This is a genomic window from Fibrobacter sp. (assembly GCA_017503015.1).
GTDB lineage: Bacteria > Fibrobacterota > Fibrobacteria > Fibrobacterales > Fibrobacteraceae > Fibrobacter.
In genome coordinates this window covers 1-57671 of the sequence record JAFVTX010000034.1, presented here as the reverse complement: position 1 = coordinate 57671, position 57671 = coordinate 1, and the positions used below count along the sequence as shown (strand labels likewise).

General features: G+C 52.6%; 43 protein-coding genes and 1 pseudogene (1 of these 44 running past the window's edge). 28 read left to right on the top strand and 16 right to left on the bottom strand.

What is annotated here, in order from left to right; translation table 11 throughout:
• On the top strand, window positions 1–572 hold the 3' portion of the coding sequence (argJ, locus tag IKB43_06635) for a bifunctional glutamate N-acetyltransferase/amino-acid acetyltransferase ArgJ (protein ID MBR2469811.1). The gene continues 646 nt to the left of window position 1, outside the view; only the last 572 of its 1218 coding nucleotides appear in the window; its start codon lies off the left edge, out of view; its stop codon occupies window positions 570–572.
• A 76-nt stretch (window positions 573–648) separates the two neighbouring features.
• On the opposite strand, the gene IKB43_06630 is transcribed toward argJ, so the two are convergent.
• Complete coding sequence (locus IKB43_06630) at window positions 649–1578, bottom strand: hypothetical protein (protein MBR2469810.1); 930 nt, start codon at window positions 1576–1578, stop codon at window positions 649–651.
• Window positions 1579–1856: 278 nt separating this feature from the next.
• Window positions 1857–2972, bottom strand: coding sequence for a glycoside hydrolase (locus IKB43_06625; protein ID MBR2469809.1), 1116 nt, complete (start codon window positions 2970–2972; stop codon window positions 1857–1859).
• A 385-nt stretch (window positions 2973–3357) separates the two neighbouring features.
• Between IKB43_06625 and maf the strand changes: the two genes are divergently transcribed.
• From maf to hisB, 3 genes are read left to right on the top strand one after another with little or no spacing between them, the layout of a single operon-like run.
• Window positions 3358–3942 carry a septum formation protein Maf gene (gene maf / locus IKB43_06620; GenBank protein ID MBR2469808.1) on the top strand — a complete coding sequence of 195 codons (585 nt, stop codon included), beginning with the start codon at window positions 3358–3360 and terminating at the stop codon, window positions 3940–3942.
• Window positions 3939–4949: a helix-turn-helix domain-containing protein gene (locus IKB43_06615; GenBank protein ID MBR2469807.1), complete on the top strand. Its 1011-nt coding sequence runs from the start codon at window positions 3939–3941 to the stop codon at window positions 4947–4949. Before maf ends, IKB43_06615 begins: the two co-directional genes overlap by 4 nt.
• Complete coding sequence (gene hisB, locus IKB43_06610; protein ID MBR2469806.1) at window positions 4949–5533, top strand: imidazoleglycerol-phosphate dehydratase HisB; 585 nt, start codon at window positions 4949–4951, stop codon at window positions 5531–5533. Before IKB43_06615 ends, hisB begins: the two co-directional genes overlap by 1 nt.
• Before the next feature lie 157 nt (window positions 5534–5690).
• Here the strand turns inward: hisB and IKB43_06605 are convergent, their stop codons facing one another.
• Window positions 5691–6332: a hypothetical protein gene (locus IKB43_06605; GenBank protein ID MBR2469805.1), complete on the bottom strand. Its 642-nt coding sequence runs from the start codon at window positions 6330–6332 to the stop codon at window positions 5691–5693.
• A 97-nt stretch (window positions 6333–6429) separates the two neighbouring features.
• Between IKB43_06605 and IKB43_06600 the strand changes: the two genes are divergently transcribed.
• The 8 genes from IKB43_06600 (at window position 6430) to IKB43_06565 (ending at window position 18726) form a co-directional block, all read left to right on the top strand.
• Window positions 6430–6732: a type B 50S ribosomal protein L31 gene (locus tag IKB43_06600; GenBank protein ID MBR2469804.1), complete on the top strand. Its 303-nt coding sequence runs from the start codon at window positions 6430–6432 to the stop codon at window positions 6730–6732.
• Window positions 6733–6798: 66 nt separating this feature from the next.
• On the top strand, window positions 6799–7662 hold the full coding sequence (locus IKB43_06595; GenBank protein MBR2469803.1) for a hypothetical protein: 864 nt from the start codon (window positions 6799–6801) through the stop codon (window positions 7660–7662).
• Window positions 7663–7805: 143 nt separating this feature from the next.
• A complete protein-coding gene (locus tag IKB43_06590; protein MBR2469802.1) occupies window positions 7806–9905 on the top strand; it encodes a hypothetical protein in 2100 nt (699 codons plus the stop codon).
• Between the two features lie 99 nt (window positions 9906–10004).
• Window positions 10005–13451 carry an MFS transporter gene (locus tag IKB43_06585; protein ID MBR2469801.1) on the top strand — a complete coding sequence of 1149 codons (3447 nt, stop codon included), beginning with the start codon at window positions 10005–10007 and terminating at the stop codon, window positions 13449–13451.
• Between the two features lie 205 nt (window positions 13452–13656).
• Window positions 13657–16167, top strand: a complete 2511-nt coding sequence (locus IKB43_06580; protein ID MBR2469800.1) for an NPCBM/NEW2 domain-containing protein — start codon at window positions 13657–13659, stop codon at window positions 16165–16167.
• Window positions 16167–17258 carry a glycosyl transferase family 28 gene (locus IKB43_06575; protein MBR2469799.1) on the top strand — a complete coding sequence of 364 codons (1092 nt, stop codon included), beginning with the start codon at window positions 16167–16169 and terminating at the stop codon, window positions 17256–17258. Before IKB43_06580 ends, IKB43_06575 begins: the two co-directional genes overlap by 1 nt.
• On the top strand, window positions 17255–17947 hold the full coding sequence (locus tag IKB43_06570; GenBank protein ID MBR2469798.1) for a hypothetical protein: 693 nt from the start codon (window positions 17255–17257) through the stop codon (window positions 17945–17947). The genes IKB43_06575 and IKB43_06570 overlap by 4 nt, the downstream gene beginning before the upstream one ends.
• 23 nt (window positions 17948–17970) lie before the next feature.
• Window positions 17971–18726 carry an acyl-ACP thioesterase gene (locus tag IKB43_06565; GenBank protein MBR2469797.1) on the top strand — a complete coding sequence of 252 codons (756 nt, stop codon included), beginning with the start codon at window positions 17971–17973 and terminating at the stop codon, window positions 18724–18726.
• Window positions 18727–18731: 5 nt separating this feature from the next.
• Here the strand turns inward: IKB43_06565 and IKB43_06560 are convergent, their stop codons facing one another.
• Window positions 18732–19487 (bottom strand): 16S rRNA (uracil(1498)-N(3))-methyltransferase, encoded by a 756-nt coding sequence (locus tag IKB43_06560; protein MBR2469796.1) that lies wholly within the window; start codon window positions 19485–19487, stop codon window positions 18732–18734.
• A gap of 37 nt (window positions 19488–19524) precedes the next feature.
• Between IKB43_06560 and IKB43_06555 the strand changes: the two genes are divergently transcribed.
• Together IKB43_06555 and IKB43_06550 are read left to right on the top strand one after the other, a co-directional pair.
• Window positions 19525–20325 (top strand): HAD hydrolase-like protein, encoded by an 801-nt coding sequence (locus tag IKB43_06555; GenBank protein MBR2469795.1) that lies wholly within the window; start codon window positions 19525–19527, stop codon window positions 20323–20325.
• Between the two features lie 43 nt (window positions 20326–20368).
• Window positions 20369–21361: a hypothetical protein gene (locus tag IKB43_06550; GenBank protein ID MBR2469794.1), complete on the top strand. Its 993-nt coding sequence runs from the start codon at window positions 20369–20371 to the stop codon at window positions 21359–21361.
• A 638-nt stretch (window positions 21362–21999) separates the two neighbouring features.
• On the opposite strand, the pseudogene IKB43_06545 reads toward IKB43_06550, so the two are convergent.
• Both IKB43_06545 and IKB43_06540 read right to left on the bottom strand, forming a co-directional pair.
• Window positions 22000–24162: pseudogene (locus tag IKB43_06545) on the bottom strand (hypothetical protein).
• A 305-nt stretch (window positions 24163–24467) separates the two neighbouring features.
• Window positions 24468–25373 (bottom strand): metalloregulator ArsR/SmtB family transcription factor, encoded by a 906-nt coding sequence (locus IKB43_06540; GenBank protein MBR2469793.1) that lies wholly within the window; start codon window positions 25371–25373, stop codon window positions 24468–24470.
• Window positions 25374–25445: 72 nt separating this feature from the next.
• Between IKB43_06540 and IKB43_06535 the strand changes: the two genes are divergently transcribed.
• Window positions 25446–26288 (top strand): phosphatase PAP2 family protein, encoded by an 843-nt coding sequence (locus IKB43_06535; GenBank protein MBR2469792.1) that lies wholly within the window; start codon window positions 25446–25448, stop codon window positions 26286–26288.
• Window positions 26289–26353: 65 nt separating this feature from the next.
• A complete protein-coding gene (locus IKB43_06530) occupies window positions 26354–27367 on the top strand; it encodes a hypothetical protein (GenBank protein ID MBR2469791.1) in 1014 nt (337 codons plus the stop codon).
• A 191-nt stretch (window positions 27368–27558) separates the two neighbouring features.
• Here the strand turns inward: IKB43_06530 and IKB43_06525 are convergent, their stop codons facing one another.
• From IKB43_06525 to IKB43_06515, 3 genes are read right to left on the bottom strand one after another with little or no spacing between them, the layout of a single operon-like run.
• Window positions 27559–28407 carry a hypothetical protein gene (locus IKB43_06525; GenBank protein ID MBR2469790.1) on the bottom strand — a complete coding sequence of 283 codons (849 nt, stop codon included), beginning with the start codon at window positions 28405–28407 and terminating at the stop codon, window positions 27559–27561.
• Window positions 28408–28410: 3 nt separating this feature from the next.
• A complete protein-coding gene (floA, locus tag IKB43_06520) occupies window positions 28411–29382 on the bottom strand; it encodes a flotillin-like protein FloA (GenBank protein MBR2469789.1) in 972 nt (323 codons plus the stop codon).
• A 57-nt stretch (window positions 29383–29439) separates the two neighbouring features.
• Window positions 29440–31026 carry an ATP-dependent Clp protease proteolytic subunit gene (locus IKB43_06515; protein MBR2469788.1) on the bottom strand — a complete coding sequence of 529 codons (1587 nt, stop codon included), beginning with the start codon at window positions 31024–31026 and terminating at the stop codon, window positions 29440–29442.
• A 159-nt stretch (window positions 31027–31185) separates the two neighbouring features.
• On the opposite strand from IKB43_06515, the gene IKB43_06510 reads away from it, so the two are divergent.
• Complete coding sequence (locus IKB43_06510; GenBank protein MBR2469787.1) at window positions 31186–33057, top strand: GGDEF domain-containing protein; 1872 nt, start codon at window positions 31186–31188, stop codon at window positions 33055–33057.
• Complete coding sequence (locus IKB43_06505; protein MBR2469786.1) at window positions 33054–34709, top strand: EAL domain-containing protein; 1656 nt, start codon at window positions 33054–33056, stop codon at window positions 34707–34709. Before IKB43_06510 ends, IKB43_06505 begins: the two co-directional genes overlap by 4 nt.
• On the opposite strand, the gene IKB43_06500 is transcribed toward IKB43_06505, so the two are convergent.
• The 7 genes from IKB43_06500 to IKB43_06470 all read right to left on the bottom strand — a co-directional run bounded on the left by IKB43_06500 (window position 34706) and on the right by IKB43_06470 (window position 48782).
• The gene (locus IKB43_06500) at window positions 34706–36304 is read right to left on the bottom strand and encodes a hypothetical protein (GenBank protein ID MBR2469785.1); all 1599 of its coding nucleotides are present in this window, start codon (window positions 36302–36304) and stop codon (window positions 34706–34708) included. The genes IKB43_06505 and IKB43_06500 overlap by 4 nt on opposite strands.
• Window positions 36301–37509 carry a hypothetical protein gene (locus IKB43_06495; GenBank protein ID MBR2469784.1) on the bottom strand — a complete coding sequence of 403 codons (1209 nt, stop codon included), beginning with the start codon at window positions 37507–37509 and terminating at the stop codon, window positions 36301–36303. Before IKB43_06495 ends, IKB43_06500 begins: the two co-directional genes overlap by 4 nt.
• Before the next feature lie 13 nt (window positions 37510–37522).
• Window positions 37523–38473, bottom strand: a complete 951-nt coding sequence (locus tag IKB43_06490) for a hypothetical protein (GenBank protein ID MBR2469783.1) — start codon at window positions 38471–38473, stop codon at window positions 37523–37525.
• A 60-nt stretch (window positions 38474–38533) separates the two neighbouring features.
• The gene (locus IKB43_06485; protein MBR2469782.1) at window positions 38534–40504 is read right to left on the bottom strand and encodes an AAA family ATPase; all 1971 of its coding nucleotides are present in this window, start codon (window positions 40502–40504) and stop codon (window positions 38534–38536) included.
• Entirely contained in the window at window positions 40504–44130 is a 3627-nt protein-coding gene (locus IKB43_06480; protein ID MBR2469781.1) for a UvrD-helicase domain-containing protein, read from the bottom strand. Before IKB43_06480 ends, IKB43_06485 begins: the two co-directional genes overlap by 1 nt.
• Entirely contained in the window at window positions 44117–47662 is a 3546-nt protein-coding gene (locus IKB43_06475; GenBank protein ID MBR2469780.1) for an exodeoxyribonuclease V subunit gamma, read from the bottom strand. Before IKB43_06475 ends, IKB43_06480 begins: the two co-directional genes overlap by 14 nt.
• A 103-nt stretch (window positions 47663–47765) precedes the next feature.
• A complete protein-coding gene (locus tag IKB43_06470) occupies window positions 47766–48782 on the bottom strand; it encodes a hypothetical protein (GenBank protein ID MBR2469779.1) in 1017 nt (338 codons plus the stop codon).
• A gap of 204 nt (window positions 48783–48986) precedes the next feature.
• Between IKB43_06470 and IKB43_06465 the strand changes: the two genes are divergently transcribed.
• The 10 genes from IKB43_06465 to IKB43_06420 all read left to right on the top strand — a co-directional run bounded on the left by IKB43_06465 (window position 48987) and on the right by IKB43_06420 (window position 57475).
• Entirely contained in the window at window positions 48987–49250 is a 264-nt protein-coding gene (locus IKB43_06465; GenBank protein MBR2469778.1) for a chorismate mutase, read from the top strand.
• Window positions 49247–50422, top strand: coding sequence for a prephenate dehydrogenase/arogenate dehydrogenase family protein (locus tag IKB43_06460; GenBank protein MBR2469777.1), 1176 nt, complete (start codon window positions 49247–49249; stop codon window positions 50420–50422). Before IKB43_06465 ends, IKB43_06460 begins: the two co-directional genes overlap by 4 nt.
• Complete coding sequence (locus tag IKB43_06455) at window positions 50422–51822, top strand: 3-phosphoshikimate 1-carboxyvinyltransferase (GenBank protein ID MBR2469776.1); 1401 nt, start codon at window positions 50422–50424, stop codon at window positions 51820–51822. The genes IKB43_06460 and IKB43_06455 overlap by 1 nt, the downstream gene beginning before the upstream one ends.
• Before the next feature lie 9 nt (window positions 51823–51831).
• Complete coding sequence (locus IKB43_06450) at window positions 51832–52716, top strand: NAD(+)/NADH kinase (protein ID MBR2469775.1); 885 nt, start codon at window positions 51832–51834, stop codon at window positions 52714–52716.
• A gap of 339 nt (window positions 52717–53055) precedes the next feature.
• Window positions 53056–54636 (top strand): hypothetical protein, encoded by a 1581-nt coding sequence (locus tag IKB43_06445; protein ID MBR2469774.1) that lies wholly within the window; start codon window positions 53056–53058, stop codon window positions 54634–54636.
• A 1-nt stretch (window position 54637) separates the two neighbouring features.
• Window positions 54638–55225 (top strand): hypothetical protein, encoded by a 588-nt coding sequence (locus IKB43_06440; GenBank protein ID MBR2469773.1) that lies wholly within the window; start codon window positions 54638–54640, stop codon window positions 55223–55225.
• 11 nt (window positions 55226–55236) lie between these two features.
• Window positions 55237–55698, top strand: a complete 462-nt coding sequence (locus IKB43_06435; protein ID MBR2469772.1) for an RDD family protein — start codon at window positions 55237–55239, stop codon at window positions 55696–55698.
• 41 nt (window positions 55699–55739) lie between these two features.
• Entirely contained in the window at window positions 55740–56534 is a 795-nt protein-coding gene (locus tag IKB43_06430; GenBank protein ID MBR2469771.1) for an NERD domain-containing protein, read from the top strand.
• 171 nt (window positions 56535–56705) lie between these two features.
• Complete coding sequence (locus tag IKB43_06425; protein ID MBR2469770.1) at window positions 56706–56924, top strand: hypothetical protein; 219 nt, start codon at window positions 56706–56708, stop codon at window positions 56922–56924.
• Window positions 56906–57475, top strand: a complete 570-nt coding sequence (locus IKB43_06420; GenBank protein ID MBR2469769.1) for a GNAT family N-acetyltransferase — start codon at window positions 56906–56908, stop codon at window positions 57473–57475. Before IKB43_06425 ends, IKB43_06420 begins: the two co-directional genes overlap by 19 nt.
• Window positions 57476–57671 lie beyond the last annotated feature (196 nt).

The following is a 57671-nucleotide window of genomic DNA, read 5'->3' as shown; positions in this document are numbered from 1 at the left end:
CCTTCAACGCCATTACCGTGGACGGCGACACCAGCACCAACGACACCTGCATCTTGCTTGCCAACGGCATGAGCGGTCTGCGCTACGAAGACCTGAGCCTCTCGGAGCAGGGCGAGTTCCGTGCGGCCCTGATGCTTATCATGCAGAGCCTTGCCAAGGATATCGTCCGTGACGGCGAAGGCGCTACCAAGCTTATCGAACTGCGCATCGAAAAGGCCGAAAGCCACGAAGAGGCGCTCCGCATGGCCCGCTTCATCGGAACATCGAACCTTGCGAAGTGCGCCATGTTCGGCGAAGACCCCAACTGGGGCCGTATCCTCAGCAGTGCAGGCAGTAGCGGTTGCAACATGGTGGCCGAACACACTGACCTGTACTTCGGCGACGTGAAAGTCCTGGAAGGTGGCCGCCCGCTACCTCTGGACGAAGCCCAGACGGCGGCCCTCCACGCAGTGGTCCGCCAGCGTGAATACAAAGTAACGCTCGTGCTCAACATCGGTCAGGCATCCGCAAGCGCGTTCACCTGCGACCTGAGCTACGGCTACGTAAAGATCAACGCGGAATACACGACGTAGGATTAATGTGAAATGTGAGGTGTGGAATGTGTAATTTCACATCTCACATCTCACATCACACACTACACACTTGTAATTAGTCCTTCAGGCAGCGGAGGCTTGCCCCGTGTTCGGGGTTGAACTTCTCGAAGGTGACGTTGTCCTTGTTGTGGTGGAATACCACCACTTCGCCTTCGGCGGTCCAGAAGTAGGCCTTTTTCCCGGCGGTATCGAACTTGCGCTCCTTCAGCGGCACGTCGCTCTTGGCGAAGTGGGCTCCTCCTGCTTTTACGCCAAAGCCCAGCTCGTCCTTGCCGTTGCCGTAGTTATTGGAGCCTTCTGTAATGGGGTCCCAGCCGAAACCGGCCTTCAAGGCCAGGGCGGGCTTGTTGCCTGCGGCGGCAATCAGTTTTTGCCATTCTTCCTTGGTGGGCATGTGGAATCCGTCCATGCAGGCGTTCTTGGCGCTTTCGAAATTGTAGAGGCGGCCCCAGTTGTTGCACTGCATGCAGAGGGAGCCTGCCGCCGGGGCGTAGTTCAGGTTTTCTGCGGTCCAGAGCTGGTCGCCGATGCGGACCCACTCGTAGGCGATACCGTCTCGGGGGTCCTTGTAGCTGCCGTTAGTGGCGGGGTCGCCGCTTTCATCGAAAACTTCCCCAAATTCCACCTGCTTGTTCTTCTGGTACAGGGCCTTGGAGGCGAGCTTTCCGTTCTTGTGGTAGCGGAGCACCGTTCCTTCGATGTAACCGTCGGCGTAGGGGATTTCCGATTTCAAGGTGCCGTCTTCAAAATATTCCTTGGTAAGGCCTTCCCGCCGGTCTTCCTTATAAGGAGTTTCCCGCTTCAGCGTGCCGTTCTCGTAGAACTCCTTTTCCAGACCTTCGCGCTTGTCGTTTACGTAGGTGGTTTCGAACTGCACCTGGCCATTGGGGTATTTTTTTACCCGCACGTCTTCGCAACCTGCGACCAAAAAGGCGATAGAAATCGCGAGCCCTGCGGCAAAAACTTTACGAGAGATTTTGTTCATGTCTTACTCCTTCGAAAAAACTTTCCTAACCATCAAAGCGTCTTATTACCTGCAACCTTCACGCCTCACAACTCACAACATTGAGTTATCAGTCGTCAGTTTTCAGTCATCAGTATATAATTTGGCGCCAAAGGCGCGACTATAAGAACTCACAACTCACAACTGACAACTCATTACTAATCTTGTGCCTCAAGCCTCATACCTCAAAACCTCTTGTGTCCAGCGACCCCTAGATCCTAGCCCCTAGATCCTAGTCCCTAAATCCTAACCCCTACAACCTAAAACACAATCTTCCCGGCGGTCCCGAGAATCCCGATAATATAGAGCATTCCGTCGTAGTAGCGCCAGAAACGGAAGGGCACCGACAGGTTCGAAAGGTCCCGCACGAACCCGTGGATCAGCGGATTTTCGGAATCAAGCACCTGGGTGGCGGCGGCGTTCATGGCGATTACGCCCGGAGTGGCCTCGCGCCCCTGCCGCGGGAAAGGACTTCCATCGACGGAATAGTCCGCCAGGTAGGGCCGCCTGCTTTCGAAGAAGTTCAGGATCCTCTCGCAAATCTGCTTCTCCCGCTCGTCGGCGCGGAACAGCGTGTAGTCGAGGCTCAGGTTCAGGGCCACACGCCAGGCGTCTCCGCTGAAGCAGTTGCTTTCGGGGAACCAGGGCATGGATTTGGGCGTGCCGTCGAATTCCGAGTAGTCGGCGCAGAGTCCCGTCTCCGGGTGTGCGGCATGCGTCAAGTATTCCACGCTCCGTTTGGCGATTTCGTTCCATTCGTCGTCGCCGGTGGCTTCGGCGAACATGCGGTAGAACGCCACGGTATGGTAGCTGGGGTCGGTAAAGTCGTTGCCCAGCACTGGGGAGAACCGCACGATTCCCATCTTCGGGTCAATGATGGGGCCCACCAGCTCGTTCGTCTGCTTGTGCCGCATCATGTTGATGAGTTCCACCGCCGCCTGCTTGTAGTCGTCGCGACCGAACCGCTTGGCCGCAATCAAAAGGGCCGCTGCGATGTATTCTTCGCCGTCGGGGGCAGACCCGGGGTCCATCATGGAAAAGTCCGTGGTGGAAACCTGCCAGGAATAGAAACCCTGGTGGGGGCCGCCCGCGTTGTACAGGTAGCGCTTGGTGAAGCGCCACAGTTTTTCGAAAAGTTCCGGATGGTCGGTGAGGGCGGTGACGAACATGCCGTAGCTCATGCCCTCGGAGCGGATGTCGTCGTGGCCGATATCCACGATGTAGGCCATGTCGTCGGAGGCTTCAAAGCAGATGCGCTCGTCGATAGGATCGCCTTCGAAAAGCTTGCTGTAGGCGTTCTGCAAAAGCTGATCTGCAAAGTTCGGGCCGTAACCCGCCTCCACGAACATGTCACGCGGCTTGAATCTTTCCATAATAAACTCCGGTATTTGCCCAGAAAGGTAATAAAAAGGTGCGAGGCGTGGGATTGGGTCTGCGGACAATCAAGGTGGAATGAGTTATGAGTTGTGGGTTGTGAGTTATGGGTCGTCATCCTCGCGTCCTGTGGTGAGCGAAGTCGAACCAATGCGAGGATCCGCTTGCGGGTAAAAGGCTCTATGCATGAGGCTCGGATTTTTTTTTGAGTGCTCTGAAATCATAATTCCGAAATTCGAATCGAAAAGGGGGAGGCCTCCCCCTCGGCCGAGCTGTATCTCGGCCTACCCCTTCGCCTAGGGGGCTATGCCCCCTAAAACCCCCATATCCATCCAAACGGTGCGGATGTAATTCGTTGTCAGACAATTAATTGCTAAATTGTTTTCTATGGAAGAGTGTTTAAAAGCGGTAGATTTAGTGCTTGCCAGCGGCTCGCCTAGGCGGCGCGAAATCCTGGAGCAAATCGGGGTCAAGTTCCGCGTTTCGGTGTCGGGCGAAGAGGAAAAGCCTACCGCCGAAAATCCCCTGGATTTTCCCCGCGAAAACGCTAGCCAAAAGGCCTTGGCGGTCTCCAAGAAGGACCCCTCCGCCGTGGTGCTGGGTTTTGACACCCTAGTGTTTCTGGACGGGCAGCCTCTCGGAAAGCCCAGGGACAAACAAGACGCTCTCCGAATGCTCAAGTCTCTGAACGGTCGCTCCCACAAGGTGATTACCGGTGTGGCGGTGGCCCACGGAGGCATGCTCCTCGACGCTTCTCAAGAGGAAACGGAGGTGTTTTTTAGGGGCTGTTCCTTACAGGAGCTGGAAGAATATGTAAATTCTTTGGACCCAATGGATAAAGCGGGGGCCTACGGCATCCAGACAAGCGGAGCCCGCCTGATCCGCTCTATCCGCGGATGCTATTACAATGTAGTGGGGCTTCCTGTAGCCCGCACGCTAGACATGCTTAAGAATTTGAAGGTGAAGGTATGAGTAATCCTGTTGAAGATAAACGCCCCGACGAACGGCTTGGCGCCTACCTGGCCCGCGCCCGCGAAGCAAAATCCATGACGGTGGCGGACCTTGCCACGGCGACGCGTTTGTCCGAAAAGAACATTTCGTTGATTGAGGCCGGCGACTGGAAGGCGTTTCCGGTGCAGGCCTATTTGCGCGGCTATCTGAACTCCGTGAGTACCAAACTGGGCCTAGACTCCAAGCGAGTGCTGGACTGGTATGCCGCCGAGAACGGTTCCAAGTTTGCAAGCCTCCTTACGGACCTTTCTGACGGTAACCCGGGCAAGCCTTCGGGTTCTGCCGAAGGGGAGGGTGGCTCCAAGGGGAAGGTAATCGTCATTATTCTCGTGGTTATTGGACTTGCCCTGGTGGTCGCCTCCAAGTTCCTCAAGGACGTGACGCCTGCGCAGAGCGCTCCCGAACCCGTGAAGACCGAAGTGGTGGAAGAAGAACCCGCCGTAGAAACGCCTACTGAAATGCCCGAAGGGGCCGAGGCCGTTCCCGCCGATTCCATGAATGCGGATACCTCTGCAGCCCAGGTCGCTCCCGCCGATACGGCGAAGGCCGCTCCTGCCAAGGACCAGCCTATCAGTCAGGCCGTTGTGGATGAAGCTATCAAGAAATCCGACCGCCCCGCTTCGGCGACCATATTCCTTTCGTCCGATTCCAAGACCGAGGAGGCCAAGGCCGCTCCGGCAGGTGCAAGCTCCAAGCTTATCTTGGTGGCCTCTGGCGAGATGCGCACCTGGATCGGTATCAAGCACAACGAAGACGATACCTCGTTCCTCAAGGAATCCAACCTTTCCAAGGCCGGCACCCGCATGGTCTATGAATCTTCGGACACCCTGTATGTGGTGGTGGGCGAACCTAGGGCCATTTCAAAGTTCTACCTGAACGGCAAGGACGTGCCGCTGCCCGGCATGAAATTCGGTCGGGTCACCAAGTTCAGGGTCTTTGGCGGTAAAGTCATCGAAGGAGCGGAATAATGCGAGTTTCCAAGATTGAAAGAAAGACCAGCGAAACCAACATTTCCCTGAGCCTCAATCTGGACGAGGCCAGCAGGGGAGTCATTGATTCCGGCAATGCGTTTCTGGACCACATGCTGGACCTGTTCCAGGTCCACGGCGGCTTCCGTCTGGACTTGACCTGCAAGGGCGACACCGCTATCGACATGCACCATAGCATGGAAGATATCGGCATTGTGCTCGGGCAGGCTCTTGTGGAATGCCTCGGCGACAAGAAAGGTATCGAGCGCTACGGCTTTTACTTTGTCCCTATGGACGAAGCCCTCAGCCGCGTGTGCATCGATTTCAGCAACCGCATCGGTTTCGTGTGGAAGGTGGAACTCCCCGGCGAGACGGCTGGCGGCATCGAGGCCAGCATGTTCGAGCATTTCTTCAAGACGGTCTGCGAGAACGCCCGCATGAACCTGCATGTAGAACTGTTCTACGGCAGCGACAACCACCATTGCCTGGAAAGCATCTTCAAGGCCTTTGCCCGCTCCGTGGCCATGGCCGTTGCCCCCAGTCGCAACGTGAAGGGCGTGCCCAGCAGCAAGGGCGTACTGTAGGCACCTGCGGTGCAGTTATTAGTTAGTGTTACTAGTTAATAGTTACTAGTTACTAGTTACTAGAAATGCTATCAAAGAACATTCTGGCCGAAGGCGTAACTCAGAACGGCCGCGCAGCGGCCCTAGTAACTCAGAACTCAGAACTCAGAACTAGTAACTACAACTTAGGGACTCTCACCTTATCTCCGGCATTCAGGTGCTCCAGCATCACGCCGGGGTTTACTGATTGCAGGGTAGAGAGCACGTAAAAGCGGGGGAGGCTCTGGGCGCCCGCCCCATAGGTCCGCTTCAGCAATTTGAACAGGTCTTCGCCTTCCTTGGCCTCTACCACTTTGTAGAGATTTGCGTTTGATGGGTCGGACTGCAACGCAGAAAGGGCCTGGGTGAACTGATTCGCGAAATTTTCGGCGGAATTGTTTTTGGCGCTCTTGGAGGCCGTTTGGCCCGATTTTCCGCTGTCGGTCCTTGTCCCTTGGTCCGCCTTGGTTCCTTTTTCGGGCTTTTTCCCCGTCACCGAAGAGGGCAGTATAAAGTTCGGCGCCTTGAAGGTGTTCATGGCGATGCTTGGCTTGTTCTTGTCCTGCTTCTTTAGCGGTTCCAGGGCTAGGATGGAATCCAGGTCGGCGATGTAGGTGCTGTCGGGCCATTCCGTAAGGGGCATTTTCTTGTTCACGACCACGATGGTCGCCACAGGCGGCTCCGGCTTGCAGGCGGCAAGAGCCCCGACAAGCAGGGACAGTCCGAGGAACTTCCAGCACCCGGGGTGGGCGATTCTCTTTGGAAAACGGCTCCGAATCATGGCCTAAAGATACAAAAAAGCAGGCCTACGCTTGCCAAAAAGGCCTAATTCTTCTAAATTGTGTGCTCCAATTAACTACTTCACAGGAAGTTTAAAAATGAAAGAAGGTATCCACCCTAACTATCAACCGGTCGTGTTCGTCGATGCGAATACGGGTAAAGAATACATCACCCGCTCCACGAAGTCTTCCGCCGAAAAGAAGACTATCGATGGGGTTGAACATAGCGTGATTTCTCTGGAAATCACCGCTGATACCCATCCGTTCTGGACGGGCAAGCAGCATCGCGTGGATACGGCTGGCCGTATCGACCGCTTCAACAAGCGTTTCGCCGGCAACATCACCGGTGCAAAGCGCAAGACCCGCAAGGCGGCTCCCGCCAAGGCCGAAGAAGAAGCCTAGTCTTTTACACCCTCCCCTAAAACGGGAGGGTTTTTGTATATTTAGAGAAACTCAAAAGGAAAAACGATGAAAAAAACACTTACTCTCTGTGCTACCGCCGCTCTCGTGGCTATGGCTCTCACCGGTTGTGAAAAGACCGGTACCATCGAAGGTGAAGTCTGTGACGCTTTCACTGGCAAGCCTCTCGAAATGCCCACCATCTGGATGGACTCCACTATCTACTCCACCCTCAAGGAAAAGTACAAGTACAAGCAGGAACTCCGCAAGGGCCAGTTCAAGTTCGAAAAGGTCCCCGTGGGTAACTACAAGATTCTTGCCGGCCGCTCCAAGTATATCAAGAGCAAGAACATGATTTCTACCACCGAAGAGAACCCGAACCTGAAGGTGACTCTGTACATCTATAGCGACCAGATTGAACCGGGTCTCTACCTGCCTGGCGACGAAGAAAACGGCCCGAAGAAGATTTCCAACGAATGGGTCGTCTGGTCCACCCAGTGCAACGAATCCATCGCAGGCTATCAGCTGGAACGTCCCCAGGCTGGCGACGGCGCCAAGGTGCCCGACCAGAAGAAGGGCAAGAAGAAAGGCAAGAAGGAAGCTGCCAAGATGTCTCCGCTGCCGGCCCCCCGCGTAATCGAGGGCAAGCTGGAAGTCTTCTACCGCAATGCTAGCTCCGTGACCTCTCCGCTCATTGCCAAGACCTATCCCGCCGTGGAACAGGACGTGGCTGCCCACAAGGACTGCAAGGGCTTCGAAGAAAGCGAGAAGAAGGGCCTCTTTGCCGACAAGGACAAGGGCACGAACCTGACGGTGACCTATATGGCCGAAAACCTGTTCAAGATCACCGGCGATCTTCCCAAGGGCAAGCAGATTATCCAGTTCTCCCAGGATGGCAAGACTCTGACCACCTACTACTTCGAGAACAAGTAATTTATACCTAAAATTACGTCTAAACTCCCGGTGCTGGTCGCATCGGGAGTTTTTTGTATAACGTTGTTTACTTTTTGTGGAGAGGAATACTACATTTCTTTTTGAGGGTTGAGTGTCTCTGCCCTATAACGAGGAGAGTAGTTATGAAATACAGGTTTGGATTGCCGGTGGCCCTGGTTGCGGCCGGTACTCTTTTTGTCGCTTGCGGTGACGAGTCCACAAGTGAACTGGTAAAGGCGGAATCTTATGCGTCTAGCGAGGATTTGCCCAAGTGCGACAATAGTTACAAGGGCTATTTCGCCGTGATTCCATCCAAGAGCGAAGTCTATGTTTGCTCCGAAACGGAAAAAGACGGTGCAAAGACTTGGGACTGGACAACTGTAGGTGGCTCGGCCCCCGTGGTCGCCACCCCGGAACTGGACTGCAAGGCCGAGGAACTGAAGGATAAGAGCGGATTCAAGCTGGTGTGCAACGGAGATTCCCTGGCGGTCATCAAGAACGGAGCCAAGGGCGAAAAGGACAGTGACGCCGAAGTTTCCGAAGCCACAGCCGAAGTTCCCTGTAGCGTAGAAAATCTCGAAGACGGTTCCGGTGTGAAAATCACCTGTGGTGATAAGTCGGTTGAGGTCAAGAACGGCAAGCCCGGGGAATCTGCTGAGTCTGGTGACAAGCCTGTCACGCCCGAGACCCTGAAAGACGACAACGCCTGTACCGTAATCAATGCGGGTCTTGACGTGATTGTCTACGACTGTGGTGCAGGAATCGGTTATGCGGTTCAAGCAAAGGGAACGGATTTCCCTACATGGAAAGGTCTGTCCCAATCTGACAGACTCTATGAAGAAAGTTTTGGCCGGCGCGCATACATTGAACCTCTGGCGATATGGAGTGAAAATTCCGAAATGGGAACAATCCAGTGGGAAGGTGTTGAGGTTGAAGCCGTAGATGGCTCGCAGACGGTTGCCCCTCCCGGCTCTGATATTCTTGTTGAGATGCCTCCCATGATTGAATCTCTTGGAAAGAATTACGGGTTTAAGGGTAAAGCGACCCTTTCCGTTGAAAAGGATATGGATTTTATTGAAGCCATGGAGACGACTTATCCGATAGTAGGCCTGTCGTACGAGTTTACCGATAGCAAAACGGTCTCGGCGGACTGGGGCGGATTCTGCCTAACCTATTCTTCCGATACGGAAATGAAAATCCATATAGGTGGAGATATGTTCCCCATGTCCGCTGCGGTTCCTGCCACTGCTGGTCAGGAAAAAACGGTGAATATCCCCTGGAACAAGTTTGTCTTCGTTGCGGCTGACCTGTATCCTGATGCACCATCCGGAGAAGCCTTTTTGAGAATGATTTTTGGCGATACTGGCGATGAAATTGGCCCCGTTTATGACGATGAACTGAGCGGGATTAGTAAAGTGGACTTTGCCGTTGTTGAATCGTTCAAGAAAGGGACATACGAAAACACCTTCGGTATTTATGAATTTGGCGCCTATGGCAAGTGTTCCGGAAACACGATTAAAAAACTGAAGGCGGATGTTGAGGCTTTGAAAAAAGACAGTATCTTTACCGACCCCAACAACGAGTCCATTGTCTATAAGACCGTTACCATCGGTAACCAGACCTGGTTCGCCGAGAACTTGAAGGTGAAACCGGTGTCAGAGACCGCATCTGCCGCGGGTGCCGGTAAAACGGAAAAACTTTACGCCTGCCTTGATGGTGAAGAAACCTGCAATGTCGTCGGTTACACCTGGGATGTGGCTATGGGCAGTCTGGACGGTTCTGAATTTGAAATTGACGAAGTTGAATTGCCCGTGCAGGGGCTTTGCCCGGAGGGTTGGCATGTGCCTTCGAGTTACGAGTGGCGTAATTTGATGATTGCAGTTTCTAAAAAATATGCTGATGAAATCTATGGCTCTGCTGCAGGGATGTTCGCGCCTCCGTACGATGAAGTCTTTGCTGCCAATGTTCTCTTCTCGCAGGAGGGCTGGCCAGAAGGTAATGCCGGCTGGAACCTGGTTGGGCTTGACCTGAAGCCGACCTATGGGGTGGCCGATGGCTATTGGGGATATTTCTGGACCTCAGATTCCTATGGTGATGATGCGGCTGCTATTTATGCAGGTACAGAAGGTATGTACTTCAATTATATAGACGATGCAGAAGAACTTTCCAAACAGGAGAGTGCTCCTGTCCGCTGTGTTCGAACCGAAGATGGCGTGGACTATACGATGGGCCTCAGAAGATAGTTTTGACGTTCCTTTACCTTAACTGAAAAAGGCGGTCCCGCATTGGCGGGACCGTTTTAATTATGTATCTTTCCCATGAAAGATTTGCGGGATAAACCGATGAAAAAGTCTAAGGGATTTTTTGCTTTTTACGGGTTTGCCTTTACCCAGGTGGCCCTTTCTACTATCCTTGTCGCCTACATGGAACTGGTGCTTAGCCGTGCCGGATTTACGGCCATGGGATCTTGGCAGTTCTATGTGCTGCACCTGTTGTTCCTGCTGCCTTGCACCTTGCTCATGACTCCTGCGGGTTATTTTTCCGACAAGTTTCCTAAGGAACGGGTCCTTAGGTGGACGACCCTGCTTTCGCTACCTGCGGTGGTGCTGTTCGGTTACGGGGTCTGTACGGCGAACCTCCTGTTTGAGTTTCTTTCCATTGGTCTGTTCTTTGTGCTGCAGGCGTTCCAGAGTCCGGCCAAGAACGGCTACATGAAAGAACTGGTGGGAGTCCGTTCCCTGGCCCAGGGGAGCGGTATATTGATGATTATCCTGTTTGTGGCCCTGGTGCTGAGCGGAGGCGTTACCGCCTACGCCTATGAGCGGATGCTCCCTGTGGCAGGGGATCTTTCGGAGGCGCTCCAGACATTTGCCCCTGTGGGGATAACCCTCGTGGCTCTTGAGATTTTGGGAATTCTGTTCACCTTCGGGCTTCCGCCTATAGGCGCCTACGACGCCGAGCTGAAGTTCCCTTGGAAGCGCTACTGGAACTTGCTGTTTACCCGCCGCAAGCTGAGCAAGCTCTGGGTGAACCGGGCACTCCGCCAGTCCATTATCGGGCTTTCCATGTTCTGGGTCATGATATTCCTACTGGTGTTTGTCATCCAGGACCTGTTCGGTTCGGGTTCGCTCTTTAACCGGGATATCTTGGCCAATTACGCCATCTTCGGAACGGCCCTGGGTCTTGTGGTGGGCATCGTCTTTGCCATGCGCATGTCCAGGAACTTTATCGAGACCGGGCTTATCCCCATGGGTACCGCCGGGGCGGCCATCCTCATCTTCCTGATTCCCTTTATCCCCAGGCCCTACAACGCCATCGCCTTTACCCTGCTGGGGTTCTGTGGCGGCATTTACATGATTCCCATGTTCTCCATGCTGCTGTACCATACCAAGCCCAGGTCGGCGGGCCACGTGCTTTCGGTGGCCAACGGGGTGCAGAACCTTTGTATTCTCCTCTTTGAGATTGTGGCCGTTGTCCTTATCCGGTTCCTGAACCTGGACCGGATGAGCCTGTTCTTTATTCTGGGTATCGTGTGCCTGGTCGGCACCATTTGGGCCCTGATGGCCATGCCCCATACGCTGCTCCGCCAGCTGATGCGCTCGGTGCTTTCGTTCCATTACAAGTTCCTGGTGTCTGGCGTGGAGCGTATTCCCTGGGAAGGCCCGGTGCTTTTGGTGGGTAACCACATTTCTTATGTGGACTGGGCCATGATCCAGATGGCAAGCCCCCGCCCCTTGCGCTTTGTGATTACCAAGCGGCCTTTTGAAAAGTGGTACGTGCGTCTGCTCCTTTCCCAGATGCGGACCATCGAGCTGGACATTGCACACCCGGAGTCCGCCATGAAGGAGGCCCGGGAGGCCCTGCTCCGGGGCGAGGCCGTGGTGATGTTCCCCGAGAACACCATGACCGCCACGGGCAACATGAGCCGTTTCCGCCTGGACTATTCCGACGCCATCAAGGACGTACACCACCTGAAGCTCTTGCCGTTCTATGTGCAGGGGCTGTGGGGGAGCAGCTACTCCCAGGCGGGTTCCGGCTTCAAGGATTTAATTCATAGCGAAGGCCGTATCATTTCGGTGGCCTTTGGCGAGGAACTTCCCCTGGAAGCGGATGCGGTAACGGTCCAGCGGGCCGTGCAGGAACTTTCCATTACGGCATGGACATCTTATATCCGGCTGCTCCGTCCGGTGGCCTCTGCCTGGATACGCACGGTCAAGCGTATCGGGAGCGGACCTTCGGTCTATAGTCCCGACGGCCACCATCTGGCGGCAAACGCCCTGGCGGCGGCTTCCTTGACCTTCGCCAAGATGATTGACGGTCTTACCAAGGGAGAAAAGAACGTGGGCGTGCTGATTCCGCCTTCGGGCCCGGGTATCATCGTGAACATGGCCTGCCTCATCAAGGGCAAGACTGTCTATAACCTGAACTACACCAACACGCCGGAGACCATGGACTACTGCTGTAACGTGGCCGACGTGAAGACCATCATTACCGCCCGGGTGTTTATCGACAAGCTGAAGCAGAAGGGACTCCCTATGGAGCAGCTTCTGGACAAGTACAAGGTCTACTATATGGAAGACCTGAAGGAAAAGCTGAAGAAGCCCGCCCTGGTGCTGAACTTCTTGCGGGTGATGCTGCTTCCGGCCTGGTACTTGGAACTTCGGTTCTTCAAGAAGGTCTCCCTGGACGACGTGGCGACCATTATTTTCAGTTCCGGTTCCGAGGGTCGCCCCAAGGGAGTGGAACTGACCCACTTCAACTTGATGGGTAACATCAAGCAGTGCGAAAGCGTGCTGAACCCCGGCTCCGACGACGTGTTCCTGGGGTCGCTCCCACTGTTCCATGCCTTCGGGTTCTCCATCACTACCATGCTCTGCCTGGTGGACGGCGTGCCGGTGGCTACTTGCCCCGACCCCACGGATGCAAGGCTTGTGTCCCGCATGTGCGCCCAGTTCAAGGTGACCATCATGGTGGCCACGGGCACCTTCTTGCGGATGTGGGGCATGAACCGTGCGGTGCACCCGCTGATGTTTGGCCATGTGCGGAGCATCTACGCCGGAGCCGAAAAGATCCGCGAAGACGTGCGCCAGCTTTACCGCACCAAGTTCAAGCTGGAAATTTTCGAAGGTTTCGGCTGTACCGAGACCACCCCCGTGGCGGCGGTAAACACCAAGGACGTTCTGATGGACGACTACAAGACGGTGCTGCAGGGCAACAAGCCGGGGACCGTGGGAGCGCCACTGCCTGGAACCCAGTTCCGCATTGTGGACCCGGACACCATGGAAGAGCTGCCCATCGGTAGCGACGGATTGATTCTCATCGGTGGAGCCCAGATTATGAAGGGCTACTTGAAGGACCCGGAACGCACCGCCCAGGCCATAGCAGTCATCAACGGCAAACGCTGGTACAAGACCGGCGATAAAGGCCATGTAGATGAAGACGGCTACCTGACCATCGTGGACCGCTACAGCCGATTTGCAAAGCTTGGCGGCGAGATGGTAAGCCTCGGCTCTGTAGATTTCAAGATTTCGGAAAACGCCATGTTCGACGAAATCGACCATTTTGCCGTGGCCGTTCCCGACGGGTCCAAGGGCGAAAAGATTGTGCTGGTCTATGCCGGCGAAAAGTCCGAAGACGAGGTGAAGGACATGCTCCGCCAGATAGGGCTTCCGCCCCTGATGGTGCCTGGCGCCGTGGTGAAGGTGGAAAGCCTGCCCAAGCTGGGCAGCGGCAAGTGCGATTTCCAGACCGGCAAGAAGATTGCCATGGAAAGGCTGGGAGTGGGGTAGGTGTTAGGTAGTAGGTTGTAGGTATTAGGGCTGCTGGTTGCAAGAGGTAAAGTGGTCGGTAAACAGTGGTTAGGACAGTGGGTCTCAAGAGGTGTCATCCTCGCTGTCATTCTGGAGCCACGGTGTGGCGATAGAATCACGAGGATCTGCTTGAGGAGTAGGTGATTTAGGTCGGTTGTTTAGAATGTGAATCGAGTGATGTAAAATGAAAAAGAATAAAGAAAAGAAAAATGCGTTGAAGGAGTGGTTCAAGTCGTTGAACCTTGGGAAACCCCAGGGGCTCATGCTTGTGGTCACCCTGATAGTGCTGGTCATAGCATTCCTTATTTTTAACGGAACCTCTGTGGCTACGGCCCGCAAGTGGGATATCGAATGGGGCTATTACGCCATCCTTTCCACGTTTGTGGTGGGCCTCGTAGGCGTCGTGGTGAACCTGCCCTTTATCGCCAAGCATATCCGCGGGTATTTGCCCGGCGGCAAGAGCCTTTGCGGGCTGGCCGTGCTGCTTCTGGTGTTCTCCGTGTTCATGTTCGGAAACATCGGGAACAGCCATCGGGTGCTGAGCGACGAGACCAGCTGGGAATCCATGGGCCTGCAGATGTATTTCCAGCACTCCGGCGGCATCTGCAACGAGGGAATCTGGAAAGACGGCAACCTGGAATGTACCGACGAGGTGAACAACTTTAAGGGCAAGGCTCTCGGCTTTGTGTATTCCCTGGTGTTCAACTTTATGGAACCCAACAGGGATACCGCCTTGTTGGTGAATTACCCTTTCTATATCCTGAGCCTAATTTTCTTCTTCTTTGCGCTTTGCAGGTGGTTCAAGAGCGAGCCTTTGGCGTTAGCGGCTACGGCGTTCTTGGGCGGCATGCCCATATTCCTTTTGCAGGCACGCTCGGCCTCCACAGAAGTCCTCTACATCGCCCTCTTGACGGCTTTGATGGCCTGGTACGCCTTTGTGCCGACTAACAAGGTGACCTGGAAACATTTCTTGCTGACCGTGCCCCTGCTAGGCTTCTTTGCCCAGACTAGACAGGAAACCGTTTTCGCCTTTATTCCTTTCGCTCTTTACTATTATCGCTATTTCTTGGAAAAACCGTACCGCCTGCCCCTCTTTGTGGCCTCGGTCATTGCGGTGAGCTGGCCTTCTATCAATACCATGGCGGCCTACCGCGGTTATGATTTCCAGGGCGGGGAACATGCTGCCCATTCTCTTGAAAACCTGTGGTTCAACCTGAAGACCAATGTAGAAGTCATGATGAACCTGAAGGCGGATACGTCTTTTGGTGGCATCCTCGAAAATCCGTTCTACACGTCCTTTACGGTGCTTCTGCTGGCGTCTACGGTATGGCTTCTGTTCAGGATGGTTTATTCCAGGCGTTATGTTCGTGGCTTTGTTCTCGGGATTTCGTTCTGCATCCAGATTTTCGTCATCTTGCTGAACGTGTCGGGCACCTTCACCATCGACATTAACCAGCGTTATGTGCTGGTGGCCTTGCCCCTGTTCGCCCTCTTGATGGCCCTTGGCCCTTACGACGCCTTGTGCTTTTTCTCCAAGATGAAACCCGATGGCATCGGTCGTTTGGTTCTGGGTATTGCTGTTGCCATGTCCCTTGGGCTTATGATGTTCCACGCCCCCAGTTACAAGGCCAACATGCTTTATTACAAGAACAAGCTTTTGGCCGAAGAGGATTTCTTGAATACGGAACTGAAAAAGTATCCCGAGAATTCCATCTACATTTACGCGAGACCTTGGCAGATGCTTGCCTCCGGTCATAGTGCCTTTAGCGAACGGACGTTCAAGCGCTGGGATACGGATACCTTTGCCAAGTGGTACCAGGTGTCTGGTGGAAATATCTATCTGGTGCGCGGTCAGGATGGCTACGGTTCGGTAAACCGCCAGAGCCGCGTGGTGGGCTTCAAGACCACCGACCAGATTGACGAGATTCTGGATTCCTACAAGAACGAACGGGTACTCTTGGAGCCCAAGCTGTTCGGCTATCCGTTGGTCATTTACCGCATCGACGCCAAGAAGGGTGTGTCCCAGTATGCACAGCGGTTCTCTGTTTCGAACATGGACAGCAGCCTCGTTACGCTGAACAAGAATTTTGAAGAGTCCATCGCCTGTTCCTATTCCGTAAACGGCAAACCCGAAAAAGAAAAGGTGGTGACTGAAATCCAAGACAGTCTGCTGCTGGATTCTACAGATTTGTCTGCCGGGATGAACCGTCTGAAAATGTGGTGCCTGATGCCTGATGCCGACACTCTGACTCTGTACAGGGACTTGTTTATGGAAGGCGAAGGAGTCGCCCTGGTTTCGGAAATGCCTATAAAGAACTTCCATCAGGATTGGGGTAGCCCGCAAAAGGACCAGACGGTGGACCATAACGGTATAACCCTGGACAAAGAACCTTTCCGCTATGGAATCGGAAGTCATGCCGATGCTGTCCTGGAATACGATATTGCAGGACAGTTCAACATGCTTCACGGCGTTATCGGCCTGGACGACGAAAGTGCCTGCGGTGACGGGGCATTCTTCGTGGTAAAGGGTGACGGTCGTGAACTGTTCCGTTCAAACAAGATGTATTCTACACAGAAACAAATCTTGGAAGTAGATGTGTCCGGAGTCCAGAACCTGCAACTGGTATTGGAACAGGGCGGCAACAAGGACTGCGATCACGGCGACTGGGCCAACGCATGGCTGGAGGCCAGGTAGTGAAAGTCCTGGTGGCACCTTTGGACTGGGGACTGGGTCATGCGACCCGTTGTGTCCCCGTCATCAAGGAATTTCTGCGGCAAGGCGCCCAGGTGGAGCTTGCCGTTACGGAATCTTATGCGCCGTTGTACAACGAGATTTTTCCGGAACTGGAAAAACATGTGGCTCCGTCTTATGGCATTGTTTATCCGAAACACGGATTCAACATGGGGCTATGGCTCCTGAAAAACAGCGTCCACTTGAACAGGGTCGTTGAATACGAGCACCACTATGCCGAAGAAATGGTTCGCCGTCACGGGTTCGACATCCTGTTTTCGGACAACCGCTTCGGTTTTTATTCGGCGAAGGCGCTTTCCATTTACATGACGCACCAGTGCCGTATTGCCTTTCCGGCACTTTTCTCTAAGTTCGAAGGGATCGGGGTCCATTGGCATCGAAAGAAAATGGAAAACTTTGACCAGGTGTGGATACCCGATTTGAAAGAAGCCCCCGGTTATGCAGGCGCCATGTCCCATGTGAAATCTTGCCCGGAAAATGTTCGTTATGCAGGCCCGTTGAGCCGTTTTACGGAATTGGATGACTTGCCTGAAATTATGGACGCTACTTCGAAAGATTTGAACGTGGTGGCGGTCATCTCTGGAGTGGAGCCTGCCCGAAGCGCCTTTGAACGCAGACTGCGGGAATTGCTCTCTGAACTGCCCGGAAACCACGTGATGATTCTCGGGAAACCCGGTGCCGAAAGAAAGTCTTGGACCGAGGGAAACGTTCAGTTTTTTAGTCACCTGGAAACGCCGGAATTTGCCCGCACTGTCCGTCGTGCCCGCTGGATTATTTCTCGGGGCGGCTACAGCACCATTATGGACATGGCCGTTCTCGGCGCCAGCTGTATCTTTGTGCCCACGCCTGGGCAGTATGAACAGGTGGTGCTCGCCAAAAGTCTTTCCCGGGCAGGTTACGCGGTAGAGATTCCAGCGGCAAAACTGAACCTGGGAACATTGCAGACCGCTATGGAAACACAGGTGCGCCTGCCGAAACCGCCTTCGCAGAACTTGCTCACCCCCTTGGTACAGGAGGCCTTGAAACAGGTATGAATTCTTTTGTTCTCGCATTCCCGTTGACCGTGGCTCAGGACGAGCCTTTTGCCGTAACGCCTAATGTCGTAGTAGAAAAAGATACGGCTAGTCTGATGGTGCCCGGCTGTACCTTGAATTTCAAGGTGGTCCGCAAGGAGGCTACTCCGGGACTTTCCGAGATTTTCAAGGAACATCAGGATATTTCTGCCGATGAGGCCCGCGCCATCGATTCCCACAAGTCACTGCTGTTCTTGCTGGGGAGCTTGAAAAGCCCTGCGGACCTGACCATGGTGAATACCGCCATACTGAAGGTGCTTTCGGCGGGAGCCTTGGGCGTGTACATGCAGCAGAGTGGCGCCGCCTGGACCGCAGAAGCGTTCCGTGAAGAATTGGGCGACGCCCAGTTCCCGATGGACCCCTGGATGAATTACCTGGAAGGTCCGGACGTGCTTTACACCTTGGGCCTTGAAACTTTTGCCCTGCCGGATCTGTGCATCTCGAAGGCTTCGGACGGCACCGACCCTCGCGAGGTCTTGAGCGTGGTGGCCGACAGCCTGTTTATGGAAGGCGTCAGCTCCAAGTCGGGGACCGAAGTGGACTGCGGCGAGTGCGGAGTTTACGCCTTGCGGCAAGAGACGAAAAGCCCCTTCGCCAAGGACGACCCGGAATACAACCGCCAGGGAATCATGCGCCTTCTGAAACGCTAACCATTTAAATTATATTGCTCACCATGATAGATATTTACGCCTTGTCGAAGAACCCTCTTGTATTCCAGAAACAGCGGACCATCACGTCGGCCTATATCGACGTGTCCGGAAAGATGGGCCTTGCCCAGACGGTGCTTATGGTTCAGGATAATATCACCGAAAATTTCGGCGCCATGAAGATGGACAATTTTGTGGTGAAGGAGAAGGGCGGTTTCTGGGTGGTTTACAAGGCCAAGTTCAAGTTTTTCAGGCGCCCGTACTGGCGGGACAAGGTGGTCACCACGTCGTTTCCGGCGGATAACCAGCTGATTAGGCTCAACGAGAACACCGCCATCACTACGACCGAGGGTGAGCCCATCATTTTGGCCAAGCAGGAAATGTGCTGCCTCAGTTTTGAAAACCACCGCCCTCTGCGGCTCTCGTCGGTGGGTTTTCCGACGGAAGGTTTTCCGGAAACCCTCGATGCTTCGGACTTTGACCGTTTCCATGTAAAGCCTGAAGAATACCAGGAAGTTTACCAGCAGAAGGTGCTGCCCCAGCATATCGACATGTCCCACCACATGAACAACATCGAGTACGTAAAGCTGGCCTTGAACGTGTTCGGGACTCCCGACTGGGAACTTTGCAACCCGGCAACGCTGGAGATTCATTACCTGGGAGAATCCAAAGAAGGCCAGACCCTGCGCATTTTCCGCGCAGACCACAGCGGGGCCACCTACATGCGCATCTTGGACGAGACGGACCGTGCCGTCTTCGAGATGCGTCTTCGCTTGATGTAGCTGTTTTACAGCAATTTTCCGAGAGCCACGATGGCAGCGGTACGGGCCCGGAGTCTTGTGTTTCCCAGGTTCAGGGCGTAACTTTTGCCGCCTGTAAATTCTTTCGTCATGCGGATTTCTTCTGGAGAAAACCCGCCTTCGGGCCCCACCAGAAGGGTCACGGGGGTTAAGGCTTCGTCGCACTTCTTGTCGCTAGCAAGATTGAACGTTATCTTGTCTATAATTTCTTTAGGGGCTGTCCTTTCGCCGTCCACATCGCAGAGGATCAGGTCTCCTCGGTAACTTTTCAGCCATTCCTTGAATTCGACAGGTCCGCAGATTTCGGTAAGCCAAGGTTTTTTGGACTGTTTCAGGCTTACCAGGCTCTTGAGCTCGGAACGGCGGACCAGCTTGTGCAAGTCGGAATTCTTGGGCTCTTGGGAATAGTCCGTCCGTAAGAAGGTAATGCTTGCAATTTCGGTCTGGGCGGCATGGAATACCACTTCTTCTAGGGCGTCGTCCTTGAGACAGGCGATGGCCAGGTTCAGCAACGGTCTCTCCGGTTTGGGCGTTTCTACCTTGGAGATTTCCACCTGGCAGGCCCTCGGGTCGGCAACCACGATGGTTCCGTGCGCAAAGTGGCCCTGTCCGTCGCAAAGCTCCAGAACGTCCCCTTGGGCAGCACGGCATACCTTTACGGCATGGGCGCTTTCGTTTTCGTCCAGGGTTGCCCTTCCGCATTGGATTTGTGGGCAGTAAAAACGGCTATCGGGGGTCTTCATGGCATCTAAGGTAGCAATTTTTTCTACCTTAGCAGGCATGACAGCGCACAAGCCCGTAAAAGTGGTGGTCTTTGACCTGGACGGAACCCTCTACCTGAGCGGCCGTCCGTACCCTGGTGCGGTAGATACCGTGAAGCGGGTGGCCTCGAAGGTGCCGGTTTACTACCTGAGCAACAACACCAGCAAGTCGCCCGTGTTTTACGAGAACCGCCTGAACGTGATGGGGCTTCCCCTTCGCGACGGCGGCATTATTTCTGCGCTGACTTTGTCTTTGGCGGCCATTCACGAAAAGGGACTCAAGAACGTCTATTTCTTTGCCAATCCCGAAGTCTATGAATGGTTTGCCGCCCAAGATCCTTCTCTCAATTTGCGTCCTGCCGTAGAAGATACGGAACTGGTTCTGGTGGCCTACCACAACAGTTTTGACTACCGGGAACTTTGCGAACTTTCGTTCCGGGTGCAACGGGGGATTCCCTTCTGGGTGACCCATACGGATTTCGTGTGCCCCGACGCCCGCGGCCCCGTGCCCGACATCGGGAGTTTCATGGCGCTCCTCAAGACGGCCTACGATGTAGAACCGGAGCGCAGTTTCGGTAAGCCGAACCCGGCTATGCTATCGGGGCTGTTGAAGACGTATGCTCCCGAAGAAATCCTGTTTGTAGGGGATAGGCTCTATACGGATTTCGAGCTGGCAAAGCGCTCCGGTTGCAGGTTCGTGCTGCCCCTGTGCGGCGAGACCAAGCGCTCGGACGTGGAAAAGCTGGATGTGAAGCCGGAATACGTGGTCGAAAGCGTCAAGGATATCGATTTCGAGGGCTTTTTCGAAGGTCGGTTGTAGCGTTTTTTACGTAAAAAATGTATAATAGGGTTAGAGGTTTTTGATGAACTTGAACTTGAAAAAGTCTGCGGCTCCTTTTGCGGCTGCCGTCGCTTGTGGTTTTGTGCTTTCGGCCTGTGGTAGCGATAGCGGTTCTTCCAGTATTGATTTGGAAGATTCTTTTGACATGGTTCTCTCCAAGGCCCACTATGATTACGATTCCGACGACTCTACTTTGACAGTCACTTACCCGGTCTGCAAGGTGGGTGAACTTGGCAATCTGGTATGGAAAGAAGAAGATCCGGATTCTGTTTTCAAGTACAAGTCCTATTTGGATAAGACTACCGCCTTGCGTTTTGAAAAGGATATTACGGAACCCGCCCGCTTTGAGTTTGACGGTGGCAAGTTCCCCGTAGGATTTTGGCAGGTAGGCCCGGGCAAGAAGGGCGACAAGTTCCAGATGGGCATTCGCTACGAGAAGGGCGATGACATGGCGTCGGTAATACACTATTCCGGTGAATGCTATGCCCAGGATTTCAAGGCGAACCTGTTCGAGGAGAATCTCGCCATTGCCCAGACAGAAAAAGCCCTGATCGATTTCTACCTAAAGTTCCAGCCTGCGGACAAGCAGGTGGTAGAGGGTAAAGCCGATGAGGAAAATGTCCTCAAGAATATCCGTGCCGCCGACTGCGACCGCCTGACCATGTACGATGACCTGGTGTCCATCGAGGTGGATGAACTGAAAGAATCTTCTGGCGAGTTGACAGTCTCTTACGAAGGTGATGAATGCTCCTTGAACTTCGCCATCCGATACGCCATTGACGAAGACGACTGCAATGCCGCTTATGATGAATTCAAGGCTGATAAGGATGCCGAAAAGTTCAACTTCGCCGATTACAACATGAAGGTGGAATACGACGAATACTGTGTCGCCCAGCTTGTGCTGAACCTGAAGAAGGACCAGGGAATATCCCTGAAAAAGTCCGCCTCCCTGAAGTCCGACAGCAGGGAATTCGCCAAGGGCGTTGTTCGCCTGATTCTTGCCGGGCTGAAGTAAGCTCTTTTTTTCGGAAACAAAATGCCGCACTTGCGTTGCGGCTTTTTTTTGATTTATTGTTTTTTAGTCCTTGCAAGCACCACCACCCCGAAGATAGCGAGCAGTACGAAGGCGAGAGCGCTGACCTTTAGGCAGGCGTGGAAGGGCTTACTCCGGTATTCCATGCGAACGGTGGATTTTCCCTTGGGCACTTCTACGGCACGCAGGTTGCCGAAGGCCTTGTATACCTTGGATTCCTTTCCGTTCACATAAGCCTTCCAGTAGGGGTGGAAGTTCCCTGCCACCACCATAATGGCGGGGCGGTCGCTATCCACTTCGAACACCTGGGTATCCATCTTGGGCTGTTCCACGAGGCGGGCGTACCCTTGGACGATACCGCCTTCTAGGGCTTGTTCCGGTTTTTCGGACAGAATGGCCTTTTCCCTGTAGTAGAAAGCGTTGGGGTCGTCTTGAGGTTCGTCCGGAACACTTGCAACTAAAGCCGCTGAGGAATCGGTAACGGTGCTGTCTGCGGCGGTGCTGTCGGCGGTTGCCACGGTAGAGTCTGCGGCCGTAGAATCTGCAACAGGTTCAGTCACGGGTTTACGAATGGCGGCTTTCTCCTGCAAGGTCTTGATGGCGTCTTCGTCGCTCATGACGGTGGCATCGCCATAGAGGTAGGCCTCTCCCATGGCGGTGGGGATAGGCATGTAGGTCGTGCCCCGCTGGCTATCGAAAATGATAAAGCCGATATTCATCAGGTCTAGGAAGGGGTGGGCCGCTTCGGGATTGTTGATGTTCAGGAGGAAGTTTGCGTTTTGCTGGCCACCACGGAAAGCCCTGTAGCTTGCCAGTTCGTTGTCGTGGAACCCGTCGGCGTTGCGCAAGTGATATTGCGGGAAGGCGTTTGCTCCCAGCGCCTTGTTCCTGGAAAGGGAAAGTACGCGGGGGGTGTTCAGGCTGTCCGCCTTGTAGGGGGCCTTGACGGCGGCTACTACGGGGTTTTCCGGCTGGAGGTATTCCTTGGTTTCTACGTTCTGGATGAACGCCCCGTCAATGAAGAATAGCTCAACGGCGGCCACGGCGGCAAGGAGCCCCGCTTTTTGGACAACGCCCGCTTTCCACTTGAAGGTGAACAAGGTGGCGGCCACGATTACGAGCACCAGGATGAACCCGGGAATGATTTTCCCTGCGCTCATCTGCATGGCAATTTCGTTCAGGGGCTTGAAATAGGGCGCCGTTATGGAATCTTCCAGCAGTTTCTGCCCGCTCATGAGGAACATTCCAATCAGGGCAAACCCGATTACCACACAGGCCTGAATAGCGCGATGGGTGCCGGGGAGGCCGGCCTTGAAACTGTCGGTGAAATTGGCTACAGAAAATTCCTTTCCCTGGTCGTCCAGGCTCATGATGCCGAGACATGCTGCGGCATACACCAGGCAGGTCACCAGTCCGAATGGCCCGATAAAGAGTGTCCAGTTGTAACGGGCGATGACAACGATGACCAGAAGCAGCACAAACATGACGGCACCATGGAACAGGGCGCGGCGATTCCTAGCGGCTTCGCTGGATTCGTCGGAAATGGCCTTGAGGACCGGGGCGGCCATCATCACAAGCAGCAGGGGCAACCAGAACAGCGCCATGCCGGGGGCACGGAAATTCTTGACGCCAGGCAAGATGTTGTACCAGAGCTTGAATAGCGGAGAATGTGCACCCATGCCGTAGCTCAGGGCAAGGACTGCTCCAAGCCCCCAGAACATGGCCCAGCGGCGCTTGCCGGGCAAGAACAGGCATAGGAATCCCAGCAGGGTGAGAAGTGCTCCTGCGTTGTTGTGGTCCAACTTGAATGGGTTGTGTCCCCAATAGAAAGGAGAACCGCCCGAGGACTGGTATTCCTGTACGGTAAATCCCACGAAAGAACTGCCTTCCAGTTTCCCGGCCTTGTCGTCGTATTCATAGACGTCCACCCCGATGAACCCGGGCAGGAGCATCTGGGCCAGTTCCTCTTGATGCAGGGACCAGCTTACGGCATGGCCCAGGTTGGTGTGGTCCCCTTCGCCACGGACGGACTGGGTGGTGGTGTACATGTAGGGAGGAACCACCTGGAAACAGCTGATGGCAAGCCCGAAGGCAAGTCCCGCTGCCGCTAGGCCTATACGCTTGCCTTTGGTCTTGAAGGAATTGCAATGGAAAAAAGCTTCGTAGAGGGTATAGAATCCGGCGCCCCACAGGAACAGGTAGGTGAGCTGCAGGTGGCTACCGAGAATCATCCAGGTAATAGAAAGGGCGAGAACAATCAGGTAGGGGAGGCTTCCGTCCCGCACGATCTTGCGGATGGCGAGCAGTGCAAGCGGCGCGATGGCGAAAACCATCATCTTTCCGTCGTGTCCGCCGTAGATGTAGGTGAAATACTCCGGCGAGAAGGCGTAGAGCATGCCGAGAAGTGCTGCCCACCAGCGGTTCCCCGTAAGGTTCCAAGCCAAAAGCATGGCGCTCATGAAGGCCACCCAGACGGTCAAGATAAACTTAAAGCCTACGGCTCGGGCGGGGTCCGTAATGAACTGCACCCAAACAAGGGGGTGGTAGACGTCGGCGAAAAGGGCATCGATGGTGGGGACGCCGCCCAGGCGGGAATCGTCCCATTCCGTGACGACAGCGTTTTCGGCGCGGAGAATACGGCTGCCGATACCGTTCAGCTGGTCGCTGTTCAGCATCAGGGTGTCAGGATTGAAGGCGAATTCCCGAAAGACAATGAGAAGAATGCCCAAAAAAACTGCGGCAGTAACCGCAAAAAACAGAGGTTTCTTGTTTAGAAAGTTCATGTTGGACAATATAGCAAAGCGCTTGCGGGCGGAATGCACAAAAGGCCGGGCGTATGTCCCGGCTACACTTCAAAAAAATTGCAGATGGCTAGTCCGCCGTGTTCTCATCGAGGCGGGCGGTCCGCACGATGCCGTAGATCCCGAGGGCCGAAATCAGGCAGACGGCGACAATCACCAGAATTTTGAAAACCTTTCCCATGGGTCTCTCCTTTCGTTATTCTAAATCTACCTGTTTTTTTTCAAAAAAGCAATAGGCTGGATAAATTTTTTTCCACGTATGCCTGAGCCTTGAGCCTCGAACCCCGCTACTCTTTGGTCAAAATCATGCAGATGACGGGGAGTTTCTTGTCTACCTGGTTCTCGCTGGGGATGATTTCGCTTTCGACAATCTTGCAGTTGAATTCCTTCACGAAAAATTCCAGCTGGGCGCGGTCGAAACCAAGCCAGATGTGACCGTGGGTTTCACGGAAGGATTCTTCTTTGTGCTGAGCCAGGTCCAGGAGGGCGAGTGTTCCGCCCGGTTTCAGAATACGGATGGCCTCCTTGAGGGCGAGGCGCGGGTCCTGGGCGTGGTGGAGCACCTGGCTCATGAGTACCAGGTCGGCAAAATTGTCCGGAAGCCCGGTAGAGAGCATGTCCGCCACCTTCGGGGTGACATTTGCGATGCCCTTTTTCTTGAGGATTCTCTGGAGCCCGCTGATGACCTTGGGGTCATAATCCAGGGAGAAGACGTTCTGGCAGCGGTTCGCAAGCATCAGCGAAAGGTCGCCCCCTTCGCCGCAGCCGATATCTACCGCCTTTTCGAAGGGCATCATGAGCTTGCTGAACAGGCTGATTTGGGCCTTGAGGCTTCCGCCGGCCTGGTCCAGCTTGTGGATCTGGCCCTTGGTCTTGTCGGTGCGGTCTTGCAGCACCTGCTCGGCGCGGCATTGGATGATGTCCTTGTCTTGCAGGTCTTCGTAGGCCTCCCGGATGACCGAAAGGACACGGCTTGAAAGCAAAAGCTCTTCGCTGAGTCCGTAGTAGGCCTTGATGCCGTCGCGGCGGTCTTTCAGGAGTTTGCAGGCCGAAAGCTTGGAGAGGTGTCGGCTGGCGTTGCTCTGGTGGATATCCAGGATATCCTTGATTTCGTTGACGGTAAATTCGGCCTGGTCCAGGAGCATCAGGATTTTCAGGCGCATCTCGTCGGAAATGGCGTTGAATAGCTCGATGGAGGGCGTAATGGGCTCGCGGGTAATGTTCTTGCTCGGCATACCTCCAATATAATTTTTTAGTTTGGGGGTGTGAACGCTTTGCGGTGGAAAAAGTTTTTTTTGTGTCTGGCGGCCTTGCCCTTGATGGTGTGGGCGGCGGGAACGCCTGCGCCGGAAGTGGCCCACTACGATGTTTCTTGGTCCAAGGACATGCCGGTCACATTCTTGTCGGCGTTCACGGCCTTTTTCGGCAACTACCGCTACACCCAGATGGAAAAGCCCGAACCTGGGGATTACCGTTCGGTTTCGGAGCTGCTACCCTGGGACAGACCCCTGGCGGGGCGGTACAGCGAATCTGCAGACAAGGCAAGCAAGTGGGCGGCTGCTTTGGGGGTGGCGCCGCTGGCTCTCGCGGGTTATTCTTATGGAGTGGGGGATGCCTCCGGGCTCGATGCAGCCGGTTTTACCCTGATGTTTGCCCAGGCCCTTGCCCTCCAGTCGGGTATAAACCTGATGGTCCGTTCCATGGAATTCTGGCCCAGGCCCTATGTCTATGCCAAGGACGGTTACGGCTCCGGCAGCCGCAAGTCGGTGGAGCGGGCCGAAAAGGCAGATGCCGAGGCCTACGGGAGTTTTTATAGCGGCCACGCTTCGGCTGCCTTTACGGTGGCGGTGTTTACCGGGGAGTGGTTCAGCGAAATGTACCCCCAGTCGCCTTTTAGGGGTGTGGTGTGGGCGGGGGCGCTATCGGCAGCGGCCCTGGAAGGAGTTTTGCGGATAGCGGCAGGCAAGCACTACCCCACGGACGTGGTGGTGGGGGCCCTGGTGGGTACGGGCGTGAGTCTTGCGGTAATCGAAATCCATAAAAAACGGGACGAAAGGTTCTCCCTTTGGGTGTACCCTGGGGCGGCAGGCCTTACAATCCGCATATAACATTTTATTGTAAGTTTCGTTTTTTAATTTGGGATATATATTTGTAGGTGGAATTGAGGTTGTTTATGATGAGAATTTGGGTTCGCCTTTCCGTTTTAGTGGCTTTTTCTGTTGCTTTTGCCTGTGCCACTTCGGTCAAGGACAGCCGCGATGGACGCACCTACAAGATGATGCCCTCCGGAAAGCTCAACTGGTTTACGAGCAATGTTTCTTTAGACGGTAAGCCCGATTTTAAGGACCGGGCGAAGGTCAGTTTCTACAAGAAGGAATCCTGGTCCGGGCTTTGCCCCGCAGGAACTCATCTCCCAGATTTGAAGGAATGGAATGACCTTGCCGAAGACAAGTTCATGGGGCCCCGTAAAAAACAGAATGCCAAGGCTTTTGCAGGAAATACCCGTGGCTATTACGACATGTCCAAGAAGAACCCGAAGGTCCAGGGGAAAGATGCGGCCTACTTCGCCATAGCGGGGGATGCCGGAAAGTCGGGCATACAGGCGCTGATGCTGGACCTGAAACGCGGAAGTTTCCAGAAGGTGAACCTGCCCAAGGAATCCGTGGTGGCCGTGCGTTGTGTAACAGAACGGGACCTGCTTGCCGAAAAGAACATCTCCAAAGATGACATGCTCATGACGGATACCCGCGACGAAAGACAGTACAAGGTGAAAATCGTGGGCGACAAGATCTGGATGGTGCAGAACATCCGCTACGGGCTGACGGACGCCAAGACCCAGTGCCTGCTAGAAGATATGGAACTGTGCAAGAAATACGGACGGTTCTATACCCACAGCGAAGCCAAGAAGGCCTGCCCCAAGGGCTGGCACCTGCCCGACGACGGCGAGTGGCGGGATTTCCAGAAGGAACGCTCCCAGTGGGACTGGAACAGCATGGGTGTAGGCGGATGCAAGGATTGGGACCAGTATTGCGACGGGACCAATACCGGCCACTACTGGTCTGCAACCTCTATTAAGCGCAATACGGGCCGTTCCTGGGAATTTAGGCGCGAGGCCCGGAGCATCAACCGCACCGACGAGAGTGTCCGCAAGGGACTGTACGTGCGCTGCGTTGCGGACATGCGGTAGTTAAGGATTCCCGCCTGCGCGGGAAAGACGAAGGATGTGCAAAAAAAAAAGCCGTGCCAACAGGGGTGCGGCTTTTGATGTTTTTGGCGCGAACGGTTACCTGTGAGCAACAAAGCCCTCGATATTAATCGAGGGCGGTTGCGAGAGCGAGGGCCTGCCGGAGAAGCAGCTCCTGAATTTAGCGCGAGCGGTCACCTGTACTGTGCGCTCCAGCGGCGCTTGAAGCGGGGTTCGTCCAGGACTTTTGCCCAGATGAATCCCTTGCGCACATCGGCGATGTTCCTTGTGGATACGGCGGGCTTGCGGAGCATTTGGGCGGTTTCGCTGTCGCCTGTGGAGTCCGCATAACCTTCGCTTGTAAACGCAGCGGCAGATTCCCGGGCGGACTTGGCCCGTTCTTCAAGGGCGTTCAGTTTCTGCTGGCGTTCAAGTTCCTGACGACGGGCATCTTCTTGTGCGGCATCGATTTCGTTCTTTCGGGCGTCTTCCTGTTCCTGGGCGGTGCGTTGTTCTCGGTTGAGCAAGTTGTCCAGTTCTTCGATGTCATGGACCAGTACATCGTATTGACCGTCCATTTCGCGACCGATGATGCGGTGCTCCTGAAGCCATTGCAGAATCTTTTCTTCGTCTTTAAATACAATGTCTGTGTCATATTGGAAGATTTCCTTGATGAATTCGGCGTCTATGCAATCCTCTTCTATGATGATTTCGGCAATATCTTTGATGTTAAACTCTTTTGCCTGTCTGATTTTTTCTCGAAGTGCAAGCCGTTTATCAGAACTTGATTTCTCCACAGGCGGTGTAGGCGGCTCGATATTGCCTTGGGTCGCCTGCCTCTGGGCGTCTTCGAACTGCCGGATCAAATCCTGCAGGGAACGCGGGGGGCGCTGCTCCTGCGTTTCGTCTTGGGACTCGTAGCTGTCGTCATCTTCCGGCTGGTACTGGGTCGGCTGCTGTTGCCGCTTGTTTCTGCTGGCTGCAACCTTCTTGATGACGACATCCAGAAGCCAGATGCCTATGAGGATGAGTAGTCCTTCCATTTGCTACTTAGTCTCCGGAGCAGCCCCTATTTCCTTCCTCATCTGGGTGTCGGCTTCGATATTCTTGAGGTTGTAGTAGTCCATCACGCCCAGCTTGCCATCGCGGAGTGCGGTTGCCATGGCCATGGGGATTTGGGCTTCGGCTTCCACCAGTTTCGCCTTCATTTCCATAACCTTCGCCTTCATTTCCTGTTCGGCGGCGTATGCCATGGCGCGGCGTTCTTCGGCCTTGGCCTGGGCAATCTTCTTGTCTGCCTCGGCACGGTCGGTTTCCAGGATGGCTCCGATGTTCTGGCCCACGTCCACGTCGGCGATGTCGATGGAAAGAATTTCGAAAGCGGTTCCGGCGTCGAGACCGGAGGCAAGCACCTTCTTAGAAATCATGTTCGGATTTTCCAGCACTTCCTTGTGGCTTATTGCAGAACCGATGGAAGACACGATGCCTTCGCCGACGCGGGCGATAACCGTCTCTTCGCCTGCGCCACCCACCAGCTTCTGGATGCTGGCGCGCACGGTAATACGGGTAATGGCATGCAGCTGGATACCGTCGAGAGCCACTGCGGAAACCTTCGGGGTCGTGATGACCTTCGGGTTCACGGACATCTGCACGGCTTCCAGCACGTTACGGCCAGCAAGGTCGATGGCTGCGGCTTCCTTGAAGTCCAGCTTGATGTTCGCCTTGTTGGCGGCAATGAGGGCCTGAATCACGCGGAGCACGTTACCGCGGCTAAGGTAGTGGGCTTCCAGCAGGTTCGTATCGACGGGAAGGCCCGCCTTGCAGCTGAGGATTCGGGCTTCCACAATCACCTGGGGTGGCACCTTACGGAGCCGCATACCGATGAGCTGGAAAATGCTTACGTTCGCCTTGGAAAACAAGGCCTGGAGCCAGAGGCTGAAGAACTTGCCGATAAAGGCGAGAAGAATGATAACGGCAATGGCCGCGATGATGATTCCGATGATTAAGAGAGTTTCCATTGTTTTTCTCCGGTATTTTATTTCAAAATTTAATTCAGTATATCGAATGCCGAAATCTTAATTGTCCAGCACCACCCAAATATGCCCTTCTTGCACGGATTCCACCTTTACTTTTGTGCCGGCCTCGATGATTTCGCCGTGGGTCTGAACGTCAAAGAGCTTGGTGCTGCCGTCGGGCATGGTAAAGCTGGCCTGACCTACGGGGCGTAAGAACGTCTTGGCTTCGCCAATGGCACCTACGGCAATTTCCTGCACGGCTTCAGTGGGGGAGGCGGCGGTTTCCAGGTCCGTCTTGAGCATGGGGGTCCAGCCTTCGGGCAAGAGCGGTATCAGGTACTTGCTTGCGGCGATGGGGAACACCAGCGCAATAGCCGCACAGGCTAGCATATAGAACAGCCCGAATAGCCAGGGGGTGGCGTCGAAGGTGGTCTCTACGGTCTCGGGGACGAACTCCGGAATTTCCTCCGGCGAAAAGCTCAACGCAAGAGCCAGAATCATGCAGATGATACCGCCTATGCCGAACAGGAACGTCCCCGGCATCACGAAAATTTCTACCAGGAACAGCACCACGCCGGCCACAAGAAGTATGGCCGGAATGTAGCCGTCCAGTTGCGGCGCGAACTGCCCCAGGAACACGATGCCGATAAGGATAAGCCCGATGATTCCGAAAAGCCCGAAACCGGGGGTCTTGAATTCGATGTAAAGGGCGCCGAACCCGAGAATCAGGAGAATTCCCGCAATGGCCGCGATGGCCGAGGCGATGTCTTCGCCGAGAGTGGTTTCTACTTCGCTACGGCTTTCGATGGCAAGGCTCGTCTCAAATTCGTTACGGTCCTTGAAAGTCCCCTTGGAAAATCCCAGTTCCAGGGCTTCCTGGTCGGTCATGGTCAAGAGCTCGCCCTCTTTTACGAGAATCTTGGGAGCGCCCCAGAAGGCCTTGCTTGCACTATCCAGCACGGCGTACTTCTGCCCTTCGATAATGAGGGTGGTATCCCGTTCCGTCTTTTTGCCCTTGTCCAGCTTGGCGGTGAGCTCGAGCACTTCTAGTTCCGGCGTCACGAAGGCGGAACTCAAGAGTTCCGGGTAGCCGTTGCGCTGGGCCAGGTTCCTGAATTTTGCCCGCAGGGGCGACTGGATCTTTTCGCCAACGATTTGCGGTGTGCCGTCGCCGCCTTGCACAATGGGGGCGCAGTCCCCGATGGTGGTGGCTTCAAGCATGTAGAGTTTTTTGCAGGCGAGGGCGATGAGGCTACCTGCGCTGATGGCCTTCTTTTTCACCAGGGCGATGGTTTCGGGACCCTTGACTGCCATGATGGTGTCCACCAGGTCGAAGGCGGCATCCAGGCGGCCTCCGAAGGTGTTGATTTCAAAGACGATGTAGTCCGGCTTTTCCTTGAGGGCGTCGTCGATGGCCCTGGCGCAGAAATCGTACATGGAAGGCTCCACGTCGCCTTCCAGCTTGATCCATACGGCGTGTTTCTTCTTGAGTTCCTGGATGCTGGGGACATTGGCCTTGTCGGTATCAAGAACCACAGTGTCTGTGGAGCTGGTCTTGGCGGAATCGGTAGCCACTGCGGTGGTATCTGCCGCTGCTAGGGAGACGAACAGCAGGATTGCTGAAATAAGACTGAAAAACTTGCTCATACTCTCAATATACGAAGATTTTCGCTTGAAATATTCAAAAAGAAGAGAAAATGCCGAAAAATGCCCGTGCGATTTATGGGTGATTATTCCAAGTTGGAGCAAAGAACCCGTTTTTTTATGAGTAAACTAATGATTTTAAAGGTATCTTCTATATGATGCTTGCCCGGCGGTAGCGAGATGAAACAGTTCCAGTTTGATTACCACAGTATCACGTCCCTGACTCGGGATCTCGAAAAGGTTCGCCTTTGGTACAAGTCAAAGAGCTGTTCTAATGTTGTTTTCCAGATATATTCCGATTCCCTGGACCGGGGGCAGATGGAACTGGTCAGCAATGTCATCACAAGGACCATCCCCCACGCCATCTGCATGGGTTGCTCCACCAATGGAAACATCGTAGAAGGGAGGCTTTCCTCTGCTACCATATCCATTGTCTGTACCATCTTGGAAAAGCCCACTACGAAGGTGAAGCTTCTGCAGTACACCCTGAATGGCGAAACGGCGCTGGAGGTGGTGGAAAATATCAAGCGGGAAGTCCGGGAAAACTCCTGGGTCAAGGGGGTGGAGCTGCAACTGACTATTCGGGGCATGTCCCTGTCGCCTCTTTGCGATGCACTGCACGATGTAGATGAGTCAATTGCCATTTTTGGCGGAGGTGCCTTTAACCCGGACCTGTCCAAGAACGATGCCTGCGTCTTTTCGAATGTAGGGGGGTATTCGGAACGGGGAATCCTTGTCCTTTTGATAGGAGGCGAAGACTTACATATCTACACCACGCATATCGCTGGCTGGAAACCCCTCGGCAGGGAGTTCCTGGTAACAAAGGCGCAAAATGCCCTGCTGTTTGAACTGGACGGCAAGCCCGCTTACGAAATCTATTACCGCTATTTGAAAATCTTGAATGACGAACATTTTTTCGCCAATACGCTGGAATTCCCCTTCTTTTACAAGCACAACGGCATAGATATTCTCCGGGCCCCTGTTCATTGCAACGAAGACGGCACTCTGGTTATGACGTCGGACATTGACGAGAATGTCAAGGCCCGCCTTGCCTATGGCGACCCCTGGACAATCTTGGACTGTATTCGCAAGGATGGTAAAAAAATAGGGGAGTTCAAGCCCGATATCATCAAGGTCTTTTCCTGTGCGGCCCGTCGTTCTTTTTGGGGAAAAGAAGAAATCAGCAACGAAACTCTTCCGTTTCAGAGTATCGCCCCTACATCGGGCTTTTACACCGCCGGCGAATTTTTGAGGACTAACGGTTTTGTAAACCAGCACAACGTGACGCTGGTGATTGCCGCCATGCGTGAAGGCGATGGCGACGATAGTCACAAGTTTGATATGGCGGAGGACTCGTTCTCGGGCCAGGTTTCCATGATTAACCGCCTTGCCACCTTTATCGATGCTGCCACTCAGGAACTGGCGCAGGCAAATGCGAAGCTGTCCCTGATGGCCATTACGGACCCCCTTTCGCACTTGTTCAACCGTGGTGAAATCCAGCGCTGCATCAAGGAATGTATAGCGGAGAAAACGCCTGCGTGCCTTGTGATGATGGATATTGACGATTTCAAGAAGATTAACGATACCTACGGCCACAAGGAGGGGGACAACGTCATTATCGGCATCTCCAACGTCTTGAAAAAGACGGTGGATGAAACGGGGCTTTCGGAAATAGACTCGTCGGATTACAGGGTGATGGAGGACGACGATGATTTTGATGAAACCAGCCGTGGACTGCGGGAATCGATTTTAACGGTGAAATCGCCTATTGGTCGTTGGGGCGGCGAAGAATTTATGGTGCTTTTGCGTGAGACGCCTATTGAAAAGGCTCTTGATTTTGCAGAAAAAGTTCGCAAGGCCTTCAATGAAATGGAGTTCGAAAAGGCGGGTCACCGTAGCGTAAGCGTTGGCGTGGTGAAAATCCAGGAGGGCGAATCTGCCGACTCGGCCTATGTCCGTGTGGACCAGGCCCTTTACAAGGCCAAGGAAAATGGACGAAACCAGGTGTTTTACGCACAAGGAGGCGAAAGATGAACGATGGTATAAAAACGCGGATAGATTCCCTGTTCGACGCCTTCTCCGTGCTGGCCAATGGAGCCTACACCTATGTGACCCATATCGAATCGGGGATAACCAGGTGGTCCAAGGATGCCGTTGATTATTTCGGCTTGCCTTCTGAATACATGAAGGACGCGCTCCTTGTTTGGATGAGGAATATACATCCGGAAGACTTGCCTGCATTCAAGGAAAGCGTGAAAAATGTTTATGACCGGAATGCGGGTAATCACCATGAGCAGTATCGTATCAAAACCAAGAACGGTCGCTACATCGTGTGTACCTGCCGGGGAGTGCTCGTTAGGGACGAGAACGGGACTCCCGAATTCTTTAGCGGAACAATCAGGAATAACGATGCCCTGAGCTATTTCGACGATGTGTCCAATTCCCGGAGCCTTTACGGCTTTATGGACGATTTGCGTTCTTCGACCTGGAAGGGCGAGAAAATCCAGATTATGATGCTGGGGCTTTTGGATTTTTCGCACCTGAATGAAATTTACGGCTACACCTTCGGGAACCGGGTGCTGCAGGAATTCGCCAAGATGATCAAGGTGGAAGCTTTTGATATGGGAGAGTGGTACCGCATGGACGGCACCAAGTTTGCCATCGTGTGCAAGAACGCCACCTCCGAAGACCTCAAGAATCTTTACAAGCGAATACAGTATAATTGCATTCACGACCTGATAGTGGACGGCCAGCATGTGGTGCTTTCTTTTGTGGCGGGCGCCATCAACCTGGAACGGTTTGACGTGTCTGTAGAAACGGTTTATTCGTGTCTCCGTTTCGCCTATTATGAGTCCAAGATTAACCATCTGGGCGAACTCTATGTGCTTAAGAACAGCGTCAGCGAAGACAAACGTTTTGCCATTGAGCGCCTGAACGTTATCCGCAATAGTATCGTGAACAACTGCGAGGGATTTTTCCTCTGTTACCAGCCTATCGTAGATGCAGAAACCGAGATGATTACCGGAGCGGAATCCCTGATCCGCTGGAAAAATGACGAATATGGAATCGTGTCTCCGCTAGAATTCGTGGAGGTGCTGGAGCGTGACAATCTTTTCCCGGAACTTGGCCGGTGGATTTTGCGCACGGCGCTGAAAGATGCGAAGAGGTTCCTTAGGCGTTATCCGGGATTCGTGGTGAACGTGAACCTGTCCTATACCCAGCTGGAAAATCGTGATTTTGTAGAAGACGTGCTGGCCATTCTCAAGGAGACGGGGTATCCGCCCCAGAATCTCTGCCTTGAAATTACGGAGCGCTGCCGTATGCTAGACATTTCGCTCTTGAAGGAGATATTTACGGCCCTTCGGGAGCATGGCGTCAAGGTGGCTCTGGACGATTTCGGCACGGGGTTCAGTTCCCTCGGAATCTTGCGGGAACTGCCCGTATCTACGGTGAAAATTGATCGGAGCTTTGTCATAAACATAGAGAAGGATTCTTCGGACCAGAACACGGTGCGGTTCATTTCGGAGCTGGCCAATTCCTTCTCCTCGTCGGTGACGGCAGAAGGTATCGAGACTGCCGAAATGCGGGATTACTTGCTCCTTTTCAAGATCAAGAACTTGCAGGGGTATTACTATTCCAAGCCGCTTCCGGTGAAGGATTTTATGGAAAAGTATATCGAGGCTTAATGCTTTTTCTCTTCGCCTGTTGAATAAAGGGAGTAGGTCGGCATTGAAACGGTCAAGCCGACATAGGCTCCGTTCGAATTTTGATAGGCGTTGGTCCATTTTCGGTGGGCGATGCTGACCCAGCCGATATCCAGGTTCATGACGTCCCCTAGCGAGATATAGCCGCCCAGCATGAGGGTGGGTCTATCCGGGTGGAAAAAGAAATGCCCCCTGGCGCCAAATTCGACGTCTCTTCCGAATGCCATTTCTGCCATGGCCACCGGGGCAAAGTAAAAATCGAGCAGCTTGTATTCCGGCTCAGACTCGTTGCTGTAGGCTTCCTTTTCTCGGGTTCTTTCTGATACTAGCCATGAAAGTGCTACGCCGGTACCAATTCCGATAACTCCAGCTCTGCCGTAGTAACGCAACTTGACCGTCATGGGCCAGGTGAACATTTCGGTGGAGTCTGGATTGATGGTTCCTTCAAATTCCTGTTTTAGTTCCTGAGAGACGCTCAAGAAACTCATGACAAAACCGGTATTGAACTGAAAATAAAAGCCGTAATCCCGCACTTTGGGCCCTTCGTTAATATTGGTATTCTGGTCGGATGTGTAGTCTGAGGCCGGCTCGTTTTCTTCATAGCTGTAATTGTAGGTCTGAACCTTGGTTGGCTTTTTGTATTTGCCCCAGACGATATGTCCTTCGAGCCCCTTCCTGATTTTTCGGTCGGAATAAATCTGTTTGCCGATGTATCGCTCCGAAGGCAACTCTAGGTACATGGTAGAATTGCTGTGGGGCGTCTGGAGCAGAAGGGTTCCCAATTTTACGTCTTCGTCTACGCTGTATATGAACAGCTCCTTGCCGTTCAGCGTGTATGTGGCAGAAAATCCCTTCTTTAGATATATGTCGAAGTCTTTTTTATTTGACGTGAGCTTGAATTCCAGGTATTCTCCCTCTGAGTTGCTTTTCATTTTATCTATGAACAGGGGGGCAAGCTGGTTCCTGTCATTGTTGCGGAACAAGACCTCTTGGCAGGCTTCGTACCACAAGGACACCTGCTGGTTCCAGGCTCCGGACTTCTGAGGGTCCTTATCGACTTCAAAGTAATAAGCGACTTCTACGCCATCGGAGAGAGGCTCCGGCGATGCCTGGCCTTCCATTTTTAGCCATTGCTCCGGGCTCCAGCCGTGCAATGGCATGGCCTTGTAGCAAGTTTCTATGGCTTCTCGCTTGTCCTTGATGCTGGCGACAAGCCTTGTCCCGCTGAGGCGGATTTCTCCGGTAAGTTCCTGGTAATGGTTTTCGAATTCGGGGAGAGTTACCCTGTAAAAAGAATCGCAGTCGCTGTCCAGTTCTTCGGATAGGGAAATCTCGCTACAGCGGTCGTTCATTTCTTGGATTTCTTGGGCCTCGCTCCACAGGTCGGTGAGCTTTTGGCGTGTTCCATAATCTAAATCATCTCGATCCCTGTAAGTTTGCAACTGCTTTAATTTTGACTGGATTTCTTCTTTTGAAATGGTCGAAAGAAGAATGGAAGGTTCTGCCATCGAAAAGATTGGGAGGCAGAGAACTACGGTCCCCATAAACTGGAAAATCTTTTGGCTTATCCATTTCATGGGCAAACCTCAAGAGTTTCGATACAGTTACCCAGGTCCATCTTTTTCAGGGCGTTGGTCTGGGCTTCGTCTTTTGTCCTGCCTGCTCCAGTTCCGCTCCACTTGCATTCCCTGGTTCCCGCCGAAAGGGAAAGGCTGACCTTGTAGCTGGTGATGTTCTTCAGAGTGCGTTCGGAAGTAGACTTGATACGGACGGTGACTGTTTGGGCGCTCCTGTCTTGCACCACCTGGCCGAAGTGTTTTGAAATCTGGTCGGCTACGGCGGCGCAAGCCGACGGCCCTTGGTTACAGGCAAGATTTAGCGGGCATACAGGAGAAGAAACCTGGTAGGGAACCTTGGTTGCTATGAGGCCCGCGAGGTTGCGCTGGTTTGCAGAAATGGCCGGATGGATGAGGATTTCGCCGGAACCGCGGGTCAGGTTGCTTGCCGGAATTTGGAAGGTGGCTGCACCTTGGGCGTCGGTAGCGGCATTTGCAAGGGCTTTTCCGCCGTTTTCGATAAGGAGTGGAAAATTGGGGATTGGCCCCTTGGGGCCCGCTACGGTTACGGTTAGGAGAAAGCTCGATTTCGGGCCGAGTTCTTGCGGGTTGCCTTCTTTTGATACGGAAATCTGGAGCTGCCGTAGGGCCTGAGTCAGAGCCTGCTGTATGGCGGCGGATTCCGTCTTGAGCCGCATGGAGTTGTCCAGAGGAGTGTATAAGGACATTTCCTCCAGGATGGGCTCTTGGGATTTTACGATTCCTGGGATTGTGGCGAGCTGTCGGTCCGTTTCGACAAAACGCTGTTCTGCAAGGGCCTGCCTTGCTTTGGTTTCCGTTTCGTTGATTGTGCGCTGGAGGGTTTCCAGCTTGAACCTGTACTTGGAAAGAAGTTCGTCCAGGTCCAGGGTGGCGGTGGCTCCGAAACGCTTGCCGTCCTTGGGTAGAACCTGAATGCGGATGCCGTTTAGAAGCAAGTCTGATCTGGAAAAATTCTGGCTTTTGATTTTCTTTTCGATTTCGGAGTTGCCGTTGTCGGGGGTTGTTTCGCTGTGGGTTACGCTTGTGGAGGCGTCAATATGTACAGAAATCTGTTTGGCAACCCCCGCACGTGCCGCCTCCGTAGCCGCCTCCTGGGATTCTTCGGAATAGCCGGTCCAGGAAATAACCTTGGCCGAAACGGCTATGGCAAAAACGAAGAAAATGAGGAGGACTTTCGGAAACATGGGGAATGCCGGGTTAGTTCAGTTCCAGAATGATAAGCTTGTTGACGATGTTGTTCTTCTTTGCTTGGGCAGAAGAGGAAACGGCGCTTTTGACGGCCGAATAGACGGCGTAGGCGTCCGGATAAACCTCGGGGTCTGCATAGACGATGATGTCTATGGTCCTTTCGGTTACGTTATTGACTCGAACAGACTTGAAAGTGCTTCTCAGGGAAGATATGCTCAGGTCCTGCAGGTCTTCTAGTTCCGACCCCTGGAACCTTTCGCCAATCCGGAGGACCACCTTGTACTGGACGCCCTTCTTGGCGTCTTCGTTCCAGTAAGAGAGGATTGTCTTTTCTAGGGCGGGGAGCGCTTTTTTGGCGGCAGAAATTACCAGGTAACGCTGCTTGTCCTTGCTGTTCCCGTGGTTCTGGACCATGCCAGTTTTGGAACCGAGCTGCCTGGCTGTGGAGGTTTCATAGGCGGAAAGTTCGACATTCACCATGTCGTTCTTGATAGAACCGGAGAACTTGATATAGACATCGGCGCCGAGGGCAAGCCCTGCAATGTAGGACATGTCGTCGCCGTTGCCAGAAATATCGCCCTGCATCTGGATTAGGTTGGACAGGTCTTCGGAACCTTCCAGGGAGCGCACCTCGTAGCCCTTTTCGGTAAGGTACTCGTTAATACCTTCCATGACGGCCTTGGCAAAGGGATTGTTGGAAACGACCTCCATGGGGGAGGAGCCTTTACCCGAGGCGGCGGGTAGTGCCATCAGTATGGGGCGAGAAACTCCGGAGTAAGCGGCGGTAGGGGCCGAGGTTACGGACGGGGTGCTTGCCGCAGGGCTGGTTTCGGAGTCTAGCGCGCTGTATCCTGCCCGTGCCCTGGCGCGTTCCGCGTCGTGGGATGGGGGCGCAGAGGCGCAACCGGCTATGCCTAAAAGGGCCGCGGCAAAAATTATGTAGCGACAAAGTGGTTTCATTGTTCTTCCTTGCCTCTAATATAAGTTTTCTACGGACGAATTAAGCAAAAAAAGAGATTTCTACTGGATTTCTATACCTGTATCGCGTTCGATGACCGTCTCGCAGGCGGCCTTAAAGGTTTCGGGGGTGGCGATGATGGTCAGGCTCTGTTTTTTTGTACGAGTCACACCCGTATAAAGAATCTGGCGATTCAATAACGGATGTCCCTTTCGCGTAGGCAGGAACATCATGATGTTCGGGTAGCCGGATCCCTGGGATTTGTGGATGGTAATCGCGAAGGAGGGGTCTAGGCAATCTTCTGGGAAATAGGAGAGCGGGTAGAATACAAACTGGGATTTTTTCTTGAGCATCAAGAAAAGCTGGTCATGTCTCGCGGACTGCACCACGATTCCCGTGTCGCCGTTGTACAGTTCAAATTCGCTCTGGTTGCGATTAAATATCAGGATTTGTCCCACGAACTTGGGGGCCACAGCCTGGGTAAGCGTTTCCGAGACGATTTGGTTCAATGTTTCAACGCCCCGGTTTCCTCGCCGTTCTGCCGATAGGATGCGTGACCGATTGGCCAATTCCCATAACTGGTTCCGGATTTCAAGTTGCTCGGGAGGAATGCAATCTGCAGCGATGTCCGGGTTTACGGACTGGGCAAGTTCCATAAGCGGTGAGTAGAATTTTTTTGTCCACTTGCAGACAAGGCTTTCGACTGCCCGGAGTTCCTCTCTGCGGGAGAGGGTTTTTCCCTGATTCAGGTCAAGCATGTAGATGCTGTCGGCTTGTTCCCAATAGCGCATGTGTGGTTCAAATGAAGATGCTTCGAACGGGACTATTTCGCCCCGCTTGATTTTTCCGGCGAGTATGCCTATTTTAGAATCGTCGCCGAAACGATTGGAACGGGTGAGCTTGACCACGAAATTGCGGTTGAATTCCAGGATGTTTCCAAGTACCGCGCCTGCATCGACGGAGGGTAGCTGGTTCGGGTCTCCAAGGATGAACAGCTTGAAGTTCCCGCTGGGGGGGAGAGCCTGGAGGAAGGCGGCAAAGAGCGAGATGTCAATCATGCTGGCTTCGTCAATGATGTAGATGGCCTGCTCAGGAAGCGGATTGCCAGAATTGAATGTGAATCCGCCCTTTGCAATACTGTATTTCAAGAGCCTATGGAGTGTACTGCTCGAAGCCTTTGTCAATTTTTCTAAAATGCGGGGGTGTTCCTTCTTTTTCGAATCCGAAATTTCGCGCAGGGTATCTTCCATGCTTTCGGCGAGACGGTCCGCTGCCTTGCCGCTGGGGGCCGCCATGTACAAATCCCAGTTTAGGTAATTGGCGTCACATTCAAAGAGTTTCCACAGCAAAAAACCGATAACGGTTGTCTTTCCAGTGCCGGGACCGCCCGTAATAATCAGATTCTGCTTTGCGCCTCGGGTGATAACTTCGATTTGACGGTCGTCAAAAACAATAGGGGAACCTTCGCGCAAAAGCCCCTGAACGAATTGCTTTGTCTGTTCCCCGTCGTTGCTACCAAGTGTAACTTCCTTAAAGAATCCCGACTTGAAGATGTTTTCGATATGGCCTTTGTCTTCAAGGTGCTTGGCCGAAATGAGATAACAGCCATTGGTCGTTTGCTGAATGCATAGGGGAGTTGATTCCTTTCCAACAATTTGCGCATAGTTCCCCGAAAGCAAGTCCTTCACGCCATTCCTGATGACTGACGAAAAGATTTCCGCCGCCGCGTAAGGTTCCTGCCGCTTGATGCCTTTCAACGTATCCCGGCTTTCTGCTTGCACAACGAGACCATCCCATTTTTGTTTCCATTTGGCGAAAAGGCGTTCGGAATCGAGGGGGATACGGGTGTTGCCGTCTTCCAGCAGGGAGAGGTAGATGTATAGTACTTTCTGCGCGTCGCCCGAAAGGTGCGGTCTTTGCTGCAGGTCGCAGAGCAGATTGTGCATTTTTTCGGCGATAGGGGAAATTCCGCGCATTTCGCGGAGCAAGGAGTAAAACTCAGCTGTAGTTTCGCAGATGTTCGTATTTTCCATTATGCAGTCTCCTTTGCACTGCGCCCCATGAGTGTGGCTATGTTGCGGTAGCTCCTTTCGAGATCGGCATAGCATTTCCACGTTTGACAATAAATACCGTTGCTGGTATTTGCATGGGTGCCTCGGGCCAGGGCGTAGTAGATTCCGCCAAAATGCCGCTCGTAAATATCTTCTTCACTCATGTTGCCGTAGAACTGCCTGAGCCATTTTATGAGCAGGTAGCTATAGAGGACCCGTTGCACAGAATACTCGTCCGTTATTTTTTGAGAGAGGGCGTCCTTGTCGCTGTAGTCGGCGTCGTCCATTACGTCCGATTTCCAGTCTAGAATGGAGTAATAGTCTTCACCATCATCGCCCTTCCGAACGAACATCAGGTCGATAAATCCCTTGCAGAGAATATTAACCCAGTTGGACTTGTCCGAATGGTGGGCGTCTAAATGAAATCCCATTTCGGCCCGACGATTGCTTGCGGGCAAAGTCTTGAGTCGGAAAGTCTTTCCGGTCGCCTCGCTTCCGTGAATTTCGGGAAGTTCCGCATTCATTGTGTTCCAGATAAAGCCGGCTGTGAGGCTGCTCCATTCGGGATGTTCCTGGATATGGATGGAATTTCCCAGATAGATTCGGATTATCAGGTTGCTAAGTTCTTCATCGTTGCGGGCGGCATCTTCGTCGGGCAAGTTGCCAATACGTTCAAAATCCAGGTTTTCAAAAACCTTATGTAATGCGTCGCCCAAGTTGGCTCCGCGGGGATAGTTTGGAAGGCTCGAAATGGGCGCCGTCCTGTCGTAGTTGTTGCAGGGAATCACCAGCGAAGAGGCTTCGTCAATTACGATGCTCGCATTTTCACGAGAAAGAGGAGCAACTCCGGCATCTTGGTCATCACGGCCCGAGACAACGGCGTCTTCGCGGTTTGTCCGGTTTCCGTCAATCGAAATATCGTCAAACTCGTTACGAGCAGTATCGGACTTGCTTTCGAGCAGTCGTTTTTTAGATGCAAGACTGGAATAGGAATACTGGTAGATGCAGGCTTCGTTTACGCTGCGCTGCAGGACTTCGAAATTGGGCAGTTCGCTTGTATCGATTTTTGCATCTTTTGAATTGTGCAATATCTGGGCGACGATATTCTTTAAATCAGGGACACTTGTTTGGGCATAGGGGTCGTCTTGTTGCTCGCGGGCGTATTTTGTTTCAGAAAGATTTGCAAGAGCACGGGCCAAAAATGCAAAAGGCTTGTTTGGGTTGATTTTCCAGTCCCCATCGCCTGCATCTTCGTGCCAGATTTTGTACCGCGGTACAATCATCAGGGACTCTGCGCGCGTATAGGCGACATAGATAAGGCGTCTCCATTCGTCGTGGTTTTCGTCTAGACTGATTCTACGGGAAACGTCGGCATCAAAACCGAAGAATTTCTTTCCTTCGAAGCTGAACGAATATGGGGCGCGTTCAGGTTTGAAATTGTCGCCCCGGAGTCCGCCCGTAATAATCGCGATAGGGAATGCGAGCCCTTTTGACGCATAAATTGTCATAAGGCTTACCGCATCAAAATCGCTGCCTTTCGCTACAAGGTTGCCATCGGTATCATCCACGTCTTCGGAAGCATTCGCAAGTCCCTGCAGGTGCTTTATGGTTTCTTCAAGGGAAACGTGGTTGTTGTATAGAAAATCGAAAATGTAGGTCCCGATTTGCTTGATTTTTGCCAGCTGCTGCAAGGTCGCAGGCGTACTCAGATACTTGTCTATTTCGGTTTCCTGGTAAATGCTTTCTTGAAGTTCTGCCCAGCGGGACTTTGAAACCAGATGCCGCCAAGACATAAACAGTTTCATGATTCGGCTGGTCGGGTAAGTGAACGATTCGTCTTCGACGCGTTCCAGAGGCACCCTGAAAAAGTCCGTGATGAGAGCCTCGTTCAAGAATTTCCGATTCCAGCTGGAAAAATCGGGCGCATCAAGGGCTTTCAGGAACGAAATCCAGTTGGCGCATTCCCTGCCGCTGAACAGGTTCGTGTCCTTGTAACGGGCATACGGTATTCCCACCTGCGCAAGCGCGCTTTCCATGGCTGTCATTTCGCTCCGGGTACGGGAAAGAATGGCGAAATCCGAAAAGCGAACATTCCGCATTTCCTTCTTGTCCTTGTCGAAGACCTGCAATGCCGTTTTTGCGCTGTCTATAGCGCTAGGAGCGCAACACTCCACAATCTTTCTCACGGCAAAGTCGGCAAATTCGAATTCGTCGTTAATCCTTGAAATCCAGAAGGGCTTGGTCGGTTTGCCGTTCAGAGTGGGAGACTTTTTCTTGCGCTCTGCTGGGGGAACTTCCGATTTAGAAAAGTCACCCTTGTCTAAAAAGTCTTCTTTGAACAGTTCATTGCAGGCTTCAATAATTTCATCGCTGGAACGGTTGTTTGTCGAAAGTCGTCGCCCGTTTTCTCTGCCGATTTCGGAGATGGCCTTACGATACACGCCGACATCGGCTCCCTGGAACGAAAAAATAGACTGCTTGGGGTCTCCCACTACCACAATGTTGTTGTCGGGGGCGTCCAGGAAAATGGTCTTGAAGATATCCCATTGCAACTGGTTTGTGTCCTGAAACTCGTCAATGATGGCGTAGCGGTAGGTTTCCCGTAGTTTTTGCAACAGCTCGCCGTTTCCTCTCACTATGGAATCGTGGACTCCATTAATCATATCACTGAAAGACTGCGACTTGCTTTCTCGTTTGCCCTTCTGCCACAGTTCAACAAGTTCGTTCACATGGTCGCAAATGAACTGGTGATAATTGCTGAGTTTCTTTTTTTGCAGGTCTTTTTTCTGAATGTCAAAGAAAAAATCTATGGCATTGTTCAATTCATTGGTATTCCAAATGCCGCGCCAATTCTTGTCAAATTTTTTTCCGCTAAATAGCTTATCCGTTCCGTCGTATGATTTAAGCGCTTCGATGAAGTCAGAAAGCTTTACGGTGTTCTTCTTGTTCTTGAATTCTCTCTCGGCGGTAGCATCCTTATTTTCAAGCAACGTATCCCATGCGTCTTTCGCTTCTGGATACCATGTGAGAATTCCGTCAAGGGTGCTGTAATCGGGTTCAAATTGGCTTGTCCCGTGATTTTGCAGCATGAATCCGGCTGCATTCACGAAATTCTTGACGAAAGTATCCATCTTGAACTTGGGGGTGTTCAGGATTTCCTTAAAAGAAGATTCGAATGACCATCTGTCGCGTATAAGCCGCTGGATTAAGGTCTCGATACTGTCGTCCGAAACGACGTCAAGGTTGAACGAGGATCCGGCCTCATACGCAAAATCATGGAGTACTTTCTGGCAAAAAGAATGAATGGTGAATATGGGTGCCGTGTGAATGTTTTGAAGTGCCTCGCGGTAACAATCATGGTTTTCTTCGGCGAGACATTCTTCCATTTTCTGTCGGATACGGTCTCGGAGTTCTCCTGTTGCCTTGTCGGTATAGGTAACAATTAGAATCTTGGAAAGCGGAATTCCGGGTGTGCCCTTTTCACCACGAACCAGTTTCGCTACCAACTGCTGTATGGTGTAGGTCTTTCCGGTACCTGCCGAAGCATCGATATACAGGTTGTTTCCAAAATGAAAATCGTCAATATTAAAAAGTTTAATCTGGGTCATCGACTACTCCTGCGATATCTTTACCGGGTTCCCACAAGCCGGGTGTCAAATCCATAAGATCCTGGCATTCCTTTTTCCAGAGGTCCATAAAATACCTGTCGGAAAATCCGCTGACTTTCTTGATGTCGAAGTATTTCTTGCCCGCAAAGTATTTCCAGGGGGAATGGTTTTCGTCGCCAAAGGCATTGACGTAATCGTCATAGGATTCGATTTTGTTTTCTAACACCATGTCGATGGGAAGGACCTTGCTGTAACGCTCCCATACACCATTTGTATTCATCTGGACGCTAAACATTTTATGGTAAATCTGTTCAAGTAGCTGCTCGGCCGTAGCGGGCGAAAGATCTATGCGCTTTGCCTGCCATGTTGTTTTTGAATAGACGTCTGCAAACACCTCGGGAACAGGTTGTTCTTTGCGTCCCGCTTCACGGATAAGGGCGAGGGCCTGGATGTAGCCCGCTAAAAAATGATACTGATGGATATTGGCACCTGCGGTATCAATCAAATGTATTTGGTGTGCATTTTGTGCCATAAGCGGGATGCTTCCGAGAAGCGTCCAGCCCTTCATTTTGAGTTCTACGGACCGCCTGCCGTACTGGAATGCCGGTTTCGGGTAGTTACATTCTATAAGGTATGCGAGATTGTTGATTTCGTCGCGAATTTCGCTCCAAGAACGTTCACCGAAAGTTCCTTTGGGCAGGAGTCCCTTGGAGATGGCGTAGTTGCGTATGTTTTCTTCGGTTTTCAAGTAATCGTTTTCGAAAACTCCCAACTTTTGCGCCAGGAGCATACGTCGAATGATGGTTTCCTGCAGATGGTCGATATGGATTGGCTCGAACTCCGTTTTTTCGGGATCCTCCTTTTCGTCTTCGATATGCATCATCTGGGCGACGCGGAATTCAAAGGGGTCCTTGAGGAATTCCTTGAACTGGTAGATGCTCGCCTGTTCGGGGAGCCGCGGGTCTTCGCCGTCGGCTTCGCTAGGCGTGAAATTCGCGACGGTGGTGCTGTCGCCAAATTCCAGTTGAGCCTTCTTGTTACGGATTTCACGACGGGTGTACAGGTCTTTCCATGGCCGTGTTTCGTCAAGAGGCACGTTTTCGTCGGGCCAAAGTTCCTTGAGAACAGATTTCTCTTTTATGCCGGACGCCTTGACCGCATTTCTCAAGAAGTTGCGGATGTCGTTCACGATAGACGAAGGGTAGAAGTCTTCGTCTTTTTGCAGGTCCTTGTTGACGTAACTGATAAAGAACCCTTCCGCGGCACTCATGAGTTGGCAGAGGAATGCGTAACGGTTTCGGCTTACGACCGTGTCGTCTCCGGGCCAGGGGCGGCAGGATTTGCGCAGGTCAAGCGTGTTTGTGTTGCGTACACCGGGGAAGTTTGCCGCATCGGCCCCCATGAAGAAGAGGTATTTTGTGGGGATAATCCGGTTGGGGGCGAATTTCATGAAGGTCAGCCCGTTGATAAACAGGTTTCCGCAACTGTATTCCGAACCTCGCGCAGCCATTAGCAAAGTCTGTGAAATACACTTGAACGAAACGGTCTTGCTGCCGGCATGATATTGACACTCAAGATTTTCACGGGCGGCAGATACCGAACGGTAGATGACGCTTTCTCCCATCAGTTCGTTGGATGGGTTTCCCATGCAAAGCCACGAATCCAGGAATTGATACAGGTTGGGAAGTTCGTCGTACGGGACTCCCGCCGTTCCCTGGTTGCACCAGTTTTCCAGCGAATCGATAGCATCGACGAACCGATAAAGGGAATTGCTGTCGGCACTGCTGATGTCGCTGTAGGGAGAAATTTCTCCATCGTCGGTGGCGACACTTCCGTAACTGAATCGGGAAAGCAAAAGCCGCCGTGTCGCCGTAATCCAGGATTCCTCGTGCCGACATTCACCGTTGTCTTCCACGATGCGGTCGCGGTAGATGTTCATGTTGGTGGCCCAGGATTCCCAGGCTGCAATCTCGTCGCCATGAATTTTTCGAACATTCTGCACCACGGGATTGCGCACCAGAGCGAAAAAGTCGGGCCTTGAAAGCCCGCCCTTTTCACGGATGGAAAAAAGGATGCCGAGTGCATTTGCCGTAAGGGAGTCGCGGGCGGCAGAGTCCACGATATTGAAGGGGACGTGAAATCCGTCGCGGGTCTGGTCGAAAACCTGGAAAATGGCTGTACGGTAATCGTCGATATTAGGCGACACGACAAGGATGTCCGCAATCGTCGCCTTTGGATTTCCTTCGGAATCCTTTTCAGAAAGCAGTTTGCAGATGCGTGAATGGAGCATTTCCACCTCGCGGATTTTCGAGGGGGCTGTGGTCACGCTGAAGGATTCGTCTTTCGCAAAGGGAATTCTGGCAAGGATACCCGCATTTTCGTTGAAAACGTTTTTGCGGTTCGCTATCATCCATTGCACGTTGTGGAGCAGTGTGTCGCAGGACGTTTCCCTATTCCGATCAACGATGGAATTGCTGTCGAACATGAAATTGTAATCGGTAGCGAGGCTCCACAGCTTGATGTTGTCGCGACCCGCCTTGCCCCAATCGCGCAGAAGCTCGTTTTCGTCTGCATCTACCGTTTCGCTTTCATCGTCGGGACTGGTGGCAAGTTTCGGGAGCGCGAGTTTCATACTCTCAAGCGGTTTGCGGGTCCCGCTGCAGTCTTCCCAGAATGCCATACACGGGTTTTGGATATACGCATAGACCTGGTTGCCTTTCGCGAATTCCTGCAAGATGACGCGGTAAAACTGTCCCATGCCCGAAAGCCCGAAAATAAAGACAGGAAGTCCGCTTTCGTAGTGGAATTTTACACTGCCGTCTTCCTCTTTGCAGGCCTTGTACAGGTAGGGGAGGGTGAGATAAGTGATTTCTCTTCCATTTTTTTCAGCGTATTTGTCGAATACCCGGGTTAGAAGGGACTTGTCGCCATCGCCGGCATGGAAAAGGGACGAATACAACTTACGCTGCCAGGATTCGTTTGCCGCGGCCGTCTTGTCGCGGGTAATGAAGAAATCCTTCAAGGAGCCTTGTTCCCAACAGTCGAGAATCCCCTTTGCGCTTTCGTTGGTTTCGGAATCGGCAATGAACCCGCTAGGACGGCTCGTCTCGTATTCCAGGAACAGCCCCGCCATCACGTTTGCAAAATCAAAAAGTCTGTTTTCGTCTAATTCGCCGCCGTTTTCGAGATAAGACTTGACGCTTTCGCCCAATAGTTCATAATTGCGTTTTCCGTCCGATTCCTGCTGCAGGTAAGAGATGATGACGTTCGCGAGCATGTCGGAACTTAATTTCTTTTTAGAGTCGTCTTTCCCCACCAAAATGTCGAACAAAAAGCGGTCAATGGTGCTCTTGTTCAGGTTCGCAAGCACGCCCTTCTTTTTCACCCAACGCAGGCGGAACCATTGCTCCAGTTTCGGGTCCGGGAAAATGACTACGGGGGCTTCGAATGGATTTTTCCAGACAGATGAAATCTCTTCGATCATCTCGTCGGCGAGATGTTCCAGATTCAGGGCAAATTTCAAGTGTAGCATATTCAGAATCTAAAAAAGATTTATGGTGTTCCTTCCTACATATCGTAAAAAAACGCCAAAATGTCAAAGTAGGCATAATGGCGTTTCTCCAAACGGTAGGATGTTAGAACTTTATTCGTATCACGATGGCGTTCTCAAAGTAATCGGGATTGCCGCCGATACGCCAGAGGGAAGATTCGTACCCGTAAAGATTGGGACGTGCCTTGCGGAGGATGGCTGCTCCGTTTGCCCGCAGGTAACCCGCTTTGGCTTTGCTGCGGAAACCCTTGATGACCGCTGTCAAATCCTCGATGCTTACGCTGATGGCGTTGTGGTCGTGGGGGTTGTAGGGCTCGGCCTGCACTTTGGTCTTGAGCGAGGCAAAGACATCCTGGTATTTTTGTCCGACGGCATCGGGGGCGCTGGCGAAATGGAATCCGGTTGCGCTGTTGGAAAGGTCCTTGAATTTGTCGATTCCCGCAAGCCAGGGGTGGTTGGACGCTCCCACGATTCCCATGGTAAAGTCGAAATGGCGGTCCGCGTTTTCGCTGAAATAGCGGATGAACATGGCTTCGGCTGATTCTTTTTCGGAATCGGGTTTCAGGGTGTCGCGGGCGGCGGCAAAGAGGATGGCCGCGGCGTCAGTCTCGCCTGTCGATATGGGGGCATTGTTGGCGTAAATGCGTTGGAAGTTGCTTTCGCCACGAAAACCGCCATAGACAAATGCAAACAGGGCCTCTGCCGCCACGGGCTTCAAGATGTGTAGCAAAATCGGGGTGAAATTTGCGAATACCATGGAACGGCGGTGCAGGAGTTCTGCCGCCAGAAGGCCGTCCTTTTCCTGTACGGCAAGAAGCAGCGCCCCCACGTGCAACAAAAAGGAATACTGGTTGGCGTCTAGGTTCTCTATGCTTGCGGGCAGGAAAACCGAAATTTCCGCCTGCAGGTTTGTGGGCAGGAAGGTGTACCACGAAGGTGTGAAGTAGGCGCTGCCTTCCACATTTTGCATCTGGGAAAGTTCTGCGGTCTGCGGTGTGGCCGTGCCTGCGTAGTCCAGGATGCCGGTTTCGCTACGGGAGAAGGCATGGACGGTTGCAGTTTTGGCCGTTTCGACCTTGACGTAGAAGATTTCTTTAGCCATGTTGGCCTCCTTGTTGAAGGTTGTACTGCAAATATACTTTCATTTTTGTGTCATAAAATGACATATTTTGAAATTCTGAAATTTATTTTCCGTTTAGATGTTTTTCTATGAAGTTTTTTACCAGGGAACTTTTTTCCGGGTGAAATGGCTGTTTTGGGTTGTCCAGCAGAATCACGCTCCCATCTTTTTTCTATCTTTTCCGCCATGACTATTGAAGACTGGCGCGCCCGCATAGACGCCCTGAACGGGGAACTGATCACCCTCTTGAACAAGAGGGCGTCTTTTGCCCATGAAATCGGGAAGGTCAAGAAGCAGGCGGGATTGCCGGTCCTGGACGAGGGCCGCGAAGCCCGTGTCCTGAATGCGGTGGGGGAACTTGCCCAGAAAAGTGGCGGCCCCCTGACCGAAGAGTCGGTGAAGCGCATTTTCCAGGTAATCATGGAAGAGACCCGCAAGGTGGAGGATTGATGAAACGGTTCACTCTGGTGGGTTTCGGCCTTTTGGCCAGTTCCATTGCGGCTGCGGTCAAGCAGGCCAAGTTTCCGGCCGTTATCCGTGCGGTAAGTTCTGCTGCCACTCTCAAGCGGGCCCAAGAATTGGACTTGGCCAACGAGTTTTTTGAGTACGATGCCGTAGAGGAATGGTCCAAGGACAGCGACCTGATTTTGCTGTGCGGACCCATCCTCCACATCCTAAAGACCATGGAGGCCTTGAAGAACGTCTCCTGGGCCAAAGGTGCCGATGCCTCGCGGCAGGTGCTGGTGTCCGACATCGGCAGCACCAAGGTGGAAATCTGCAAGGCTGGGGCGACCCTGCCGGCCCCCTTCCGTTTTGTGGGGAGCCACCCCATGGCGGGTTCCGAAAAGCGGACCTGCGAACACAACGACCCCGCCATTTTCGAGAACGCCTACTGGTTCGTTTGCCCGCCCGAGGGCATGCCCGAAAGCACTTACGAGCCCCTGCTTAGCCTGGTGAAGTTTTTGGGAGCTACCGCCGTGGTGTTCCCGCCGGAGCATCACGACGCCACTATGGCCTGGGTCTCCCACATGCCCCAGATGCTCAGCTCGACGCTGGCGGGGAACCTGCCGGAGCGCCTGCTTTCTCACAACTACCAGCATTACGCCGGCAGGGCCTTCCGGGACATGACCCGCATAGCCGCCTCCGGCTGGGGAATGTGGCACGACATCGCCGTCACCAACAGGAACGAGACCGTCCGGGCCCTGGAAGAGGTCCGTGCAGGACTTGACCGCACTATCCAGGCCATGAACGCCCTGAAGGTGGTGGACGGCTCGGCGCCTTCCTTACCTGCTGCCGGTGATAAACCTGCCGACGACAACTCTGTCGCCCTGGAAAAGATTTTCAAGGCCGGGAACGACGGCCGTGCAAGCTTGTTCGCCCCGGGCCGCAATGCCGCCTCCGCATTCTTCGAGATTACGGTCCAGCTGAAGGACAAGCCCGGTGCACTCCTCAGCGTGCTGGAACCGCTGGCGCAAGAAGGTATCAACGTCCGTGACGTGGAACTCATGAAGGTCCGGGAAAACGTGGCGGGCACGCTCCTGCTCGCCTTCAAGACCGAAGACGAGGCCGCCCGCGCCCTCAAGCTTTTGAAGTACCTGGATTACGAGGTGAAGGAACGGTAATGGACTTCTTTTTGAACCCCGACCGCGAACGGACGAACTTGACCCTGGTCATGGCGCTGCTGGTCAACGGCCGCACCGTGCTGGAAGATTTCTCCTGGTCGGCGGAAGGCCGCGGCTTTGCCAAGGTCCTGGAAGAATTCGGGCTTTCCTATTCCCAGCAGGGGCATGCCCTGGTGCTTACCGGCAAGGGATTCCAGTATCCCGTCCCGTCGCTACTTCCCATCGATTTCGGGGAGCGGGATTGTGTGCTTTTGTGGACTCTCGCGAGCCGCGACACGGAGCAGGTCTTTACCTTCGCCGCCGAAGAGGGCGAGGCGGGGACTGCCGCCGTGGCCCTTGCCAAAGAACGGCTCCAGTCCTATTTCAAGATTCATGTAGAATCCGACGAACCCTGCTGTTTCAAGTTCCGCTTCGATACAGCCGAGCCCGCCCTCAAGAAAGATTCCCTGGGGAGCGTTCCCTATATCATGCGGGCAAGGCTTCTGATCCGGGCCCTTGTCCGTGGTGAATTTTTGAGTTTCGAAGAAAAGACCGTTGTCCGCGACCAGTGGACCCGCATGCTCCAGTATTTCGGTGTGCCCCTCCGTTACGAGGGTCGCGGCGTGGAACAGCTTAGCGAATTTGAACGCCGCCTGCTCATGGCCCAGGGTAAGAAAGTGGAACGCACCCAGTTCACCGAAATGTCCGAGACCAAGGTGATTACGGGCCGGGACTACTACGTGCCCGGCGACTTTACCGAGGCCTGCGCGCTGGTCTTGCTCTCTACCATCGGGGCGGTGCCCAAGGGCAACCGCATCCTCATCAAGAACGTGGAACTGAACACCAGCAGGGTGGGGGCCATCAACTGCCTCAAGCGCATGGGCGCAAACATCGAGATTGTGACCCGCCGTGAAAAATACGGCGACGTGTTTGGCGACCTGGAAGTTTTCCCTGTGGATGCGGGCAAGCGCCTGCAGGGCCGCCGCTTTGGCGAAGATACCGTGGCCACCTCCATCGAGGAATTTCCTCTGTTGGCCGTGGCCGCCTGCTTTGCCGAAGGCGAAACCATTTTGCGGCTTCCCAAGGAACAGCGCAAGCAGTGGCGCCCAGTGAACGAGGCCCTGGCCGAAAACCTGCGCAAGACCGGCGTAGAGGTGGGCGTCTATGACGACGGCCTGGTGGTCCGCGGCCTCGAGAACATTACGGCCGTGCCGCAATTCGACGGCGGCAAGAATCCCCAGGTGGGCCTTGCGCTGAACGTGCTGGCCCTCGCTCTCGGCTGCGACGAGCCCGTAGGCCACACCGAAGTGGTGGAGGAACATTTCCCGGGAATCCTCAAGAAACTTTCCGACGCCATGGTGGACGAAAACGTGGAAGAACCCGGAACGGTCCCCGATGGGGTAGAGGCGCAAAAAGGGTAGGGGGAGAGCATGAAAAAGTTTTTCGAGAAAATCGGTATCGTCGGCTTCAAGGACAAGAGCGCCGACCTGGTGTCCGCCCTGGAACAGATTTCGGCGTGGGCCGAAAGCCACCCGAAGGTCTGCTTCTACGCCCTGGATTCCCTAAAGGGCCTGGTGAAAAAGCCAATCCGCGTGGTCAAGGAATCGGGACTTTCGAACATGGACCTGCTCTTGGCCATCGGCGGCGACGGCACGGTGCTTTCGGCGGCCCACATCGCCCTCGGGCACGGCATTCCCATCTTGGGAGTGAACGCGGGTCGCGTGGGCTTTTTGGCGGAGTCCCGCGTAGAGGGCCTCTCCAAGACTCTTGACGATTTGCTTGCGGGGGAGTTCTCTACCCGCGAACGCATGATGATCGATGCCGCCGTTTATAACGGACGCAAGTGCCTGTGCAAGCAGACGGTGCTGAACGAGGTCCATATCCGGGCTCACGCTCCCGACCGCATGGTGAACGTGAACGTGGTCTATAACGGCACGAACCTGACGGAATACTGGGCGGACTCCCTCTTGATTTCGACCCCTACGGGTTCTACGGCCTATAATCTGGCGGCGGGCGGGCCCATCATCCACCCGGCGACCCCTGCGGTGGTGCTTACCCCGGTGGCGCCCAGCAGCCTTTCTGTGCGGCCCCTGGTGCTTTCCCTCACCTCCAAGAAACTCCAGATTGCCTCGGCGGTGGACCGCCCCCTGGACCTGGTGTTCGATGGGCGTTTCACCTACCAGATGAACCCCGGACAGCATGTGGTTCTTGCCGAAAGCAAGGCGGTGACCACCTTTATCCGCATGCGCCATACCGGATTTGTGGGCGCCCTCCGCGAAAAGCTGGGCTGGACTGGAAAGCCGAGGCTTTCGTAAGACTGCCAAATCTACAAACGAAAAACGCAAAAAGCGAATTTTTGCTAAAAACGGCAAACAGTTGTTTGCATTTTTTTGATTTGGTGGGGGAGGCCTCCCCCTCGCTCCTGCTACGACGTCATGGCGGGCCGCGACCCGCCATCTAGCCGTATCATCCGCTTCCCCCTCTCCTAGGGGCTTGCGCCCCTAAAACCCCTTTTTTCGTGTTATTGCGAGCGTAGCCCGACCATCTTGTCATGCCCCGCTTGACGGGGCATCTCCCTTTTTCATTTTGAATAATATATATTAACGAACAACGTAGCCCAGAATTGCAAGTCGAAAGGGCTAGAAGGTGTTTTTATGCGAAAGGCGTTATTTGCAATCTTCGGAATGGCGGCAATGTTTGCCGCCTGCTCCCAGACGGTGTCGGCGTCTTCTAACGATGACGGAGAAAAAGCTTCTGCCACGGAGAGTTCGGATAGCAAGGGGACTGGCGACGGCTCGTCGGGTTCGGGTAGTTCAGAAGACGTGCTGGACAAGGACTGCGTTGGGGAACCGGGCAAGCCCTGGGACGGCACCACGGCAAAGGAATTCGCCTGCGGCTCTGGAACCAAACTGAGCCCCTATATCATCGTGACCGCCGAGCAGCTGGCAAAACTTGCCTTTATCGTCGGGGCAAACGAGAAGGAATACGAGGGCAAGTATTACAAGCTGGCCGCCGACATCAAGTTGAACGATGGCAAGGTCATCGATGACAAGGGCGCCCTGGTCGCAGATTCTAGCAAGCTCCACAAGTGGACGCCCATAGGTAATTCCAGCGTCGCCTTTACGGGCAATTTTGACGGCAACGGACACACAGTCAGCGGCATGTTCATCAATACCACGAGTTCCCATAACGGGTTGTTCGGGAATAGCAGCGGAACGGTGCAGAACGTGACGGTGGCGGATTCCTGGGTGACGGGTGGGAAGCAGACTGGTGGCATTGTTGGTTATAATGTCGGCATAGTTCAAAAAGTGACTAACTACGGCAGTGTGTCTGGCGTTGAAGATTGTGTTGGCGGAGTTGTAGGAAATTCTAATCGAAAAGACTATAGAGATAACTCTATCTTGAAGAATCTATTGAATAAGGGAATAGTTTCAGGTAAAAATAATGTTGGTGGAATAGCTGGTTGTGCCGTATATGTCACCGCAGACTCGCTGAAAAATACTGCCTCAATTGATGGATTCGGTTATGTTGGCGGTATATTTGGAGGAATTGGAAGTTCATCAAAAAATGATGTTAAATATTTAAGCAATTCAGGAAAAATAAATGGCTCTCATTTTGTAGGAGGCGTTTCAGGGAGTTGTGGCGGTAATCCCTACATTAATAACCATAGCAATACTTCATCTTATAGTTGTTTGGAAAATGGTTTTCAATGTGGATCTTTAAGCAAATCTCAAAATGAGGGTCTTGTAAAGGGTCTCTATTATGTAGGTGGAGTTTTAGGGATGGCTTGTTCTGGAACAATTTCGTTATTAGGTAATGTTGCGAATGTTGAAGGAGAATATGGGGTTGCTGGAATTGTCGGATCTGTCGCTTACATTAAATCAAGTGCTTTATACAATAGAAGCGATATTTATGGAAAAACCTATGTTGGAGGCATTTTTAGTTACAACAAAGAAGGTGTAACCAATTCCGCCTATTCCACTGGCAAAGTCGATGGCGATTCCCTTGTAGGCTTGATGATAGGCTATAACTACAATACCACCATGGCGGATTACTATTACCTGAAACAAGGCAACCAGGAACCCTTCGGCCAGAACAACGGCGGGGGCGTGGCAACTCCCAAGACCGAGACCGAAATGAAATCTGCCGATTTTGCCAAACTCCTCGGCGACGACTTTGTCTATGACAGCGGCCTGAACGACGGCTATCCCGTCCTTGCCTGGGAGAAGGAATGATATGAAATACTGTTTAAGATGTGCAAGAGAAATCGGTGAAGGACATGAAACTTGTCCTTTTTGTGGTACTCCGCAAAAAGAATTAAGAAAACAGCACATGCATTTACCAGAAGAAAAATCATCAGCAAAGGTTTATATATGTGCTGGAATCGTTGGTTTTTTGATACTCTTGCTTGTTTTGGCTGTAATTATAGAAAAGAACTCTTTTACATTCAATTCGAAGTCCAAACCCATTCAAGCAGAAGTGCTAATGCAATCAAAGACTCCTGTAACTAGCATAAGTGCTAAGCAAATCTTATCAGAATACAAAAACAACGAAATTAGAGCAGGTGAGATGTTCAATGGAAAAAGAATTGAAATTTCTGGTTGCGTTGCGAATATAGACAATACATTAGGAATTCTTTCTGTTTATATTAATTCGTGCGGTGGCCCTTTGGATATCATTGACTTTGTTCATGCTATCTTTCCCGAAAAGGAAAAGAAAAACTTGTCCATGTTAAATAAAGGCCAAAGAATTTCTGTCATTTGTACAATAAATGATGGGGGTAATATAATGGGTGTCCAAGGCGACAATTGTCTGATAAAGTAGAGGAGGTTACAATGCAAGAAGAATATGAATTGGAATATGTTGGTTTTTGGGCTCGTTTTGGAGCGACCCTGGTAGATGGTATTCTTGAATGTTTGATTACTTTCCCCATACTAACGCTTTTTTACGGATTCGATTATTGGATTAGTGAAGATTTTGTTGCTGGGCCTGTGGACTTTGTAATGAGTTATGTTTTTCCTGCTGTAGCCGTTATATTGTTTTGGTGTCTTAAACAAGCGACTCCTGGGAAAATGTTGTTGTCTGCAAAAATTGTTGACGCAAAAAGCGGGAAAGCACCGACGACAGGACAATTGGTTTTAAGGTATTTTGCATACTTTATATCCATAATTCCTTTATGTTTAGGATTTGTTTGGGTTGCGTTTGATTCAAAAAAACAGGGCTGGCACGATAAAATTGCGGGCACGGTCGTGGTGCGTCCCCGAAAGCATACGGAAGACGTGAAGTTTGAAAAATGAATTATAATTAAAAATACTTTACCCTAAGCCGCATTTTTACAATGAACAGAAAGCAACATTTTAGAACCCATGTGCAAGGGGAATCTCTTGAGAATCAAATAAATCTGTTGTATGATAAAATTACAGAAATACTTTTATTGCCAATAGTAATTTTTGTCGCAACGATTTTCATTTGGATGATTTATATTGGTCTCCTGAAAGTTGAGCTTCTTACGGTTGTTTTTCTCTTAATCCTACTAGTTGTATTCTCCATTAGAGCTTTTTTCAAAATAAAGAAGCTGCATCGACAAATTTGGCATTACAGAAAAGGCTTGGATGGTGAAAGATATGTAGGGTCCATGTTGGAGAAATTTTCCTCTAACAAGACATTTGTTTTCCATGACATAGTTTGTGAAAAGCAGAACAACGGTAAAATTGTAAAGTTTAACATAGACCATGTTATCATAAGCACAAAGGGAATATTTACAGTTGATTCTAAAAATTGGTCATTGCCTGACCGAGAATATAATCAAGCCGATTTTGTATTTAAGGATGGCGAACTCGTTGATAGTACTGGCGTATTGAAAAAAGACCTAATGGACAAGATAGATTCCCAAGGAAAATGGCTAGAAGATAAAATCTACGAATGGATTAATCAACGAATTCCCGTTTACAGGGTAGGCATAATGATTGGCGCTTATGTAAAAAACGTAAATAAAGATTTTTCAAAATTTTGGATTGTTAATGACAGCGCGTTTGCTGGATTGTTTGACAGGGAAAAAGAAAAAATGCCTATGCAAGATGTGTTGCGGATTTCTGATTCCATTCGTCGATTTGTGGAAAAACCGATAAAGTAAAAGTTTAGGGTTAAAAACGTTTAATATGCAACAGTTGTTTGCAAAATAATCGAAAAACGGGCCGACCTCTTGTTTTTGCAAAGAGGATAAAGTATATTTTAGGTAGGAACCACTAGGGGTTGCCACCCAGGCCTACGCCTGTTACCATATGGACAAAGCAAAAGAGGAACTATGGCTCGCGAAATTCGAGAGACTCCGATTTTGTACGGTGAGGATGCTCGCCGTTTTTTAGCCCGTATGCAGGAACGGCGCACCGAACCTCCAGAAATTCGTGAACGTCGTCTTCGCAATTACGAGTTCATGAAAAAAGCCTATGAGCGAGGCATGGCTAAAATGCGTGCCCGCGAAGCGGCCAATGGAGGTGATGATCCGTGTTTCAGAACGGTATAGACAAGAATAGGCTTGATTTTATTAGGCTCCGCGAGGCCAAGGCTATTAGTCATTTTGATTGCGGTGATGCCGACTTAAACGATTTCATTCTCAACCGAGCCTCGGCTTACCAAAGGCAAAAGCTTGCCGTTAGTTATGCTTGCGTTGATTCCAACGATGCAAGCAAGGTTTATGCCTATTGCAGCCTTGCAAACGACAAGGTGGCTTTGGACGATTTCAAGGACAAAACGGAATTCAATCGTTTCCGCAAGAAACGAGGGTTTCCAAACGAGAAACGGCTTAAAAGCTATCCTGCGGTCAAGTTGTGCAGGCTGGGCGTAGAAAATTCCGTCAAGGGAAAGCAAATTGGAACGACTGTCATTGATTTTATCAAGTCTATGTCTGCATTGGACAGCAATGCTGGCTGTAGGTTCCTGACGGTAGATGCCAACCTGAATGCCGTTCCTTTCTATGAAAAGAACGGTTTTGTCCGTATGAATGCCAAAGACGACAATCCGCACACTCGCCTTATGTATTTTGACCTGAATGATATTGCGGAAGACCCTGTTTGAACCTTTGTACAGGGGGAGTCTTCCCCCTTTTATGTTATAATAACTATATTTCTCGCAAACCAAGGAGTTTTTATGGCTGAAATCGGTACACCTCTTAGTTCTAGCGCCACCAAGGTTCTTTTTTGCGGTGCGGGCGAGCTGGGCAAGGAAGTCATCATCGAGATGATGCGTCTCGGCGTCGAAGTGGTCGCCGTGG

What these genes read in the sequence shown, in the direction of transcription:
- IKB43_06445 (MBR2469774.1), top strand. Translation starts at nt 53,056, where the DNA reads ATGCGAAAGGCGTTATTTGCAATCTTCGGAATGGCGGCAATGTTTGCC.
- IKB43_06475 (MBR2469780.1), bottom strand. Translation starts at nt 47,662, where the DNA reads ATGCTACACTTGAAATTTGCCCTGAATCTGGAACATCTCGCCGACGAG.
- IKB43_06585 (MBR2469801.1), top strand. Translation starts at nt 10,005, where the DNA reads ATGAAAAAGTCTAAGGGATTTTTTGCTTTTTACGGGTTTGCCTTTACC.
- IKB43_06515 (MBR2469788.1), bottom strand. Translation starts at nt 31,026, where the DNA reads ATGAGCAAGTTTTTCAGTCTTATTTCAGCAATCCTGCTGTTCGTCTCC.
- IKB43_06505 (MBR2469786.1), top strand. Translation starts at nt 33,054, where the DNA reads ATGAACGATGGTATAAAAACGCGGATAGATTCCCTGTTCGACGCCTTC.
- IKB43_06600 (MBR2469804.1), top strand. Translation starts at nt 6,430, where the DNA reads ATGAAAGAAGGTATCCACCCTAACTATCAACCGGTCGTGTTCGTCGAT.
- IKB43_06435 (MBR2469772.1), top strand. Translation starts at nt 55,237, where the DNA reads ATGCAAGAAGAATATGAATTGGAATATGTTGGTTTTTGGGCTCGTTTT.
- IKB43_06550 (MBR2469794.1), top strand. Translation starts at nt 20,369, where the DNA reads ATGAACTTGAACTTGAAAAAGTCTGCGGCTCCTTTTGCGGCTGCCGTC.
- IKB43_06630 (MBR2469810.1), bottom strand. Translation starts at nt 1,578, where the DNA reads ATGAACAAAATCTCTCGTAAAGTTTTTGCCGCAGGGCTCGCGATTTCT.
- IKB43_06480 (MBR2469781.1), bottom strand. Translation starts at nt 44,130, where the DNA reads ATGACCCAGATTAAACTTTTTAATATTGACGATTTTCATTTTGGAAAC.
- IKB43_06455 (MBR2469776.1), top strand. Translation starts at nt 50,422, where the DNA reads ATGGACTTCTTTTTGAACCCCGACCGCGAACGGACGAACTTGACCCTG.
- IKB43_06595 (MBR2469803.1), top strand. Translation starts at nt 6,799, where the DNA reads ATGAAAAAAACACTTACTCTCTGTGCTACCGCCGCTCTCGTGGCTATG.
- IKB43_06590 (MBR2469802.1), top strand. Translation starts at nt 7,806, where the DNA reads ATGAAATACAGGTTTGGATTGCCGGTGGCCCTGGTTGCGGCCGGTACT.
- IKB43_06560 (MBR2469796.1), bottom strand. Translation starts at nt 19,487, where the DNA reads ATGAAGACCCCCGATAGCCGTTTTTACTGCCCACAAATCCAATGCGGA.
- floA (MBR2469789.1), bottom strand. Translation starts at nt 29,382, where the DNA reads ATGGAAACTCTCTTAATCATCGGAATCATCATCGCGGCCATTGCCGTT.
- IKB43_06570 (MBR2469798.1), top strand. Translation starts at nt 17,255, where the DNA reads ATGAATTCTTTTGTTCTCGCATTCCCGTTGACCGTGGCTCAGGACGAG.
- IKB43_06615 (MBR2469807.1), top strand. Translation starts at nt 3,939, where the DNA reads ATGAGTAATCCTGTTGAAGATAAACGCCCCGACGAACGGCTTGGCGCC.
- IKB43_06425 (MBR2469770.1), top strand. Translation starts at nt 56,706, where the DNA reads ATGGCTCGCGAAATTCGAGAGACTCCGATTTTGTACGGTGAGGATGCT.
- IKB43_06470 (MBR2469779.1), bottom strand. Translation starts at nt 48,782, where the DNA reads ATGGCTAAAGAAATCTTCTACGTCAAGGTCGAAACGGCCAAAACTGCA.
- IKB43_06500 (MBR2469785.1), bottom strand. Translation starts at nt 36,304, where the DNA reads ATGAAATGGATAAGCCAAAAGATTTTCCAGTTTATGGGGACCGTAGTT.
- maf (MBR2469808.1), top strand. Translation starts at nt 3,358, where the DNA reads ATGGAAGAGTGTTTAAAAGCGGTAGATTTAGTGCTTGCCAGCGGCTCG.
- IKB43_06580 (MBR2469800.1), top strand. Translation starts at nt 13,657, where the DNA reads ATGAAAAAGAATAAAGAAAAGAAAAATGCGTTGAAGGAGTGGTTCAAG.
- IKB43_06525 (MBR2469790.1), bottom strand. Translation starts at nt 28,407, where the DNA reads ATGGAAGGACTACTCATCCTCATAGGCATCTGGCTTCTGGATGTCGTC.
- IKB43_06485 (MBR2469782.1), bottom strand. Translation starts at nt 40,504, where the DNA reads ATGGAAAATACGAACATCTGCGAAACTACAGCTGAGTTTTACTCCTTG.
- IKB43_06565 (MBR2469797.1), top strand. Translation starts at nt 17,971, where the DNA reads ATGATAGATATTTACGCCTTGTCGAAGAACCCTCTTGTATTCCAGAAA.
- IKB43_06430 (MBR2469771.1), top strand. Translation starts at nt 55,740, where the DNA reads ATGAACAGAAAGCAACATTTTAGAACCCATGTGCAAGGGGAATCTCTT.
- IKB43_06490 (MBR2469783.1), bottom strand. Translation starts at nt 38,473, where the DNA reads ATGAAACCACTTTGTCGCTACATAATTTTTGCCGCGGCCCTTTTAGGC.
- hisB (MBR2469806.1), top strand. Translation starts at nt 4,949, where the DNA reads ATGCGAGTTTCCAAGATTGAAAGAAAGACCAGCGAAACCAACATTTCC.
- IKB43_06605 (MBR2469805.1), bottom strand. Translation starts at nt 6,332, where the DNA reads ATGATTCGGAGCCGTTTTCCAAAGAGAATCGCCCACCCCGGGTGCTGG.
- IKB43_06555 (MBR2469795.1), top strand. Translation starts at nt 19,525, where the DNA reads ATGACAGCGCACAAGCCCGTAAAAGTGGTGGTCTTTGACCTGGACGGA.
- IKB43_06495 (MBR2469784.1), bottom strand. Translation starts at nt 37,509, where the DNA reads ATGTTTCCGAAAGTCCTCCTCATTTTCTTCGTTTTTGCCATAGCCGTT.
- IKB43_06465 (MBR2469778.1), top strand. Translation starts at nt 48,987, where the DNA reads ATGACTATTGAAGACTGGCGCGCCCGCATAGACGCCCTGAACGGGGAA.
- IKB43_06530 (MBR2469791.1), top strand. Translation starts at nt 26,354, where the DNA reads ATGATGAGAATTTGGGTTCGCCTTTCCGTTTTAGTGGCTTTTTCTGTT.
- IKB43_06450 (MBR2469775.1), top strand. Translation starts at nt 51,832, where the DNA reads ATGAAAAAGTTTTTCGAGAAAATCGGTATCGTCGGCTTCAAGGACAAG.
- IKB43_06440 (MBR2469773.1), top strand. Translation starts at nt 54,638, where the DNA reads ATGAAATACTGTTTAAGATGTGCAAGAGAAATCGGTGAAGGACATGAA.